At 57.2% G+C, this 57010-nt stretch carries 52 protein-coding genes, 1 other RNA gene and 1 riboswitch (1 of these 54 cut by a window edge); of the genes, 36 read left to right on the top strand and 17 right to left on the bottom strand.

The window, feature by feature from the left end:
* Together AC2FIZ_RS10865 and AC2FIZ_RS10860 are read right to left on the bottom strand one after the other, a co-directional pair.
* A protein-coding gene (locus AC2FIZ_RS10865) for a hypothetical protein (RefSeq protein ID WP_281973090.1) crosses the window boundary here: on the bottom strand, positions 1-293 show its 5' portion. Its footprint begins 97 nt before the window's first position; 293 of the gene's 390 nt are visible here — the first part of the coding sequence; it begins with the start codon at positions 291-293; the stop codon falls past the left edge of the window.
* Positions 294-344: 51 nt separating this feature from the next.
* Complete coding sequence (locus AC2FIZ_RS10860; protein WP_142636995.1) at positions 345-1103, bottom strand: DUF1013 domain-containing protein; 759 nt, start codon at positions 1101-1103, stop codon at positions 345-347.
* 130 nt (positions 1104-1233) lie between these two features.
* On the opposite strand from AC2FIZ_RS10860, the gene AC2FIZ_RS10855 reads away from it, so the two are divergent.
* Complete coding sequence (locus AC2FIZ_RS10855) at positions 1234-1863, top strand: ribonuclease T2 family protein (RefSeq protein WP_281973120.1); 630 nt, start codon at positions 1234-1236, stop codon at positions 1861-1863.
* A gap of 141 nt (positions 1864-2004) precedes the next feature.
* Here AC2FIZ_RS10855 and AC2FIZ_RS10850 read toward each other — a convergent pair whose 3' ends face one another.
* The 4 genes from AC2FIZ_RS10850 to AC2FIZ_RS10835 all read right to left on the bottom strand — a co-directional run bounded on the left by AC2FIZ_RS10850 (position 2005) and on the right by AC2FIZ_RS10835 (position 5575).
* Positions 2005-2502 carry a thermonuclease family protein gene (locus AC2FIZ_RS10850; protein WP_281973091.1) on the bottom strand — a complete coding sequence of 166 codons (498 nt, stop codon included), beginning with the start codon at positions 2500-2502 and terminating at the stop codon, positions 2005-2007.
* 163 nt (positions 2503-2665) lie between these two features.
* A complete protein-coding gene (gene recR / locus AC2FIZ_RS10845; RefSeq protein ID WP_142636989.1) occupies positions 2666-3259 on the bottom strand; it encodes a recombination mediator RecR in 594 nt (197 codons plus the stop codon).
* A 64-nt stretch (positions 3260-3323) separates the two neighbouring features.
* Positions 3324-3668: a YbaB/EbfC family nucleoid-associated protein gene (locus tag AC2FIZ_RS10840; RefSeq protein WP_142636987.1), complete on the bottom strand. Its 345-nt coding sequence runs from the start codon at positions 3666-3668 to the stop codon at positions 3324-3326.
* Between the two features lie 155 nt (positions 3669-3823).
* A complete protein-coding gene (locus AC2FIZ_RS10835; RefSeq protein ID WP_271949774.1) occupies positions 3824-5575 on the bottom strand; it encodes a DNA polymerase III subunit gamma/tau in 1752 nt (583 codons plus the stop codon).
* A gap of 156 nt (positions 5576-5731) precedes the next feature.
* Here AC2FIZ_RS10835 and AC2FIZ_RS10830 point away from each other — a divergent pair, with 156 nt between their 5' ends.
* Positions 5732-6232: a protein-tyrosine phosphatase family protein gene (locus AC2FIZ_RS10830; protein ID WP_425595928.1), complete on the top strand. Its 501-nt coding sequence runs from the start codon at positions 5732-5734 to the stop codon at positions 6230-6232.
* 1 nt (position 6233) lies between these two features.
* Here AC2FIZ_RS10830 and AC2FIZ_RS10825 read toward each other — a convergent pair whose 3' ends face one another.
* A complete protein-coding gene (locus AC2FIZ_RS10825; RefSeq protein ID WP_271949778.1) occupies positions 6234-6638 on the bottom strand; it encodes a hypothetical protein in 405 nt (134 codons plus the stop codon).
* 83 nt (positions 6639-6721) lie between these two features.
* A riboswitch (cobalamin riboswitch) is annotated at positions 6722-6941 on the bottom strand.
* Positions 6942-7080: 139 nt separating this feature from the next.
* On the opposite strand from AC2FIZ_RS10825, the gene AC2FIZ_RS10820 reads away from it, so the two are divergent.
* Positions 7081-7938, top strand: coding sequence for an alpha/beta hydrolase family protein (locus tag AC2FIZ_RS10820; RefSeq protein ID WP_496791013.1), 858 nt, complete (start codon positions 7081-7083; stop codon positions 7936-7938).
* 24 nt (positions 7939-7962) lie between these two features.
* Here AC2FIZ_RS10820 and rsgA read toward each other — a convergent pair whose 3' ends face one another.
* The 3 genes from rsgA to AC2FIZ_RS10805 form a co-directional block, all read right to left on the bottom strand.
* Positions 7963-8991 carry a ribosome small subunit-dependent GTPase A gene (gene rsgA / locus AC2FIZ_RS10815; protein ID WP_281995395.1) on the bottom strand — a complete coding sequence of 343 codons (1029 nt, stop codon included), beginning with the start codon at positions 8989-8991 and terminating at the stop codon, positions 7963-7965.
* Positions 8992-9149: 158 nt separating this feature from the next.
* Positions 9150-9248: signal recognition particle sRNA small type (ffs, locus tag AC2FIZ_RS10810), an RNA gene on the bottom strand.
* A gap of 39 nt (positions 9249-9287) precedes the next feature.
* Positions 9288-11129, bottom strand: a complete 1842-nt coding sequence (locus AC2FIZ_RS10805; protein WP_281995394.1) for a 5'-nucleotidase C-terminal domain-containing protein — start codon at positions 11127-11129, stop codon at positions 9288-9290.
* A gap of 195 nt (positions 11130-11324) precedes the next feature.
* On the opposite strand from AC2FIZ_RS10805, the gene nudC reads away from it, so the two are divergent.
* From nudC to AC2FIZ_RS10790, 3 genes are read left to right on the top strand one after another with little or no spacing between them, the layout of a single operon-like run.
* Positions 11325-12305, top strand: a complete 981-nt coding sequence (gene nudC / locus AC2FIZ_RS10800; RefSeq protein WP_496791012.1) for an NAD(+) diphosphatase — start codon at positions 11325-11327, stop codon at positions 12303-12305.
* Between the two features lie 40 nt (positions 12306-12345).
* Positions 12346-12813: an SRPBCC family protein gene (locus AC2FIZ_RS10795; protein WP_142636970.1), complete on the top strand. Its 468-nt coding sequence runs from the start codon at positions 12346-12348 to the stop codon at positions 12811-12813.
* 24 nt (positions 12814-12837) lie between these two features.
* Positions 12838-13305 (top strand): GNAT family N-acetyltransferase, encoded by a 468-nt coding sequence (locus AC2FIZ_RS10790; protein ID WP_281973098.1) that lies wholly within the window; start codon positions 12838-12840, stop codon positions 13303-13305.
* A 1-nt stretch (position 13306) separates the two neighbouring features.
* On the opposite strand, the gene AC2FIZ_RS10785 is transcribed toward AC2FIZ_RS10790, so the two are convergent.
* The gene (locus tag AC2FIZ_RS10785) at positions 13307-14140 is read right to left on the bottom strand and encodes a prephenate dehydratase (protein ID WP_142636966.1); all 834 of its coding nucleotides are present in this window, start codon (positions 14138-14140) and stop codon (positions 13307-13309) included.
* 119 nt (positions 14141-14259) lie between these two features.
* Between AC2FIZ_RS10785 and AC2FIZ_RS10780 the strand changes: the two genes are divergently transcribed.
* The 5 genes from AC2FIZ_RS10780 to AC2FIZ_RS10760 all read left to right on the top strand — a co-directional run bounded on the left by AC2FIZ_RS10780 (position 14260) and on the right by AC2FIZ_RS10760 (position 20624).
* Complete coding sequence (locus AC2FIZ_RS10780) at positions 14260-14769, top strand: c-type cytochrome (RefSeq protein WP_281973121.1); 510 nt, start codon at positions 14260-14262, stop codon at positions 14767-14769.
* A gap of 174 nt (positions 14770-14943) precedes the next feature.
* Entirely contained in the window at positions 14944-16848 is a 1905-nt protein-coding gene (locus AC2FIZ_RS10775; RefSeq protein ID WP_281973099.1) for an extracellular solute-binding protein, read from the top strand.
* 9 nt (positions 16849-16857) lie between these two features.
* On the top strand, positions 16858-17943 hold the full coding sequence (locus AC2FIZ_RS10770; RefSeq protein ID WP_142636962.1) for a microcin C ABC transporter permease YejB: 1086 nt from the start codon (positions 16858-16860) through the stop codon (positions 17941-17943).
* The gene (locus AC2FIZ_RS10765; RefSeq protein WP_142636960.1) at positions 17944-19050 is read left to right on the top strand and encodes an ABC transporter permease; all 1107 of its coding nucleotides are present in this window, start codon (positions 17944-17946) and stop codon (positions 19048-19050) included.
* Positions 19047-20624 (top strand): ABC transporter ATP-binding protein, encoded by a 1578-nt coding sequence (locus AC2FIZ_RS10760; protein ID WP_142636958.1) that lies wholly within the window; start codon positions 19047-19049, stop codon positions 20622-20624. The genes AC2FIZ_RS10765 and AC2FIZ_RS10760 overlap by 4 nt, the downstream gene beginning before the upstream one ends.
* A 19-nt stretch (positions 20625-20643) precedes the next feature.
* Here the strand turns inward: AC2FIZ_RS10760 and AC2FIZ_RS10755 are convergent, their stop codons facing one another.
* Together AC2FIZ_RS10755 and hemN are read right to left on the bottom strand one after the other, a co-directional pair.
* Entirely contained in the window at positions 20644-22572 is a 1929-nt protein-coding gene (locus AC2FIZ_RS10755) for an elongation factor G (RefSeq protein ID WP_271949797.1), read from the bottom strand.
* A gap of 207 nt (positions 22573-22779) precedes the next feature.
* A complete protein-coding gene (gene hemN / locus AC2FIZ_RS10750) occupies positions 22780-24135 on the bottom strand; it encodes an oxygen-independent coproporphyrinogen III oxidase (protein WP_281995392.1) in 1356 nt (451 codons plus the stop codon).
* A gap of 61 nt (positions 24136-24196) precedes the next feature.
* Here hemN and fnrL point away from each other — a divergent pair, with 61 nt between their 5' ends.
* Together fnrL and AC2FIZ_RS10740 are read left to right on the top strand one after the other, a co-directional pair.
* Positions 24197-24940, top strand: a complete 744-nt coding sequence (gene fnrL / locus AC2FIZ_RS10745; RefSeq protein ID WP_281973102.1) for a transcriptional regulator FnrL — start codon at positions 24197-24199, stop codon at positions 24938-24940.
* 72 nt (positions 24941-25012) lie between these two features.
* Positions 25013-25267, top strand: coding sequence for a GlsB/YeaQ/YmgE family stress response membrane protein (locus AC2FIZ_RS10740; RefSeq protein WP_142636950.1), 255 nt, complete (start codon positions 25013-25015; stop codon positions 25265-25267).
* 28 nt (positions 25268-25295) lie between these two features.
* Here the strand turns inward: AC2FIZ_RS10740 and AC2FIZ_RS10735 are convergent, their stop codons facing one another.
* A complete protein-coding gene (locus tag AC2FIZ_RS10735; protein WP_271949806.1) occupies positions 25296-26135 on the bottom strand; it encodes a universal stress protein in 840 nt (279 codons plus the stop codon).
* A 195-nt stretch (positions 26136-26330) separates the two neighbouring features.
* Here AC2FIZ_RS10735 and ccoN point away from each other — a divergent pair, with 195 nt between their 5' ends.
* The 4 genes from ccoN to ccoP are packed head-to-tail and all read left to right on the top strand — an operon-like array spanning position 26331 to position 29765.
* Positions 26331-27938 (top strand): cytochrome-c oxidase, cbb3-type subunit I, encoded by a 1608-nt coding sequence (ccoN, locus tag AC2FIZ_RS10730; protein WP_142636945.1) that lies wholly within the window; start codon positions 26331-26333, stop codon positions 27936-27938.
* A gap of 14 nt (positions 27939-27952) precedes the next feature.
* A complete protein-coding gene (gene ccoO / locus AC2FIZ_RS10725) occupies positions 27953-28681 on the top strand; it encodes a cytochrome-c oxidase, cbb3-type subunit II (protein WP_142636943.1) in 729 nt (242 codons plus the stop codon).
* Positions 28682-28692: 11 nt separating this feature from the next.
* Complete coding sequence (locus AC2FIZ_RS10720) at positions 28693-28905, top strand: cbb3-type cytochrome oxidase subunit 3 (protein ID WP_142636941.1); 213 nt, start codon at positions 28693-28695, stop codon at positions 28903-28905.
* A complete protein-coding gene (gene ccoP / locus AC2FIZ_RS10715) occupies positions 28902-29765 on the top strand; it encodes a cytochrome-c oxidase, cbb3-type subunit III (protein WP_142636939.1) in 864 nt (287 codons plus the stop codon). The genes AC2FIZ_RS10720 and ccoP overlap by 4 nt, the downstream gene beginning before the upstream one ends.
* Positions 29766-29868: 103 nt before the next feature.
* On the opposite strand, the gene AC2FIZ_RS10710 is transcribed toward ccoP, so the two are convergent.
* On the bottom strand, positions 29869-30051 hold the full coding sequence (locus AC2FIZ_RS10710; protein ID WP_142636937.1) for a hypothetical protein: 183 nt from the start codon (positions 30049-30051) through the stop codon (positions 29869-29871).
* A gap of 100 nt (positions 30052-30151) precedes the next feature.
* Here AC2FIZ_RS10710 and AC2FIZ_RS10705 point away from each other — a divergent pair, with 100 nt between their 5' ends.
* From AC2FIZ_RS10705 to rplA, 11 genes are all read left to right on the top strand, one after another.
* The gene (locus AC2FIZ_RS10705; RefSeq protein WP_271949812.1) at positions 30152-31027 is read left to right on the top strand and encodes a LysR family transcriptional regulator; all 876 of its coding nucleotides are present in this window, start codon (positions 30152-30154) and stop codon (positions 31025-31027) included.
* Positions 31028-31127: 100 nt separating this feature from the next.
* Positions 31128-32555: a cytochrome c oxidase accessory protein CcoG gene (gene ccoG, locus AC2FIZ_RS10700; RefSeq protein WP_496791009.1), complete on the top strand. Its 1428-nt coding sequence runs from the start codon at positions 31128-31130 to the stop codon at positions 32553-32555.
* A 2-nt stretch (positions 32556-32557) separates the two neighbouring features.
* The gene (locus AC2FIZ_RS10695; RefSeq protein WP_271949816.1) at positions 32558-33016 is read left to right on the top strand and encodes a FixH family protein; all 459 of its coding nucleotides are present in this window, start codon (positions 32558-32560) and stop codon (positions 33014-33016) included.
* A 3-nt stretch (positions 33017-33019) separates the two neighbouring features.
* Positions 33020-35197: a heavy metal translocating P-type ATPase gene (locus tag AC2FIZ_RS10690; protein WP_496689901.1), complete on the top strand. Its 2178-nt coding sequence runs from the start codon at positions 33020-33022 to the stop codon at positions 35195-35197.
* Between the two features lie 5 nt (positions 35198-35202).
* Complete coding sequence (gene ccoS, locus AC2FIZ_RS10685; protein WP_142636927.1) at positions 35203-35361, top strand: cbb3-type cytochrome oxidase assembly protein CcoS; 159 nt, start codon at positions 35203-35205, stop codon at positions 35359-35361.
* 70 nt (positions 35362-35431) lie between these two features.
* Positions 35432-35629, top strand: coding sequence for a preprotein translocase subunit SecE (gene secE / locus AC2FIZ_RS10680; protein ID WP_142636925.1), 198 nt, complete (start codon positions 35432-35434; stop codon positions 35627-35629).
* Positions 35630-35830: 201 nt separating this feature from the next.
* On the top strand, positions 35831-36364 hold the full coding sequence (nusG, locus tag AC2FIZ_RS10675; protein WP_142637254.1) for a transcription termination/antitermination protein NusG: 534 nt from the start codon (positions 35831-35833) through the stop codon (positions 36362-36364).
* A 207-nt stretch (positions 36365-36571) separates the two neighbouring features.
* Positions 36572-37357 carry a phosphodiesterase gene (locus AC2FIZ_RS10670; RefSeq protein ID WP_496689900.1) on the top strand — a complete coding sequence of 262 codons (786 nt, stop codon included), beginning with the start codon at positions 36572-36574 and terminating at the stop codon, positions 37355-37357.
* 3 nt (positions 37358-37360) lie between these two features.
* Complete coding sequence (locus tag AC2FIZ_RS10665) at positions 37361-38224, top strand: EamA family transporter (RefSeq protein WP_496694136.1); 864 nt, start codon at positions 37361-37363, stop codon at positions 38222-38224.
* Between the two features lie 1187 nt (positions 38225-39411).
* Positions 39412-39861: a 50S ribosomal protein L11 gene (gene rplK / locus AC2FIZ_RS10660; RefSeq protein ID WP_085823307.1), complete on the top strand. Its 450-nt coding sequence runs from the start codon at positions 39412-39414 to the stop codon at positions 39859-39861.
* A gap of 1 nt (position 39862) precedes the next feature.
* On the top strand, positions 39863-40561 hold the full coding sequence (gene rplA / locus AC2FIZ_RS10655) for a 50S ribosomal protein L1 (RefSeq protein ID WP_142636917.1): 699 nt from the start codon (positions 39863-39865) through the stop codon (positions 40559-40561).
* A gap of 70 nt (positions 40562-40631) precedes the next feature.
* Here rplA and AC2FIZ_RS10650 read toward each other — a convergent pair whose 3' ends face one another.
* Entirely contained in the window at positions 40632-41591 is a 960-nt protein-coding gene (locus AC2FIZ_RS10650) for a phosphotransferase (protein ID WP_281995388.1), read from the bottom strand.
* A gap of 401 nt (positions 41592-41992) precedes the next feature.
* On the opposite strand from AC2FIZ_RS10650, the gene rplJ reads away from it, so the two are divergent.
* The 5 genes from rplJ (at position 41993) to AC2FIZ_RS10625 (ending at position 52702) form a co-directional block, all read left to right on the top strand.
* The gene (gene rplJ, locus AC2FIZ_RS10645) at positions 41993-42511 is read left to right on the top strand and encodes a 50S ribosomal protein L10 (protein ID WP_142636913.1); all 519 of its coding nucleotides are present in this window, start codon (positions 41993-41995) and stop codon (positions 42509-42511) included.
* A 79-nt stretch (positions 42512-42590) separates the two neighbouring features.
* Positions 42591-42965 (top strand): 50S ribosomal protein L7/L12, encoded by a 375-nt coding sequence (gene rplL / locus AC2FIZ_RS10640; RefSeq protein ID WP_142636911.1) that lies wholly within the window; start codon positions 42591-42593, stop codon positions 42963-42965.
* 250 nt (positions 42966-43215) lie between these two features.
* Entirely contained in the window at positions 43216-47349 is a 4134-nt protein-coding gene (gene rpoB / locus AC2FIZ_RS10635; protein WP_142636910.1) for a DNA-directed RNA polymerase subunit beta, read from the top strand.
* Positions 47350-47398: 49 nt separating this feature from the next.
* The gene (rpoC, locus tag AC2FIZ_RS10630; protein ID WP_271949832.1) at positions 47399-51640 is read left to right on the top strand and encodes a DNA-directed RNA polymerase subunit beta'; all 4242 of its coding nucleotides are present in this window, start codon (positions 47399-47401) and stop codon (positions 51638-51640) included.
* A 174-nt stretch (positions 51641-51814) separates the two neighbouring features.
* Positions 51815-52702 (top strand): DMT family transporter, encoded by an 888-nt coding sequence (locus AC2FIZ_RS10625; RefSeq protein ID WP_281973111.1) that lies wholly within the window; start codon positions 51815-51817, stop codon positions 52700-52702.
* Here the strand turns inward: AC2FIZ_RS10625 and AC2FIZ_RS10620 are convergent.
* On the bottom strand, positions 52687-53493 hold the full coding sequence (locus tag AC2FIZ_RS10620) for a putative rhamnosyl transferase (RefSeq protein WP_496791007.1): 807 nt from the start codon (positions 53491-53493) through the stop codon (positions 52687-52689). The genes AC2FIZ_RS10625 and AC2FIZ_RS10620 overlap by 16 nt on opposite strands.
* A gap of 386 nt (positions 53494-53879) precedes the next feature.
* Here AC2FIZ_RS10620 and rpsL point away from each other — a divergent pair, with 386 nt between their 5' ends.
* From rpsL to fusA, 3 genes are read left to right on the top strand one after another with little or no spacing between them, the layout of a single operon-like run.
* On the top strand, positions 53880-54251 hold the full coding sequence (gene rpsL, locus AC2FIZ_RS10615) for a 30S ribosomal protein S12 (protein ID WP_005621086.1): 372 nt from the start codon (positions 53880-53882) through the stop codon (positions 54249-54251).
* Positions 54252-54266: 15 nt separating this feature from the next.
* Complete coding sequence (gene rpsG / locus AC2FIZ_RS10610; RefSeq protein WP_008756926.1) at positions 54267-54737, top strand: 30S ribosomal protein S7; 471 nt, start codon at positions 54267-54269, stop codon at positions 54735-54737.
* An 18-nt stretch (positions 54738-54755) separates the two neighbouring features.
* The gene (gene fusA, locus AC2FIZ_RS10605) at positions 54756-56873 is read left to right on the top strand and encodes an elongation factor G (protein WP_142636902.1); all 2118 of its coding nucleotides are present in this window, start codon (positions 54756-54758) and stop codon (positions 56871-56873) included.
* The last annotated feature ends 137 nt before the right edge of the window (positions 56874-57010 follow it).

Below are 57010 nucleotides of genomic sequence, written 5' to 3'. Positions count from 1 at the left end.
GTCTGGGAAATCGGGGCCTCGGTCGAAGTGATCGACGTCGCGGACCCGTCGGGCAAACGTACCGAGGCAATCACCCCGTTCTTGAGGTCGCCGTTGATAGCGGTGGCGGACAGAACCGGTACGGTCATGAAGGCTTCGTGTTCATGCGTGCCGTCGTCGTTCAGCAACAGCAGGGCTGCGGCAACCGCGATAACGCCTACGACACCGAACGCGAGCAGGCCCCAGGTTCTTAGGAAGGCATAGATTGTCACGGCGCGGTGTGGGCCAAAAATGGCAGACAGTATGTTCAGCATCAGAGTCTCGTCAAAAAAGCCCCGGCCAGTTTGACCGGGGCTGTCTGCGTATCAGAAACGCGGATCGCTTTCGTCTTCATCCTCGGCCTCGCCTTTGGGCAAGTTGAAGAAACTGTCGGCGTCGATGATCGGCTCTTCTTTCTCCTCGGGGGAGTCATCAGACAACGAGAAGGTCTCGAGACCCTCGATCGCCGTTGGAATTTTGGGCGCTGCGTCCATTTCCAGTGACTGCTCGGTCGAAACCAGCTTGCGGCGCTCATCATCGCTCATGACGCCACCTTCAGCGGCTTTCTTGGCGGCGGCTTTCTGCACGATTGCGTCCAGCTCGGACTGTTTACACAAGCCCAGAGCGACGGGGTCAATCGGTTGCATGTTCGAGATGTTCCAGTGCGTCCGCTCGCGGATCGACTGGATGGTCGGCTTGGTGGTGCCGACCAGCTTGGCAATCTGACCGTCGCTGAGTTCGGGGTGGAACTTGACCAGCCACAGGATCGAGTTCGGACGGTCCTGACGCTTGGACAGCGGGGTATAGCGCGGGCCACGACGTTTTTCCTCGCCACTAGCAGCGGGGTTGAACTTGAGCTTCAGCTTGTGCAGCGGGTTGCCCTGCGCCACATCAATCTCTTCCTGCGTAAGCTGGTTGTTGGCGATCGGGTCGAACCCTTTGACGCCAGCGGCCACGTCGCCATCGGCGATGCCCTGCACTTCCAACTCGTGCATTCCTACGAAATCCGCGATCTGCTTGAAGCTGATCGTTGTGTTGTCTACTAGCCATACGGCTGTTGCCTTGGCCATAAGCGGTTTTGCCATCAGCCCGTCTCCTATGCATACATCTTTCCCGTCGCCGGAATTCGGCGGCCCCGTGATCTTGGGGCAGGTTTCCGTTGTCGGGGAACTTGGGCTGTATATAGTCGCGGCAGGGCAAGAAGGGAAGAGGCGAATGCGCTGGCTGGTTCTATGGGTTTTCAGTGCAATGACGGCGCTTGCCGAGGGTGAAAAACCGGGCGCGTTCGACTACTATGTCCTGGCACTTAGCTGGTCGCCGAACTGGTGCGCGCGCGAAGGCGACGCGCGTGGGTCCGATCAATGCGATGTACGGCATGATCACGGCTGGATTCTACACGGGCTTTGGCCGCAATTCCATCAGGGCTGGCCATCTTATTGCCGCACGGCCGAGGCCCCGCCGACGCGGACCATGACCCGTGAAATGGAAGATATTCAGGGCAGTTCCGGTCTTGCCTGGCATCAGTGGAAGAAGCACGGCACCTGCTCGGGCCTAAGCGCTTCGGACTATTTCACCTTGTCGCGGCAGGCCTATGGGTCGGTCGAGCGCCCAAAGGTGTTCCGCCAGTTGGACGCATCTGTGAAACTGCCCGCATCTGTCGTGGAAGAGGCGTTTCTAATGGCCAATCCGGGGCTGGAGCGCGACATGATCACCGTCACCTGCAAACAGGGCTATATCGAAGAGGTGCGCCTGTGCCTGTCGCGCGATCTTGATCCGGTGCCGTGTGGCCGGGATGTGATCAAGGACTGCGCGGCCAAAGACGCGCTTTTTGATCCGATTCGTTAGGGTTTGCGGTAAAGGCGAGATGGTGGGTAATCGCAACTTCTACGTTGTTGCCACCGCATCCTGTTCAATAGCCAGATCGTGCCGAGGCTAAGGCCTACCTTGCTATTCCAAAGTCCTCAGGGCCACTGCGATACCATAAAGCTAGTCGGAATTGCGTTTCGGTTTTACTTCGGAATGGAACGCGCGCATGTTTCCCTTTTGGCGTGCGGCTGCCCGCCAGAGTTTCTTTCGCGCATCGCCCGGCTCTAAATGCGCGTATTCACCGCCGGAAAACTTGGGCCAGTCCAGAGCCAGTCCAAGTTTAACCAATTCTGCGGCGACATCAGTACCATCTGGAAGCGTGCACTTGGCGACGATCCGATCGTAGGAAACCTCTTCTTTGATTTCGGCTGTGATCACCATGCCTTTGCACATCTTAATCAGCGCAAACTTGGATTTCTTGCCCCAGGGATGCTCAAGCTCGGGCGCATCGATTCCGGCAACCCTGCTCTTGGTGCCGCTTATCACGATCGTGTCGCCGTCGATTACGTGGCACTTGCCTTTGAGAGTCCGTGTGGTTGGATAAGCCGAGGGCGGCTGCTTTGACGGAACCGGTCGTGCTCCGGTGATCGCAGGTCGTTTAGTTGGTTGGAAAGGCACCACCCTAGATCGTTTGCGCGATGATCCGAACAGGGCCTTCAATATATATCTCAACATATGAAAAACGCATTCTAAATCTGCTTAATCGATGCGTAGAATGTTAGGCTGGATACAGTATTTGTGTAAACTTGATATTTGAATTCGACCAAGTGTCGAAGCTCAACTACAACTCCTTCCGCGCCCTCAGCGCCGCCGTAATCGTCCCGTCATCCAGGTAGTCCAACTCGCCGCCAATCGGCACGCCCTGCGCCAGCGAGGTCAGGCGCACCTGCCCGTCCAGTTGATCGGCTATATAGTGCGCGGTGGTCTGGCCATCGACAGTGGCGTTCAGCGCCAGAATGACTTCGGTGATCCCCTCGGCTGTGACCCGATCCTTGAGGCGAGGAATGCGCAGCTCATCCGGGCCGACTCCATCTAATGCCGACAAGGTGCCGCCCAGCACGTGATAGCGGCCTTTGAAAACCGCTGCGCGTTCCATCGCCCAAAGGTCGGCGACGTCTTCGACGACGCACAGCTCTCCGGTCGCGCGGACTTCGCTATCGCAGATGTCGCAGATATCCGAAGTGCCTACATTGCCGCAATTCAGGCACTCACGGGCAGTGATGGCAACCTGTTGCATCGCGTCCGCAAGCGGTGTCAGCAGAAGGGCGCGTTTGCGGATCAAATGCAGCACTGCGCGACGGGCCGAACGTGGGCCGAGGCCTGGCAGTTTGGCCATCAGGTCGATCAGATTGTCGATATCGCTGTTCGAACTCACTGCGCTTGCTCCTGCATAAGGGCCGGGCAGTTGGGCCCGGCCGGTATTTCGTCAGGAGTGCCTATCAGAACGGCAGCTTGATGTCTGCGGGCAGGCCCATACCTTCGGTCAGCTTAGCCATCTCAGCCTGCGACCGTTCTGCGGCCTTGGCCTGAGCATCTTTGACGGCGGCCAGGATCAGATCTTCGACCACTTCTTTGTCGTCGCCGTTAAAGATTGACGGGTCGATATCGAGACCTTTCAGCTCTCCCTTGGCCGTGGCTGTTGCCTTGACCAGCCCTGCACCGGATTCGCCGACAACCATGATGGTATTCAGCTCTTCCTGCATATCCGTCATCTTGGTCTGTAGATCCTGCGCGGATTTCATCATCTTGGCCATGTCACCCAGGCCGCCGAGTCCTTTGAGCATCGGTATTCTCCTAATATTCGGTTTGACGCCTAAATACGGGCGCGGTCGGCGCGGCACAAGGGCCGAGCTGGCTCCCGCCCGTCGTCAAGGCCTTTGGCCAGACCTTTCCTCCCGTTGGGCCCGGGAGGTTTCCAGTTGGGTCAGATGGGACGGTTTCAGTCTTCCTCGAACGGGTCCCATTCGTCTTCGACCTCGGGCAGCGCCTCGGTTTCCACTTTGGCGGCACGTTCTTCCGGTGTTTCAATCCGCTTGATGCGTGCCTTCGGAAATTGCATGAGCACCGCCTGAACCAACGGGTGTTTCTCAGCCTCTGCTTTCAACGCCAGCTCGGCGGCGTCTCGAATCTCGGCGATGGTCGCAACCTCACCATCGGCCACAATCGACACAGCCCAGCGGTTGCCAGTCCATCGTTGCAGCGACGAACCCAGTCTCGCTGCCAGATCTGTGGGTGCGTTCTGTGTCGGGGTGAATTCGATCCGCCCCGGTTGGTAAGAAACCAGCCGCACCCCGTTTTCGACCTCGACCAGAAGTTTCACATCCCGATTGGTGCGGATCAATTCAACCACGTGGTCAAAACTCGGATACCGTGCCAGCGCCGATTGGATATCATGGGCCAGAGCCGCCGAAGGCGCGCCGGCGGGGCTGCTAGTTGCGGACACGTAAGAAGATGATGCCGCTGGTACCGGAGCCTGAGAGGGCACGGCCATACCACCGCCCGGACCACCATTCGGAGGCGGTGGCGGGTTGTCCTGCAGGCGCTTGATCAGCTCTTCGGGGCTGGGCAAGTCGGCAACATGGGTCAGGCGGATAACGGCCATTTCAGCAGCCATCATGGCATTTGGCGCGGCCGATACCTCTTCCAGCGCTTTCAGCAACATCTGCCACATCCGGGTCAAAACGCGCATTGGCAGGGCCTCGGCCATTTGCTGACCACGGGCACGTTCATCAGGGGAAACCGTCGGGTCCTCGGCTGCGTCTGGCGTGATCTTCACAACCGAAACCCAGTGCGTGATTTCGGCCAGGTCACGCAGCACGGATAGCGGATCGGCCCCTTCGGCATATTGCCCGCCCAATTCAGTCAGCGCGCTTGCTGCATCCCCTCGCAGGATCATTTCCATCAAGTCCAATACCCGGCCCCGGTCGGCCAGACCCAGCATCGCGCGCACCTGATCGGCGCTGGTTTCACCGGCCCCATGGCTGATTGCCTGATCCAGCAGCGAAGTTGCGTCGCGCGCCGACCCTTCGGCCGCGCGGGTGATCAGCGCCAGGGCATCCTCCGCGATCTGTGCCTTCTCAGCCGCTGCGATCTTATTGAGCAGGCCAATCATGTCCTCGGGTTCGATCCGGCGCAGGTCAAATCGTTGGCACCGCGACAGAACAGTCACCGGGACTTTGCGGATTTCGGTCGTGGCAAAGATGAACTTCACATGCGCAGGAGGTTCTTCCAACGTCTTGAGCAGCGCGTTGAACGCGCTGGTCGAAAGCATGTGAACTTCGTCGATGATGTAGATCTTATAGCGCGCACTGGCGGCACGATAGCGCACCGAGTCGATGATTTCGCGAATGTCATTTACGCCGGTGCGGCTGGCGGCGTCCATCTCCATCACATCGACATGGCGGCCTTCCATGATGGCGACGCAATGTTCGCACTGGCCGCAAGGTTCGGTCGTGGGCTTGCCTTGCCCATCAGGACCGATGCAGTTCATGCCCTTGGCGATGATCCGGGCCGTGGTCGTCTTACCGGTGCCGCGGATGCCAGTCATGATGAAGGCTTGCGCAATCCGGTCGGCCTCGAACGCGTTTTTCAGCGTGCGCACCATTGCGTTCTGACCGACGAGGTCAGCAAAAGTTTCCGGGCGGTATTTCCGCGCGAGAACCTGATAGGCGGGGCTGGGCGTGTCGGTCATGTCTGCTCTGTTGGATTCGTGTCAGGTTTGCAGCGTAGAGACCCCCGCCGTCCGCGTCCACCGCGCGCGAAAAGGAATTTCGTTTTGGCAAGTTGCATCAGAGCCGGTAAATCATGAGGGGCTTTAGCCCCATGTGGTGATGCAGGAAAAGGAGCTGTGTTGGAGAGTTTTGCAATTCACCCTCTTGGATTGGGCAAAGGGCAGATCGCTCTGTGCCCACTGCCGGGGGTCACGGGCGATTATGCTGGGGATTTCGCAGTAATCCGGGATTGGGCGCCGGACCTGGTCATCTCGATGACGACCTCGGATGAGTTCCAGCATTCCGGCGGGCTGTCATTCGAGGCGGACCTGCAGTGCGAACGGATTGCCTGGGTTCACCTTCCAATCCGCGATTTCGGCGTCCCCACGCCTGAGGTTGAGGCGCTTTGGCCGCAAGCCAGTGAGGCGGCCCAACATGTCCTTGCCAGCGGTGGCAAGGTGCTGGTGCATTGCCGCGGTGGGTGCGGTCGCTCGGGGATGGTTGTGATGCGGCTAATGGTGGAATGCGGCGAAGCGCCTGGCCAAGCGCTTCGGCGGTTGCGTGCGGTGCGGCCCTGCGCGGTGGAAACCGACGCGCAAAAGGACTGGGCCGGGTTGCCGGCCCGAACCCTTCCCTGATTCAGGCAGACACTTGATACGGAATACTGTCGCTGCGCGGCGGCAGGGTCGAAACGTCGAGCATCGCACAGGGTGGTTCTGACAGAAAACCAGCGGATTTCTGGATGAACTCCGGCCCGAACATCATGTCGCCATAGGCGTCCAGCATTTCTGTCGGCGTGTCCGTACTGGTGCCGCAATAGACCCTGATCTGTTCTGATTGGGCCCGAAAACGGGCCGTGCAGCCTTCGGTGCAATGGGTCAGATCGCTAGTGCCTTCGACCTCGAATGTTTTGGATGCTGCAGGCGTTGCCGTCGCCATCGCCTCGGCCATGGCGCGTGCCATTCGGGCCAGGGCGGGGCAGGGTTTCCCGGTCCTCTGACAGACGGTTGCGGTGAATTCATGTGTCTTTGTCTTCCAGATCATAATGCGCCCTCCGCGCGCAGGACGAAGGGTGAGGATCAGGTGTGACAGCGCGCTGACGACCTGCCCGGACACCCCGCCCGAGTTTCGGTTTCGATACGATGGCAGGTCTCCTGACTTGCGGGTCGTCGCTTTGCCGACCTTCCCAGCCCTGGGGCCAGTGGTATTTCGGCATTGCTCACCGCTTACAGTTGCGGGGGCAGTCGCGGAGTTGGCCCTTTCCGGCATCGCCGGGGCAGACCGCACCGTGTTCCCTTTTCATCCCGCCCCAATTCCGGGGCAAGAACCATCACCACATCGCTAGCGGCTATGCAGACCCCGAGTCAAGCCACCTGTTGGGGTTCAAACCGGACGTTTGGTCATCTTGATGAAATCTTGACTCTGGTGGCCGAAATCGGGCCGATTGTTGAGTGAACCGAGTAGTTCAGAATTTGTCGGAAGCGCCATGCTTGATACCACGCCCTGCGTCCAGACTAAGGACTTTGATTTTGCCTCAGGCTCTGCCAGCCTGTCGGCGCGGCTGTATCTGCCTGAAACCGAGCCGAAGGTCGCCGTGGTGATTCACAGCGCAACTGCAGTGCCGCGCGACTATTACCAGCATTTTGCCCGTTGGCTGGCCGCCGAACAGGGTATTGCCTGTTTGACCTATGACTACAGCGATTTCGGGCATTCGCTGCGCGACAAACTCAAAACCTCTGAGGTGACCATGGCGGATTGGGCCTTGGTCGACATGCCCGCCGCACGGGCTGAGATGCGCAGGCGGTTCCCGGACGCTTTGCAGTGGAGCATCGGTCATTCCCTTGGCGGCTTGCTGGGGCCGGTGCAGCCAGACATTGATCAGATCGACCGGATGATCTGTGTATGTTCGGGGCTGGTTACTCTGTCCGACCATCCCTGGCCCTATCGCGGGCTGGCGTGGATGTTCTGGCATGTGCATGGGCGTCTGGCAGTGAATGCGCTGGGCTATCTGCCGGGCAAAGCGGTGGGGATCGGTGCCGATTTGCCTGGTCCGGTCTATTGGCAATGGCGTAGCTGGTGCACGGCGCCGCAGAATTATGTGCCGCAGATCGGTGACGCTCTGCCCGAAGCGAGATGGGCGCAATCGAATACGCCGGTGGACCTGTTCACCTTCGAGGACGACCAGATGGTGCCGCCAGACGCTGTCTGGCGGCTTGCCGATCTGTATGGACCAAAGGCGCGGCGACATCTGTTGTCTCCGAATGAATTCGGAGCGCCTGAGATCGGTCATATTGGCGCTTTTGCCCGCAGAAACCGGGCGGTTTGGCCCCGGTTGATTGCCTGAAAACGAGGCGCCTTTCTGTCACGCTCAGTGTCTGCTGCGGGACTTTTTGTCATTCATGACGGATCGCACCATTTTGCCAAAGGCTTTGTCACGTGCCCGTGACTGCGCGAGGGTTTCGGAATTCCTCTGATCTTCGCGCCGAAGCTTGTGCCAGCGCGCCAGCCGGTCGGGCTCAATCACGCCATTGGCAATCGCCTCTTGTACAGCACAACCGGGTTCGGCCTGGTGCTGGCAATCTGAGAACCGGCACCTTGCAGCCAATTCTAGAAGGTCTGAGAAAACCTCATCCACGCCGTCTTGGGCATCCATCAAACGCAGGGCGCGCATTCCTGGCGTATCAATCAGCCACCCCCCGTTTCGCATCGGGTGAAGCGCACGATGTGTCGTGGTGTGGCGACCCCGTGCGTCATCCTCGCGGATCCCCGCCGTTGTCCCGGCCTGACCAGTCATGGCGTTCGCCAATGTGGTTTTGCCGACACCGGATGAGCCGACCAAAGCAGCAGTTTGCCCGGAAGGGCACCAGGACAGGATCGGATCAATCTCTGACGCCTCCAGCGCGTTGACGGTTAGAACGGTCAGAAACCGAGCCAGCGAACTGGCCTGACTGGCATAGCTCTCTGGGTCAGGGCAGCTGTCGGCCTTGGTCAGGACAACAACCGGATAGCACCCGGCCTGATGCGCCAGCGCCAGATAACGCTCAAGCCGTGCCAGATTGAAATCGGCATTGCAGGAACTGACGATATACAGCACGTCCACATTCGCCGCGATCAGTTGAACCTGCGCACCGGTGCCTGCGGCCCGGCGTTGCAAGAGGCTTTTGCGCTCCAAAAGATGCCGAATGCGGTTTTGATCATCCGCAAGGATCCAATCGCCAACCGCAAATTCGCCGGTTGATCGGTCAGGGGTCAGATCAGATGTGTCGCCCAGCGCATTCAGGCCGATCAGGCGATCACGATGGACGGCGTTGATGCGATGCGGTGTGCAGGTAGGGTTCACAGCATGTTGGGCTGCAAAATGAGAGGACCATCCCAGGTCCGAAAGTGTTTTGGACATTGTTCTGCCTGTGTTCAGATACAGGAAACCATCAGGGTGGCAGACGCGCACCCATCGGTAACGTGTTCAGGCAAGAGCGGGGGTTAGTCCCGGATACGCTCTGCCCGAAGGGTCATTGCTACAATCATAAAGTCCCTCCTGCGGCAGTCGTTGCGCGTAAGTGAGAGGTTGGACATCGACCCAAGCGGGGCTCGTTGTGGCTGCTTCCTTCCGGATCTGACCAGGTTGGCGAGGCGCTCGCCCGCGCCAACCTCTCGAGGGTGGATATAGGCAGTTGGCCGGAAAAACACAACCCGTCAGAAGGTCAGAAGAATCCGTAAAAAGCCATTTTCGTCGGTTCCAAGGACTTGTGGATCAAATTCCTGAATGTCCTGCAGATGTCGGTGGGCATTTGGACCGGTGCGTAAGATCGCCTGCGTACCAGTGTTACTGGTGATTCTGAAGGGTTTCTGGGCCTCTTCCAGCGGATCGCTGACCAAGGTGCCTGACAGATAATCCAGCAGGGCTTGCTGGACCGGCAGGATGGGCATGTCGATACGTTGCGCATTACCCGCAAATGGGAAATGCCCGCCCCCGCTGGCGCGATAATTGTTAAGCGCGACGGCAAATTGCTGATCCGGTGCAATGGGGGTGGCACCGACCAGAACCTCTGAAACGCGCCGGTATTCGGCGTTGATCAAGGTGCCCATATCGTCGAAACGCGGAGGTTGTGTCAGATCAATTCTGCAGGACAGCCCGTATAGCACATCAAAGTTGTGACCCACCCGATTTTCGCAAATAAGTTCGGATGCAGATCCGGTCGAAATCTGGTTGAAAACAGCTGCGGACATCTCAAGCCAGTCCACGATTTGATCACCGGATACAATGACACCCTGCAATTCGTTTGGAAAAACATGCAGGTCAACCACGTTACGCAGGAATATCTCGCCAGGCTTAACATCCGTATAGAATCGCGGCCCGGCCCGACCGCCGAATTTCGAAGGTGAAACCGCCGATAAAATCGGAATGTCTGCCAGGTCGGTTTCGGACATACACAGACGTAACGCGGCAGCCTGGGCGGCGGCGACCAGCCTCAGCCCACGGTCCACGGCGCAAAAGCTGAAATAGCTGTGCAGATGGTGCGGGGTGCGCCCGACCGGCTGGCCCGCTCGCCTGCGGGTTTCGGCATGACCAGAGGAAAACAGATGCAACAATTCTGGATCTTCAGGCGCCAGTGATACGATTTCGTCGGGACGCCCCGCAGATATCGGTCGCAGCGTCGCCCGGGCTTCGCCAGCGGTCCAGCCGCCGCGCTCTGCCGAGTGAAGTTTCAAGTCAATCACCCCCAGATGTGATCCGGCCGTTCCGGGTAGGACAACTGGTTTGCCATGCACCAGAGTGTTTTCAGAGCCGGCCTTGGCGGGATAGGTCAAATGGGAATGACCAGCAATTATTGCGTCGATACCTTCGATTTCGGCTAGCGGAATAATCGCGTTTTCCATATTCCGTTGTGACCTGTCCGGTCCGAAACCGGTATGGGCCAACGCGATGATCAGGTCGCAATTTTCGTTTTGGAGCTTTCTGACTTTGTTTGCCGCACAAGTCAGGATGTCCTGAGTGGTAAGGGTGTCGTGCAGCTTGTGTGCCTCCCATTGCGCTGTCTGAGGCGGGAGGACCGAAAAAACCCCAATTTTCAAAGCCATAGGTGTCGGCGAGCCAGGGATCTCTTTGTGCAAAATGACATGATCTTGCCAGATCTGAGGCCCATTCGTGCGCAAGGCATTGCTGCTGAGCACAGGGCAGGGGGCGTCAGAGATAACGTGCTGTAAGAATTGAAGCCCGAATCCGAAGTCGTGGTTTCCCAGGCCAATCGCGTCATATCCCAGGCTGCCGAAGGCCTGCATCAGGATGTGCGGCGCATTGGCGGGATCGGCAGCCCAATCCCCCAACGGTGTACCCTGCAGAGCGTCTCCGTTGTCGAAGAGCAAGACGATATCTCCGTCTGCCTCAGCCTCGTTCCGCGCCTGCCGGATCAGGCTGGCCGTTCGGGTCAATCCGATCGTAGGTTCGTCTTGATCCGCGTAATAATCAAAACTGCACAGGTTCATGTGCAGATCGGTGGTCGCCAAAATCCGGATACCTACAGACTGATCAGACAAATGCGAAATTGTTTTTAATACTCTACTTTTGGCAGTTTTATGAATAACAACTTCAACAAAAAGCATAGTAAGTGCAAATTTTTTTATGCACTTGCGGTAATTTGACGGGATCGCCTCGGTTTTCGGTCGTGGAATTGTCGTTGCAACACCGAAGCTGTCATGGCAGCCCTGTGCAGGCGAACCAGAGGAATTTAAATGAAGAACGCGGAACAGGTAACGTTTGGTGGATCAGGGCTGGATCGTGCCGCACATCTTCGCGGAGACGTCGACACGATGGCAGCAGCGCGAGCACATCCGAAAGCGAAATGCCTGTTGCTGTGGCGCGGAAAGCTGCTGGTTCAAGGAGAGGCCCTTGATCAACTCTGCTTGTTACCTGTCTTGCATGAGCTGATCGCAAATGGTCCCGGTGGGATCGTCCCAGCGCCAGTATTGCTTGGTCTCTCGGATGAAGTTCCGGTTTTTGCCTTTGATATATCCGATTGGATGCCCGAGGGCGTTGACATGTCCGAGCTTGGGGCATTCTTCGACCGATCAGAGCAACAGCACCCGGATTTGCCTGAAGGTCAGGTTTTTGTCGAATTGCGCCGCATCATGGCGCGCCTTTCCCCACGTGATGCCGAACTTTCGGCTTCCGCCAAGGCGGTCATCGCCTGGCATCAAACCCATAGGTTTTGCGCCCGTTGCGGCGCCGCCAGCGAGATGTCGCAAGCAGGATGGCAACGCAGTTGCCCGTCGTGTGGGGGGCAGCATTTCCCACGCACCGACCCGGTCGTCATCATGTTGATCACATATGGGAATTCGGTGCTGATGGGGCGATCCCCGGGATGGCCTGAAGGCATGTATTCGCTACTGGCCGGATTTGTCGAACCCGGAGAAACGCTGGAAGCGGCGGTGCGCAGAGAGGTGATGGAAGAGGCCGGTGTCCCCGTCGGGCAAGTAACCTATCTTTCCAGCCAGCCCTGGCCCTTTCCGGCGTCACTGATGTTTGGCTGTGCAGGCGAGGCATTGTCGCAAGAAATCACTATAGATCCGGTTGAAATCGAAGACGCGATATGGGTGGATAAGGCTGAAATGATGCAGGTCTTTGCTGGGGAACATCCCAGCCTTCTGCCAGCGCGCAAAGGCGCGATTGCGCATTTTCTGCTGCAAAACTGGCTTGCAGATACGCTCGACTGACAAAATACTGGGCGAATAGGCAAGAGAACGATAACCCACCATGCAATTCTCCGCACGTGAAGATATTCAGGCCCCTGTCAACGCAGTGTTCGAAATGTTTGCGGATTTCGAACGGTTCGAGCGGATGGCAATGCGCCGCGGGATCGAGGTCCGGCGTTTGTCAGGGCATATGGGCGTTGTGCCCGGTACATCCTGGGAGACCGAGTTCCGTATGCGCGGAAAGCCTCGGCGCGTGGAAATCAATATGGCCGAATGTGATCCACCGACCCATATGCGGTTCGAGGCGGCAAGCAAGGGAATGAATGGCTCAACCAGGGTCGAGTTTCTGGCCCTGTCGCAACGTAGAACCCGGCTGACCGTGGATATGTCGCTATCGGCCAAATCCCTGCCTGCACGGCTGTTGCTGCAATCGCTCAGATTGGGTCAGTCGCGGTTCCGGCGACAGTTTCAGGCCCGCCTCAGCGAATTCGCGCGGGAAATGGAAGAACGTCATCTGCACGGTTCATGAGAATTCCGAGACAAGAGGCCTTGAATGTCTGATGTGATATTGCGCAGCGCAGTTGTGGATGACGCCAAAGGTATTTCCGAGGTCCTGCAAGAGATCGTGACCGCCGGTAAGCGCACCAAACCCAGCGATGAGAGTTTTGCCAAAGAGCATTACATCAGCCACTGCGGCAGCATCCAATGCACCGTGGCGGTGCAGGGTTCACAGGTATTGGGCTTTCAGGCGCTGAAACTGTCCGTCGACGGAAACACTTATGGCGTAACAGCCGGTTGGGGCATCATCGGAACACATATACGCCCGTCAGCCGCGCGCATGGGGGTCGGGCGGGCCCTGTTTCAGAAAACGCTGCTGGCGGCCCGAGCCGCAGGTCTGCCTGCAATAGACGCGACCATTGGAGCGCAAAATGCCGAAGGCCTGGCCTATTACGCGGCCATGGGATTTGTCGGTTACCGGTCACATGAAGGTGCGGTGTGCAAGAAATACCAGTTAGCCTGAGCTAGCCGCGCGGCTGGACGGCTGGATACACGCCCAGAATCTCGACATTGGTGGTGAAATGTTCCAGCTCTTCCAAGGCCAGTTGTACATTGCGGTCATCCGGGTGCCCGACAATATCCGCATAGAACTGCGTGGCCGTGAACGACCCGTCGACCATATAGCTTTCCAGCTTGGTCATGTTGACACCATTGGTGGCGAAGCCGCCCATCGCCTTATACAGCGCGGCCGGGATGTTGCGGACCTGAAACACAAAACTGGTGATCATCCCATGCGCCCCGCGCCGCGACAGATCCGCGTCGCGTGACATGATCAAAAAGCGCGTGGTGTTGTCGTCGCTGTCCTCGATATGGCGGGCCAGGACGTTCAGGTTATAGATCTCTCCGGCCAACTCGCTGGCCAGCGCGGCAGAATGCAGTTCGGCGGCCTCGGAAACCTCGCGCGCGGCGCGGGCATTGTCCGGGCTGACGCGTCCCTGAATGCCGTGCTGCTTCAGGAACCCAGCGCATTGTGGCAGCAGCACCAGATGCGAATGCGCTTCGGTGATGTCGCTCAGCTTGGCACCGGGGACTGCCAACAAATTGATGTGTACGCGAACAAAAGCTTCGTCGATGATATGCAACCCGCTATGGGGCAGCAGGCGGTGAATATCGGCCACCCGCCCATAGGTCGTATTTTCGACCGGAAGCATCGCCAGGTCTGCTTTGCCGGACCGAACTGATTCGATAACATCCTCAAATGTGCGGCAGGGCAGGGCCTCCATATCGGGACGAGCGTTTCGGCATGCCTCGTGGCTATAGGCACCGGGTTCTCCCTGAAATGCGATACGTTTTGTCATTTGGTCGATTCCGTGCAACAAGTTCCAGAATTGGGCGTTTAGTCGCGGTGTCTATACCTTGCCTCTTGTAAGGGGAAGCCTTAGACACCCCGCAGACAGCTGAAATGGACTCGCGATCAATGTTCGACACGATGACAGTTACCAAGGCCGCAGCAGGCCTGTTTGGCACCTTCCTGGTGCTGCTTCTGGCCAAATGGGCCGCAGAAGAGCTTTACCACGCCGATGCCCATGGCGAGACGGCTTCGTACATCATCGAAACCGAAAGCGCAGGCGAAAGCGCCAACGGTGAAGAGGTAGTATTTGAAGAGCTGCTGGCCGCCGCCGACGTTGAAAAAGGCGCCAAAGTTTTCCGCAAGTGTACCGCGTGTCACAAGCTGGAAGACGGTGCAAACGGCACAGGCCCCTATCTGTATGGTGTCGTTGACCGCCCTGTCGCAACGGCCAGCGGTTTTACCGGCTATTCGCCACCGATGCAGGCCCATGGCGGCAACTGGACACCCGAAGCACTGGATGCCTTCCTGACCAAGCCAAGCAGCTATATCTCGGGCACATCCATGAGTTTTGCTGGCCTGAAAAAACCGCAGGACCGTGCCGATCTGATTGCCTATCTGCAGACAATCGGCAACTGATGCCACACCGGCACATCTGAAATTCAAAGCCGCTGCCCCGTGCAGCGGCTTTTTTTGTATGAAGAAACCTTCACAATGCGCTCACGCATTCTAAACTTGAATCAGTCAACGCTGGACCTTTAGCTTCGTTCAGGCGCAAGACTATAAGAAGTGACGCAACAGGGGATGAGCCAAATGGAATCCAACCGACAGATTGTTCAGGCACGTGCATTGGATTTCAGAGGTTGGTTGACCATACCGATTACCGGCTTTTTGCTGCTTGCGCTCATGACCTCTCAACTGTTTGCCGAAGAGACCATCATCAAAAGCCACGGATTCTCGGAATTTGGCGATTTGAAATACCCTGAAGGGTTTGCCCATTTCGATTATGTAAATCCTGATGCGCCGCGCGGCGGAGAGTTGTCTTATGCAGCGCAAGGGACATTTGACAGTTTCAACCCCTACACGCGGCAGGGCCGCGCGGGTGCGCGTTCTGCGGATCAGTATGAATCCCTGATGGTCGCGTCCTATGATGAAACGGCCACTTACTACGGTCTGCTGGCAGAAAGCCTTGAATACCCGGAAAGCCAGGATTGGGTCATCTTCAACATGCGACCTGAGGCGCGGTTTTCCGATGGAACCCCGGTGACTGCCGAAGATGTTGTGTTTTCGCATAATCTGCTGCTGGAACAGGGGTTAAAATCCTATGCCGACGCCGTCCGCGAGATGATTCCGCGTGCCGAAGCGCTGGATGATCATCGGGTTAAATTCTACTTCGCACCGGATATCCCGCGCCGTGGCCTAATAAGTCAGGTTGCCGGGACATCTGTGTTTTCCAAGGCCTGGTTTGAGGCAGACCCTGAAAACCGGCGGCTCGACAAATCCCGGCTTGAGCCCGGTATCGGATCCGGACCTTATGTTTTGGACAGCTATGACATCAACCGGCGCATCGTCTACAAGCGCAACCCGGACTATTGGGGCGACCACGTTAATGTGAATATTGGCCGCAACAACTATGACTCCATCCGGATCGAATATTTCGCGGACTCGATTGCTGCGATGGAGGGGTTCAAAGCGGGCACGTTCACACTGCGCCAGGAAAACAACTCGAAAAGCTGGGCAACGGCCTATGATTTTCCTGCCATAGCAAACGGAACAGTGGTTCGGGTAGAGCTGGAAGACGGGGATGTCCCCAACGCTTCGGGCTTTGTCATGAACCTGGACCGGCCGCAATTTCAGGATCCCAAGATGCGCGAAGCCGTCCAGTTAGGGTTCAACTTCGAATGGACGAATGAAAGCTTGCAATATGGCCTGTTTCAGCAGCGCGACTCATTCTGGCAGGGAACTCACCTAGAGGCGACGGGGCTGCCCGAGGGGCGTGAACTGGAGGTTCTGCAAAGCCTGGGCGATGCGCTGGACCCTGCGGTACTGACCGACCAACCGGTCGTTGCCCATGAATCCCGCGCCGAGCGTCAGAACGATCGTCGCAATCTGCGCGCCGCGATGAAGCTGCTGGATGAGGCCGGTTGGCAGGTGGGCGAAGACGGTATCCGCCGCAATCAAAACGGTGAAGTACTAGCCATAGAATTTCTGTCAGACCAGCCGACTCTTGATCGTATAATCCAGCCATTTGTCGCTAACCTGAGGACGATGGGTATCGATGCGACCTACAATCGTGTGGACAATGCGCAATTCACCCTGCGCCGCCGTGACCGGGATTTCGACATGATTTTCGGCGGGTACCCAAGTTCGCTGCAACCTTCGACGGGACTGTACCAGCAATTCGGAACCGAGGCGGCCTCGTATTCCGTATTCAACCCGTCCGGCGCGCACGGCCCGGATATTGAACCACTGATCGACAACATCGTGGCAGCGACCAACAGCGAAGAGTTGTTTGCCAATGTTCGCGCCCTGGACCGTGTTCTGCGGGCCAAGCGGATCATGGTGCCCACTTGGTATTTGGGCAAATACTGGGTTGCCTATTGGGACATGTATGAATACCCGGAAAACCTGCCGCCTTATTCATTGGGAGTCGAAGACCTGTGGTGGATCAACGCCGAGCAGGAAGCCCAGTTGAAATCCTCCGGCGCCTTGAGGTAATCCGCCCAAATGGGAGCATATATTCTAAGACGCCTGCTGCTGGTCATTCCCACACTGCTGGGAATCATGATCGTCAACTTCACCCTTGTGCAGTTTGTGCCAGGCGGCCCGATTGAACAGATCATCGCCCAGATGGAGGGTGGTGGAGATGTATTTGAAGGTATCGCTGGCGGTGGTGGCGATATTGAGCAGCAGACCGGCGGAACAAATGACCGCTATATCGGCGGGCGTGGCCTGCCGCCTGAATTCATCGAAGAACTGGAAAAAGAATTCGGGTTCGACAAACCGCCCTTGGAACGGTTTCTGAATATGATGGGTAATTACCTGACTCTGGATTTTGGCGAGAGCTATTTCCGGTCGATCAGTGTGACCGATCTGGTGCTGGAAAAGATGCCGGTGTCTATTTCGCTGGGGCTTTGGTCGACGCTGATTGCCTATCTGGTGTCGATCCCTCTGGGTATTCGCAAGGCGATCAGGGACGGATCAAGCTTTGACACCTGGACCAGTGGCGCCATCATCGTGGCCTATGCTATCCCGGGATTTCTGTTCGCCATTTTGCTGCTGGTGCTATTTGCCGGTGGGTCCTATTGGCAAATCTTTCCGCTGCGGGGGCTTACCTCGGACAACTGGGACAGCCTGAGTGTATTTGGCAAGATTGCCGATTACTTCTGGCATATCGCGTTGCCGATCCTGGCGCTGACCATATCGGCCTTCGCAACGCTCACCTTGCTGACCAAAAACTCGTTTCTGGACGAGATCAAAAAGCAATATGTCATGACCGCCCGCGCCAAGGGCCTGAGCGAAAGCCGGGTGCTGTATGGCCACGTATTCCGCAATGCGATGCTGATCGTAATTGCGGGTTTTCCGGCCGTCTTCATCGGTGTGTTTTTCGGAGGGTCAATCATCATCGAAACCATCTTTTCGCTGGATGGATTGGGTCGCCTTGGGTTCGAGGCGGCGGTCGCGCGCGACTACCCGGTTATCTTTGGAACGCTGTTCATCTTTGGCCTGATGGGGCTGGTGGTCGGCATCATCAGTGATCTGATGTATGTGCTGGTTGATCCGCGCATCGACTTTGAAAAGCGGGAGGGGTAAATGGCGCTTTCCCCCCTGAATCAGCGCCGGTGGCGCAACTTCCGTCGCAATGGCCGGGCGTTCTGGTCGCTGATCATCTTCTCGATCCTGTTCGGCCTGTCGCTATTTGCTGAATTTATCGCAAATGACAAACCGATCCTGGTGAAATACCGCGGTGAGCTTTATACGCCGATCTTCAATTTCTACCCAGAGACCGAGTTTGGCGGTGATTTCCAAACCGAAGCAATCTATCGCGACCCCGAAGTGCGTTGTCTGATAGACAGTGGCGGTTTGGATCAGTGCTTTGACGATCCTGACGGTATTATCGAACAGATCGAGGCCGGATCCTTTGCCGCCGACGGGTTCGAGCGCGGCTGGGCCATCTGGCCGCTGATCCCATACTCTTTCAAAACCAGCGTTGATCGGCCGGGCGCCGCCCCGCTGCCGCCCAATGGTCAGAACCTGTTGGGCACCGATGACACCAAGCGCGATGTGCTTGCACGGGTGATCTATGGGTTCCGTCTGTCCATTCTGTTCACGCTGATGGTCACAGGTGTCGCCAGCCTGATCGGTATCTTCGCAGGCGCAATTCAGGGCTTTTTCGGCGGCTGGCTGGATTTGATCTTTCAAAGGATCATCGAGATTTGGTCGGCCACCCCATCGCTTTATGTGATCATCATCATGTTCGCTATTCTAGGGCGCAGTTTCTGGTTGCTGGTGTTGCTTATGATCCTGTTCAGCTGGACCGGATTGGTTGGCGTTGTTCGAGCTGAGTTCCTGCGGGCGCGAAACCTTGAATATGTCCGGGCGGCGCGGGCGTTGGGCGTCAGCAACCGGACGATCATGTTCCGCCACATGCTGCCCAATGCAATGGTCGCCACGCTGACCTTCATGCCCTTCATCGTCACCGGAACGATTGGCGGGCTTGCCTCGCTGGATTTTCTGGGCTTCGGCCTGCCGTCCTCGGCCCCGTCGCTTGGCGAGCTGACCTTGCAGGCAAAACAGAACTTGCAGGCCCCTTGGCTGGCCTTTACCGCCTTTTTCACCTTTGCCATCATGCTGTCGCTTCTGGTCTTCATTTTCGAAGGCGTCCGCGATGCGTTTGATCCCAGAAAGACCTTCTCATGAGCCTGCTGGATGTAAACAACCTCAAGGTTTCGTTCCGGCAGGACGGGCAGGTCAGTGCGGCGGTCAAGGGCGTGTCCTTCACGGTGGATCGTGGGGAAACCGTGGCTTTGGTAGGGGAATCCGGGTCCGGAAAATCTGTGACCGCCTTGTCGACCGTCTCGCTGTTGGGAGACAGCGCGATTGTCGAAGGTTCGGTGAAATATGACGGGCAAGAGATGATCGGGACGTCCGAGCAACATCTGATGGATGTGCGCGGCAACGACATCAGCTTCATCTTTCAAGAACCGATGACATCGTTGAACCCGTTGCACACGATCCAGAAGCAGATGGCAGAATCGCTGGCGCTGCATCAGGGGGTGGTGGGCGACGCGGCCCGTGATCGGATTGTCGAGTTGCTGACGAAGGTTGGTATCCGGGACCCGAAGGATCGGTTGGACAGCTATCCGCACCAACTTTCGGGCGGACAGCGGCAGCGCGTCATGATCGCCATGGCGCTGGCCAATAAGCCGGACATTCTGATCGCAGATGAACCGACCACGGCGCTGGACGTGACCATTCAGGCACAGATACTCGAGTTGCTGGCAGACCTGCAGAAAGCCGAAAACATGGGAATGCTGTTCATCACCCATGACCTTGGCATCGTGCGCCGGATCGCCGACCGAGTTTGCGTCATGAAGGACGGAGAGATTGTCGAAGCCGGTGCAACCGCGGACATCTTCGAGAACCCTCAGCATCCCTATACCCGGAAATTGCTGGCGGCCGAACCGTCGGGCCAACCCGATCCGGTCGCCGCGGATGCAGAAGAGGTCGCCCGCACCGATCACCTGAAAGTCTGGTTCCCGATCCAGCGCGGCTTTCTCAAGCGAACTGTCGGCCATGTTAAGGCGGTGAATGACGCCAGCCTCAGCGTGCGCGCCGGCGAAACCGTGGGGATCGTGGGCGAAAGCGGGTCGGGCAAGACCACGTTGGCGCTGGCCATCATGCGGCTGATCGCGTCCGAGGGTGGTATCACCTTTCGCGACCAGGATGTGCGCCGTTGGTCCACACGCGAATTGCGCCGTTTGCGCAAGGATATGCAGATTGTGTTTCAGGACCCGTTTGGCAGCCTGAGCCCGCGCATGACCTGTATGCAAATCATCGCCGAGGGTCTGGCAATCCACAAGGTTGATCCACACCGCTCCCCGCGTGATCTGGTGGCGGATGTGATGACCGAAGTGGGGTTGGACCCGGCGTCGATGGACCGGTATCCGCACGAGTTCTCGGGCGGGCAGCGGCAGCGTATCGCCATCGCACGGGCGATGGTGCTCCGTCCCAAACTTCTGGTGCTGGATGAGCCGACAAGCGCGCTGGACATGACGGTTCAGGTGCAGATCGTAGACTTGCTGCGAGATCTGCAGCGGAAATACGGGTTGGCATATCTGTTCATCAGCCATGACCTAAAAGTGGTCCGGGCGATGTCACATAATGTCATCGTTATGCGGAACGGTGACGTGATTGAAATGGGCGCTGCCGAAGACCTGTTCGAAAACGCGCAGACAGATTACACCCGCGAATTGATTGCGGCAGCGGGCTGAAGCCCGCTCGCCGTGTTTTTCACGCGTTTGCGGTTTCCCGCGTTGCCGCTTTCGGTATCGGGCCGCGCAGTTCTTCATAGTGATCAAAGCTTAACTTTACCCAACCGGTGCCGCGCGTGGCGCTGGCCAGGGTGCGATGCAACTCATCCTCGGCCACGGCAGGAAGTTGGGCATTGAAAATCTCCCAGCCCGAAGCGTTGGGGTTGCCTTCGAATCCCAGCACTTGACCCTGTAAGGAACTGATCGTGGGGACAAGATCACCGACGAAATCGGATGGCAAGTGAATCTCTGCGTTCAGAATGGGTTGCAGGACCACCGGTTTGGCCTGAGGCAGCGCCTCGCGTACGGCGTTCTTGCCTGCGGTGCGGAAAGCATAATCGGAACTGTCCACATTGTGGTGTTTGCCGTCACTCAGCGTGATTTTGACATCAACAACAGGGAAGCCCTCAGGCCCCTGCTCCAGCGCGTCCTTGGCCCCGTGTTCAACTGAGGGAATATAGTTGCGCGGCACCGAACCGCCTTTCACGATCTCTTCGAACTGAAACCCTGATCCGCGCGGCATGGGCGTGACCGAGATCACGACATCTGCAAACTGACCCGCACCACCGGATTGCTTGCGGTGACGGTGGCGGTGTTCGATGGGCGCACGGATGGTTTCGCGATAGGCGGTCTCGATCGGGTCGGCCACGATTTCGATCCCGAAATCTTCGGCCAGTTTGGCGGTGATCCGGCGCATGTGCTGCGGGCCTTGAGAGCCCAGCACCGCATGGCCGCTCAGCTCATCCTGCTCCAGATGGAGACCGGGGTCGATCTCGACCAGACGGGTCAGAGCGTTCGACAGGCGCACGTCATCTCGCTCATGCGCGGGTGATACGATCTGACGTTGGGCGACTGGATGTGATGATGCCCATTCCGGCAACGGAGATTCGGATTTGCTGTCGTAAACATTGCCGGGGATCAGGTGATCGGATTTCACGGCCAGCCCGATCTGACCTGCCTCCAGCCCGGAAATCTGGGTCTTGGCGTCAAGTGTCGTCAGATTGCCGACTGTCTCACCTCCCAAAGCTTCATGCGCACGCACGCCATCTCCCAGGCCACGAAGGACGATGATCTTGCCGATATGTTTCTTCACGTCCGCGAATCCCGCAATGGCGCGGGCAGTCTCGGTGGCCTCATCGCGGTTGGCGGCAATGTTGAACTCAGGGGCTTCGTGCCGCAGGGCTTTCATCAGGCGGGTCAGGCCATTGCCATGGCTGGCCGCGCCCAGACAGGCGGGGATCAACTGGTGGTTCTGCAAAACCTGCGCGGCCAGATCGTAGATCTCGGCACTTGCGGGCTGTTTGTCTTCGATCAGCTGCTCCAACAGGTGATCGTCAAAATCCGACAGCGTCTCTAGCAGCTCGGTGCGGGCTTCTTGTTCGCGGTCCTCGACCGAGAGCGGCAGTTCGATCAGGGCCGAGGGCTGGCCTTCCTGATATTTCCAAGCCCGCTCCGAGATCAGATCGACCGCGCCGACTATTGTCTCGCCGTCGCGAATAGGGACCTGACGTAGGGCGATGTGGTGGGTGCAGTAGGTCTGTAGCGCGGCGATGATATCCCGGATACGGCCATTTGGGGCGTCCATCCGATTGATGAACAGGAAACAGGGAATGCCCGCCTCTTCAACCAGCCGCAGATAGGGCGCGCACAAGACAGCCGCGTCTGGGTCCGGCGGGACAACCACAACCGCCGCATCCGAAATCGCCATGGCTGGTCCGACATAACCCAGATTGTCGCTGCCCCCGTCCACGTCGATCGCGCACCAGGGCTCGTCCAAGTAAGAAAAACCGTGCAAGTGCACGGTTCCGGAGACATCGAATGTGGTGGGTCGGTTGTCGAGACGGCTTATGGCCTCGACCAGGGTTGTCTTGCCAGATTGGCTGGGGCCGAGGACGGTGAATACGCGCATGAGTGATGTCCCTCTTTTCAGGTTGCAGTAATACCTGCACGAAAAGGGCCGACCCACACGGCTGCGTGGGCGAGGACTGACTGCGAATTCACCTGCCTCAGGGTTCGGATCGTTCCGCCCAAGTGTGAAGACAACCAGAGGCTCGCGTCAAGCCCCTGTACTGGTATCTAAGCGGCGGGCCGCACAACCGGGCCCACCTGTAAGCGATCAGATCGCCGAGCTGTGGCCTGCCTTGCTCAGGTCATAGGCGTCAAAGCTGCGGGCAATCATTCGGGTCAGCGGCCGGGCCTCGGGTGGAATGAACAGGCCATCCTTGGTGACGTGTAGCAGATTGTTGAAGTCGGCATTGGCCTTCTGGAACATCTCGTTCAGCTCTTGGGCGGATATGTTGTGGTCACGCAGAATCTCAGCCGAATTGATCTGAAAATCACACATCAGCGCTTCGATCAGACGTGCGCGCAAAATGTCCTGCCCTTTGAACAAATGCCCGCGCGAGGTCGAAAAGCGCCCCTCGCGGATGGCTTTCGTATAGGCCGATGTTGCCGGTGCGTTCTGGGCGTAGCCCTGAGGAAACCGCGAGATCGAGCTTGCGCCCACACCGATCAGCACCTCGGCTTGATCATCCGTATAACCCTGAAAGTTCCGTTTCAGTCGCCCGGTCCTGAGCGCATGTGTCAGACCATCATCCTGCGTGGCAAAGTGGTCAATTCCGATCTCGGCGTAATCATCCCAGAGGAACAGTCGACGCGCCGTCTCGAACAGCTCCAGACGTTGCTCGGGCGTGGGCAATGCGTCCGAAGGAATCAACTGTTGCCGCTTGGCCATCCACGGCACGTGGGCGTATCCGTACAGCGCAACGCGGTCGGGGTTCAGTGACAGCAGTTTCTGTACGCTTTCAGTCATCCTTGATTTGGTCTGATGCGGCAGACCGTACAGGATATCTGCGTTCAGACTGGTAATGCCGCGGGCACGGATCATGTCCACAGCTGCGCGCGTGGTGTCATAGCTTTGGACGCGACCGATAGTTTTCTGAATCTCATCGTCGAAATCCTGCACGCCGATCGAGGCACGGTTCATGCCCGCTTCGGCCAGCGCGTCCAGTCGGGCTTGGTCAATCTCGTTCGGGTCGATTTCGACCGAGAATTCAGCACCCGGGCCCAGCGGGATAACATCCAGAATGCGTGTGGCCAGATCTCGCATCAGATCGGGATTCAACAGCGTTGGTGTGCCGCCGCCCCAGTGCAGACGCGAGAGGGTGACGCCTTGAGGCAGGCGCGCGGCCAGCAGATCAAGCTCGGCCTTGAGGACGTCGACATAGGCGATGACCGGGTTGTCAGTTTGCGTCCCCTGTGTTCGGCAGGCACAAAACCAACACAGCCTGCGGCAGAAGGGCACGTGTATGTACAACGAGACGGAGCTGCCGGGTTTAATGCCGGTAATCCAGTCTTCGTAAAGGTTTACCCCCACATCATTGTTGAAGTGAGGGGCTGTTGGATAGCTTGTGTAGCGCGGTACTTTCGCGTCAAATAGTCCAAGCTTTGCAAGTTGTGGTTTAACTATCATGGCGATACCGTTAGAGGACGGCACGCCTAGCAACCTTGATAGAGATCAAGTGGGAACGCGCATGACACAGATTTTCAAAATCGATCATACAAACTGTGAAGATTGTCCAATCCGCCACAGAGCAGTCTGTGCGCATTGCGATGTTCATGAGCTGGAGCTTCTTGAAGGTATTAAATATTATCGCAGCTTCGAGGCTGGGCAGACAATCATCTGGTCCGGTGATCAGATGAATTTCGTGGGCTCGGTCGTGTCGGGGATCGCTTCTTTGACTCAGACCATGGAAGATGGGCGCACGCAGATGGTTGGCCTTTTGCTGCCCAGCGATTTCGTCGGTCGTCCCGGTCGAGATTCAGCGCCTTACGACGTCGTGGCAACGACTGACATTGTCATGTGCTGTTTCCGTAAGAAGCCGTTCGAAGAACTGATGGGTGCGACTCCGCATATCGCGCATCGTTTGCTTCAGATGACATTGGATGAGCTGGACGCTGCCCGTGAATGGATGCTGGTGCTGGGGCGCAAGACTGCGCGCGAAAAAATCGCAAGCCTGTTGTCCATCATCGCGCGCCGGGATGCGTCGATTGGGCAGAACGGGAGTTCCAGCCCAATCGTTTTTGATCTTCCGCTGACGCGCGAGGCGATGGCAGACTACCTTGGCCTTACACTGGAAACTGTCAGCCGTCAGATATCCGCCTTGAAGAAAGACGAGATCATCTTGCTAGAAGGAAAGCGCCGTGTATCTGTTCCGGATATGGGCCGGTTGATGGAAGAGGCAGGCGACGATTCCGATGGCGGATATCTGGTGTGATTCACATACGGCGTGACCCGTTGTCTTAACCGTGGTTTAGTGGGACCAGTGAAACTGCGTCAGGAGTAAGTCATGGGATTCAGCAGCCTTTTGGCCATGCTGCTTATTGGTGCCATCGCGGGATGGTTGTCCGGAAAGATCATGGAAGGCCGGGGATTCGGCTTGATTGGTAACATCATCGTTGGCGTTGTCGGGGCATTTCTGGCCGGGCTGATTTTCCCAGCCCTTGGTTTTGCCGTCGGCGGCGGTCTGGTCTCGTCAATTATTTTCGCCACCATTGGGGCAATCATTCTGCTTTTCCTGATCGGCCTTGTGAAACGCGGATAAAAGCCGCCCGCTGGGCGGCTCTGCCGTTTCAATGTGCCATGAACACCGGAACAGTCGATTGTTCCAGCATATTACGTGTCGCGCCGCCCAGGATGGCTTCTCGGAATCGGGAGTGCCCATAGGCGCCCATGACGATCATATCTGTTTCGGTATCCGTCGCATGGCGGTTCAGGATGTCCGATACACGCGACATTGTTTTGCTGAGCACGTCGATTTCGCACTTAACTCCGTGGCGCGACAGCATCTGGGACAACAACCCACCGGGGTCCGAGCGATCCGGCCCATGCGTTGGTGGGTCGATCACCACGATCCGCACCTGATCGGCCTCGATCAGGAAGGGTAGGGCGCAGCGAATGGCGCGCATGGCCTCGACGCTTTCGTTCCAGCCGACCAAGACAGTACCGGGCTTGTCAAAAGGCGTCGTGTTTTCGGGAATGACCAGAACCGGAGCGTGACCTTCGAACATGGCTGCCTCGACGATAGGCTCTGCTTCGACGCTGCGGTCTTTTCCGTAAGGTTGCGGCAGAATAACAAGGTCCGAGAACCGCGCCCGATGGGCAACGTGGCGACCAATATCGGCAATCTGGGCCACGCCGCTTTCTGCAGACCAGCGTACGCCGGAACTGTTCAGATAGGTCTCTGCATAGTGCAGGGTGTCCTCGGCCTCTGCTTTGGCGCGGGACAGGGTCTCCTGCAGAATCAGCGCGTTGGCGCCAGCATAGTAATAACCGGTCTGACTGCGATCGACCCCCAGGCACAGGGCTTCGGCATGCGCATCCTGGGCTGTGGCCAGTGCTGCCATCTGTGCCAGCGCCGGGGCCGATTGTTCCGTTTCCGTTAGAACTGTGAGAAGGGACTTATACGCCATCTTGACCTCTTGCCTCCAGGGCCGTTCCGTCTGCGACATTCCGGCCAAATCATTTCTGTAGCCTTGTCACAATATTCGCTATTCTGTCTTGATACAGATCAAAGCAGTTTGGGCTGTCCTCGGACAAAACAACAACCAGTCAAATGGGTTCCGCGACAAAAAAGAATCGCGCGGAGCATGGCAAAGGGACGCAATATGTCAAATTACATCAAGCTGATCGTGCTTGGTCTGATCGTGCTGTTTGCAGCGATCGGGACCAATTATGCACGCGATTTGGCGTATCAGGTGCATGCAATTCTGGTGATGTTGATCGCCGCGGGATTGTTCATCTGGACGCTTAGAAACACGGATGAGCCAGATATCCTCATAGATCGTTCAGGCGAGTACATGGACGATGTGGTCCGTTACGGCGTAATCGCGACGGCCTTTTGGGGCGTGGTTGGTTTTCTTGCCGGGACATTCATCGCCTTTCAGCTGGCCTATCCGGTGCTGAACTTTGAATGGGCACAAGGATATCTGAATTTTGGCCGATTGCGTCCGCTACATACATCGGCGGTTATCTTTGCCTTTGGCGGCAACGCACTAATCGCAACGTCCTTCTACGTCGTCCAGCGGACCAGCGCCGCGCGCCTGTGGGGCGGCAATCTGGCATGGTTCGTTTTCTGGGGCTACCAGCTGTTCATTGTGCTGGCTGCGACCGGGTATGTGCTGGGTGGAACCCAGTCCAAGGAATACGCCGAGCCGGAGTGGTATGTCGATCTGTGGCTGACCATCGTCTGGGTGGCCTATCTGGCTGTGTTCCTTGGGACGATTGTCAGGCGGAAAGAGCCGCACATTTATGTGGCGAACTGGTTCTACCTGGCCTTTATTGTTACCGTCGCCATGCTGCATCTGGTCAACAACATGACTATCCCTGTCAGCATCTGGGGTTCGAAATCTGTCATCGTCTGGTCAGGCGTTCAGGACGCAATGATCCAGTGGTGGTACGGCCACAACGCTGTGGGCTTTTTCCTGACAGCCGGCTTTCTGGGTATGATGTACTACTTCATCCCGAAACAGGCCGAGCGACCGGTGTTCAGTTACAAGCTGTCGATCATCCACTTCTGGGCGCTGATCTTCCTGTATATCTGGGCTGGTCCGCACCATTTGCACTATACCGCGCTGCCTGACTGGGCCTCGACACTGGGCATGGTGTTCTCGATCGTGCTGTGGATGCCGTCCTGGGGTGGCATGATCAACGGCCTGATGACCCTATCGGGTGCGTGGGACAAGCTGCGTACGGACCCGGTGATCCGGATGATGGTGATCTCGGTCGGCTTCTATGGCATGTCCACTTTTGAGGGCCCGATGATGTCGATCCGAGCGGTTAACTCTTTGAGCCACTATACCGACTGGACCATTGGTCACGTGCATTCGGGTGCGCTGGGTTGGAACGGCATGATCACCTTTGGTGCGCTGTACTTCCTGGTGCCCGTCTTGTGGAAGCGTGAGCGTCTGTATTCGCTGCAGATGGTCAGCTGGCACTTCTGGCTCGCCACTATCGGCATCGTGCTCTACGCCGCGTCGATGTGGGTGACAGGTATCATGGAAGGCCTGATGTGGCGCGAAGTGGATGCCAACGGTTTCCTTGTGAACTCGTTCGCCGACACCGTGGCTGCCAAGTTCCCGATGTATGTGGTGCGAGCTCTGGGTGGGGTCATGTTCCTCGCTGGGGCGCTGATCATGTGCTACAACCTGTGGATGACTGTGCGGAAAGCGCCGGCCAAAGAGGCCAGCCTGACCGTCGCGGTCCCGGCTGAATAAGGAGGGCCGGAGCAATGGCAATTCTCGACAAACATAAGATCCTCGAGACCAACGCGACCCTCCTGCTGATCTTCAGCTTCCTGGTCGTGACCATCGGTGGCATCGTGCAGATCACCCCGCTGTTCTATCTTGAGAACACCATCGAAAAGGTGGAGGGCATGCGCCCTTACACCCCCTTGGAAATGGCGGGCCGTGACATCTATATCCGCGAAGGTTGCTATGTCTGCCACAGTCAGATGATCCGCCCGATGCGGGATGAGGTCGAGCGCTATGGCCACTACTCGCTGGCGGCTGAATCAATGTATGATCATCCGTTCCAGTGGGGGTCCAAACGCACCGGCCCTGATCTGGCCCGTGTCGGTGGTCGTTATTCTGACCAGTGGCATGTGGATCACCTGCGCAACCCGCAGTCGGTGGTGCCTGAATCTGTAATGCCGAAATACGGCTTCCTCGAGCATCGCAAGATTGACGGTAAGTATATCGGTGATGTCATGAAGGCGAATGCGCTGGTAGGCACGCCCTATACCGAAGAGATGCTGGAGAACGCCGTGGCGGATTTCCGGGCGCAGGCCGATCCCGACAGTGACTATGACGGCCTGCTGGAACGCTATGGTGACAAGGTCAGCGTGCGGAACTTCGATGGTCAGCCCGAGCTGACTGAAGCGGATGCGATGGTCGCTTATCTGCAGATGCTGGGAACGCTGGTCGATTTCTCGACCTTCACCCCAGACGCGAACCGGTAAAGGAGGGTGTGATGGAAGAATATACACTCTTACGGCAATTCGCGGATAGCTGGATGTTGCTGCTGCTCTTTGTTTTCTTTGTTGGGATCATAATCTGGGTTTTTCGCCCGGGTTCCAGCAAGGAATACAAGGACACCGCGAATATCCCGTTTCGGCATGATGATGCACCAGCGCCCCTGCGGGGCGACGACAATCCCGCCACATCCAAGGAGGCGCGGCAATGAGCAAGACACCTGAAAAACAGCCGGGTGATCCGAGTACAACTGGCCACAGCTGGGATGGTATCGAAGAATTCGAAAACCCGATGCCGCGCTGGTGGTTGTGGACATTCTACGCCACCATCTTCTGGGCGGTGATCTATACGATCATGTATCCCGCATGGCCCTTGGTTCAATCCGCCACTGCTGGCGTTTTGGGCTGGTCCTCTCGCGCTCTGGTACAAGAAGAGATGATTGCGTTTGAAGAGGCGAATGCCCCTTGGAACGCCAAGCTTGTGGAAACATCGCTTGAAGATATCTCGGCAGATCCCGAACTGCAGCAATACGCGGCGAATGCCGGGGGCGCGGTGTTCCGTACCTGGTGTGCGCAATGCCACGGCTCAGGCGCGCAGGGTGCACCAGGATTCCCGAACCTGCTGGATGACGCCTGGCTGTGGGGCGGTTCGCTTGAGGATATCGAGACCACAATCGCCTATGGCATTCGCAACGAGGAAAGCGACGATGCGCGCTATTCCGAAATGCCTGCATTTGGCGAAATCCTGGAACATGACGAGATCACCCAAGTGGTTCAATACGTGATGTCCCTGACCAATGCGCAGACTGATGACGTAGCTGCGCAGGCAGGCAAGGTCGTCTTCGAAGATAACTGTTCGTCCTGTCATGGCGAGGATGGCACTGGTGACGTCTTTCAGGGCGCACCCAACCTGACCGATGCGATCTGGCTCTATGGTGGCGACGCAGAGGCATTGACTGAGACCGTGACCAATAGCCGTTTCGGTGTAATGCCTGCTTGGGAAAACCGCCTTACCGACGCGCAGATCCGCGCTGTGACGGCCTATGTCCACCAGTTGGGTGGCGGTCAGTAAGGCCAAAAGAATACCTTCGGACGGTTCGCCGCCCGAAGGTTAAGGCACCGGCTGTTCTCTCTGTTCGCGCGTTTCCTGAACAGCCGGTGCTACTATTTTCAGACTACAGGCCCCCATTGGTGCAGTCCAGATGCGCCTTTTCGCGCGGGCCAGACTTTTCAATCCACCAGTGATGGTCCGGCAGCCAACTGCCGCGCGCAAGGTCACGGCTATCTGTGCCAGTGCCTTTGCCGTTAGCCTCTGTTTTGGTGGCTACCATGAAACTTCGTGCCAGTATCGCAAGCATCTGATCCCTCCTGGATTGTGTTGCCGCTGTTATCAGGATTGATCTTTAGCCTGATAAATGCGACTCAATTACCATTCCAATATGTAAGTAGGACTTACAGATGAACTGGATGGATATGCCGCCGCTTGCGGCTTTGCGCGCCTTTTCTGCCTTTGCTGAGACTGGAAATGTTGTTCAGGCAGGGGCGTCGCTGAATGTCAGTCACGCAGCGATCAGCCAACAACTGCGTGCGCTTGAAAAACACCTGGATCTGGCCCTTCTGGACCGATCCGGTAAATCCATGACCCTGACGGCCGAGGGCAAGGTTCTGGCGCGTGCCCTGCATTTGGGATTTGGGGCCATAGGTGCGGCGGTCACTGACCTGAAGCGTGCAACCGAGGATCGCCCGGTCCACGTATCGCTGACGGCCTCTTTCGCAGCTTCATGGCTTATGCCGCGCTTGCCCGCATTTCAGGCCGAGCATCCAGGCATTCACCTTGCGCTGGATCCCTCGCCCCGGTTGGTCGATCTGCGCCCGGGCGGCGTGGATCTGGCGATCAGATATGGGGCAGGGGACTGGCCCGATGTGACGGCCGAACTGCTGTTGCAAAGTCCGATCGTGATTGTCGCCGCGCCATCCCTGTTGACTGGGCGGGCACCTGTGACACCTAAAGCACTCAGCCGTCTGCCCTGGCTTGAGGAGTTCGGCACAACGGAGGCAACGCAATGGCTGGCCCGTCACGGCGTGGGCCATAGCCCCGGCGCTGGCCGCATCGCCTTGCCGGGAAACCTGCTGCTTGAGGGAGTGCGCGCCGGGCAGGGTGTGACGGCCACCGTGCGGCATTTTGTCGAAGCGGATATCATTGCGGGTCGATTGGTCGAACTGTTCCGCGAACCCGACGGGCGCGGATACCATATTGTCACCGGAAATATGCCGCTTCGTCCTGGGGTGAAGATATTTATCAGGTGGCTCAGGCGGCAAGCTGGTAAGATGTGACAAAAGGTGTCTTTACGATGCGCTTTTGACCCATGTCAAAGTGGCTGCCCGTATGATCTGGAAGAAGACGCCGTAGAACAGCTACATCTGGAGCCAGCCCGTGAGCGATTCCGACCCCGCCCCCAGCCTATACGCAGCGCGCGAACCGATCTTTCCCCGCCGCGTGTCCGGCCCGTTTCGCAACCTGAAATGGTTCATCATGGCGGTCACGCTGGGGATCTATTACGTCACACCCTGGATCAGATGGGATCGCGGTCCCAGCCTCCCGGACCAGGCGGTGCTGCTGGATCTGGCCAACCGGCGCTTTTACTTTTTCTGGATCGAGATATGGCCGCACGAGTTCTATTTCGTGGCCGGGTTGCTGATCATGGCCGGTCTGGGCCTGTTTCTGTTCACATCGGCGCTGGGGCGCGTGTGGTGCGGCTATGCCTGCCCGCAGACCGTCTGGACTGATTTGTATATCTTGGTCGAGCGCTGGATCGAAGGTGATCGAAACGCCCGTCTGCGCCTGCATCGTCAGAAAAAGGTGGATTTCCACAAAGCAAGGCTGCGTGTCACCAAATGGGTCGCTTGGCTGTTTATTGGTCTGGCAACGGGTGGTGCCTGGGTGTTCTATTTCGCGGATGCGCCAACGCTGGTCCGTGACCTAGTGACCGGAGATGCACATCCGGTCGCCTATACAACCATATTGATCCTGACGGGGACGACCTTTTTGTTTGGTGGGTTCGCACGCGAGCAGATCTGTATTTACGCCTGTCCCTGGCCGCGCATTCAGGCCGCGATGATGGACGAGGATACTCTGGTGGTTGGGTATCGCGAATGGCGCGGTGAACCGCGCGGCAAAGGCAAGCGGACCGCGGATTCCGATCTTGGGGACTGCATTGATTGCATGGCCTGTGTGAATGTCTGCCCTGTCGGTATCGACATCCGCGACGGTCAGCAGCTTGAATGTATCACCTGTGCGCTGTGCATCGACGCCTGCGATGCCATGATGGCCAAAATTGGCAAGCCGCGTGGCTTGATCGACTACATGGCGTTGAGCGACGAATCGAGTGAACGCGCCGGTCATCCGCCCAAGAATGTCTGGAAACACATCCTGCGGCCTCGGACCATCATGTATACGGGTATGTGGTCTGCGGTTGGCTTCGCGCTTTTGTTCGCCCTGTTCATCCGGTCTGACATTGATCTGACCGTAGCGCCGGTGCGAAACCCGACATTTGTAACCCTTTCTGACGGAACTATCCGTAACACTTATGATGTACGACTGCGGAACAAACATGGCGAGGACCGCCCATTCCAACTGACCCTGTCCGGTGATCCGGCCCTGAAGATACAGATCGAGGGGGTTGAAGGTGAGACTGTCAATGTGACGGCGGATACGGCACAGTTGACCCGTGTTTACATCGTCGCATCGGGCGACACCGGGCCAGCAACTTTGGATACGACGCCGGTCCGCATCTGGGTCGAAGACCTGCAGAGCGGTGAGCGCGCCTATAAGGACACCACGTTTAACGGACGAGGGAACTGAACATGGCTGAACGTAAATTCACCGGCAAACATGCGCTTGCTGTGTTCGTTGCATCCTTTGGCGTGATCATCACGGTGAACCTGGTTCTGGCCTATAGCGCGGTGAAGACCTTTCCGGGGCTCGAGGTCAAGAATTCCTATGTCGCCAGCCAGGAATTCAACGAACGCCTGAAGGAACATCAGGCGCTGGGCTGGTTTATCCGCGCCGAGATTTCGGGCGGATTGCTGATCCTGCATATAACCGATCAGACGGGCGCACCGGTCAAGGTGGCTGACCTGCAGGCCGTTGTGGGCCGCGCGACCCATGTCAAAGATGATTTTGCTCCTGATTTCATATTCGACGGGACTGCATATGCGACTCCGGCATCGCTGGGTCCGGGCAACTGGAACATTCGGCTGGTTGCCAAAGATCACAGCGGGGCCGAGTTTGCACAGCGCGTGCCGCTTTATGTGAAAGGCTAGGGGATGTCTGCGCAGATGTCCTCTGGCACCGCAGCTTGCCCCGGCTGTATCGCCGCCCCGGTAGAGCCCGCAAGGCCGATCCCGCAGGATGTGCAGATCGCGCTGTCATTGCCGGGAATTCACTGCTCGGCCTGTATTGCCACGGTCGAGCGTGAATTGAATGCCCAGCCCGGGGTCGAGGACGCGCGCGTGAACCTGACCTTGAAACGTGCGATGGTCAAAGCCGCGCCCGATCTGCGCGCCGCCGATCTGATCCCGGTGCTTGAACGCGTAGGCTTTGAGGCGCACGAGCTGGACCCTGGATCCCTGTCTGCCACGCAGTCCGACAAAGCTGGTCGCGACCTGTTGATGCGGTTGGCGGTGGCTGGTTTTGCCTCGATGAATGTAATGTTGCTGTCTGTCTCTGTCTGGTCAGGGGCAACCGATGCAACGCGCGACATGTTCCACTGGATTTCGGCAGCGATTGCTTTGCCTGCGATCGCGTTTTCGGCGCAGCCCTTCTTTGCCAATGCCTGGAGCGCCTTGCGCGTCGGTCGCCTGAATATGGATGTGCCGATCGTGTTGGCAATCCTGTTGGCATTGGCCACATCGCTGTGGGAAACCGCGCTGAGTGGTGAGCACGCCTATTTTGACGCCGCCCTGACCCTGACGTTCTTTCTGCTGGCCGGACGCTATCTGGACTACCGTACCCGCGCCGCCGCCCGATCCGCAGCCGAGGAGTTGACCGCGTTGGAAGTTCCGCGCGCGATCAGGCTGGCCGATGGTCAAGAAGTTGAGGTGCCCGTCGCAACGCTGAGCGTGGGTGATCTGATCCTGGTACGTCCCGGAGGCCGAATGCCGGTGGATGGCGAAATCGTTTCCGGGCAATCCGAGCTCGACCGATCGCTGCTGACGGGTGAAACCTTGCCGGTATTTGCGGAAACCGGTCTGACGGTCAGTGCTGGCGAGGTAAATCTAACGGGTCCATTGACCGTACGGGCGACAGCTGTGGGTGAGGATACATCGCTGCACCGCATGGCCGATCTTGTGGCCATCGCGGAATCTGGGCGGTCGCGTTATACTTCGCTGGCGGATAAGGCAGCCAAGCTTTATGCACCGGGCGTGCATATCCTGTCGGCGCTGAGCTTTCTGGGCTGGTATATCTATTCCGGCGATATCCGCACCGCGCTGAATATCGCAGCGGCGGTGCTGATCATCACCTGCCCCTGTGCGCTGGGTCTGGCCGTACCGGCGGTGACGACGGCGGCCTCGGGCCGGTTGTTCCGCAAAGGGATGCTGATCAAACACGCCACAGCGCTGGAACGCCTCGCCGAGGTGGATACGGTTGTGTTCGACAAGACGGGAACGCTGACCTCGGGAACGCCGGAGCTGACCAATCTTGCGGATCATGCGCCCGGCGATCTGGAAATCGCACTGGCACTGGCCGAGGCCTCGTCGCACCCGCTCTCTGTTGCGCTGGCGCAGGCTGCCCGTCAAGCGGGGGTCACGCCCGCAAATGTCGAGGGGATCTCTGAAGTTCCGGGGTACGGCACCGAAGGCATCTTTCAGGACCATCCCGTGCGTATGGGACGCGCCGAATGGACCGGTGGGCAAGAGGCTGAACAAACTGCGGCCTGGCTGTCGTTAGCAGGGCGGGCGCCTTCAGTGTTCTTGTTCTCGGACACATTGCGCGCCGGTGCGGCTGAGGCGGTTCAGGCGTTTCGCGATGAGGGGAAAAAGGTCATTTTGATCTCGGGCGATACGCAAGGCGCGGTTGAGACGCTGGCCGGTAAGCTGGGGATTGAGACATGGATTGCGCAGGCCCTGCCGCAGGACAAGGCAACCCATGTGCAAAGCCTGCGGGATCAAGGCTGCCACGTCCTGATGGTTGGTGACGGGCTGAACGACACGGCGGCGCTGGCCGCGGCGCATGTGTCGATTTCACCGGCCTCGGCGCTAGATGCTGCGCGCGTGGCATCCGATATCGTGCTGTTGGGTAACGACCTGTCGCCGATTGCGGGTGCCTGCGATACTGCGGTTAAGGCAACGAAACGGATTCGCGAGAACTTCCGTATTGCAACCATCTATAATATCATTGCAGTGCCACTGGCGGTTGCGGGCCTAGCCACGCCGCTGATCGCGGCATTGGCAATGTCGACCTCGTCCATTACCGTTTCTCTGAACGCGCTGCGGCTAAGGTGATCTGAATGGAAGTTCTGGCCTATCTCATACCGATTTCCCTGCTTTTGGGAGGGGTTGGCCTGTTTGCGTTCATCTATACCGTTCGGTCGAACCAGTATGACGACCCCGAAGGCGATGCGCGCCGCATTCTAAGCGACGAATGGGACGATAAGCCCAAGCCCTGACGGCCCCCTTGAAATTGCCTCAATGCCCGGTTATGTCCGGCCCATCCGCTAGCAGAGAGAACAAAGCCAAATGGCAACTATGAATCCGATCCAGTTTATTCAGCAGGTCCGTGCCGAGGTTTCAAAGGTCGTCTGGCCAACCCGCCGCGAGGTGTTGCTGACCACGGTCATGGTGTTCATCATGGCAGCACTGACGGCTGTGTTCTTTGCGCTGGTCGATCTTGGTATTCGTGGTGGCCTGCAGCTGATTCTGGGCATGTTCGGTTAAACCGGGCCGGGCAGGTCGGAAACGTCGCTGCCCCCTTGCACAGCTTGCGATGTCAGAGTAGGTGACGCGGTACTATTCGGAATGGGCGTGCGGCGATTCGGGCTGTGCGCCGCTTTTTATTCCGGGTGACGCGACAGATTTTCAATAACGGCTTTTCCGGTACATGGAATGCGGCCGAAGGCAAACAAGGACGACAGGTTCATGGCGAAACGGTGGTACTCGGTCAGCGTTCTTTCGAATTTCGAAAAGAAGATCGCAGAGCAGATCCGCACGTCGGTGGCCGAGCAGGGCCTTGAGGATGACATTGACGAAGTTCTGGTGCCCACCGAAGAGGTGATCGAAGTGCGCCGGGGCAAGAAAGTCACAACCGAACGTCGCTTTATGCCGGGTTACGTGCTGGTACATATGGAAATGTCGGATCAAGGGTATCACCTGGTCAACTCGATCAACCGGGTCACTGGTTTTCTGGGTCCGCAAGGCCGCCCGATGCCGATGCGCGATGCCGAGGTGAACCAGATCCTCAACCGTGTCCAGGAGGGCGAAGAAGCGCCCAAGCTGATGATCTCGTTCGAGATTGGCGAGAAGGTCAAGGTGAATGACGGTCCGTTCGAAGATTTCGACGGCATGGTCGAAGGTGTGGATGACGATAACCAGAAGCTGAAGGTCTCGGTCTCGATCTTTGGTCGGGAAACCCCGGTCGAGCTGGACTTCACTCAGGTCACCAAACAAAGCTAATTTCCAATTAGCGAAATTTGACAACGCCGCGTTGCCCTGGGCACTGCGGCGTTTCTTGTTTTGGAGCCTTCAGCCCGTTATCAGACCTGGGCAAATCAGGGCGGAACTGATCTGTCGAAATCTGGATAATCTTTGTCGTATCCAATCGGGATGGAACCCGGCCGCCTGGCATATTTGGACAACCATGCAAGGCAAGTGGGCAGGTAGATGAAATTCATACATATCACAGATATCCACCTTGTTGACCAAGACGGGCACCTGAATGGCGGCGTTCCTTCGACCCAATTTGCCCGTTGCCTTGAGGATATCGCCAAATGGCATTCGGATGCAGCGTTTTGCGTGATATCCGGCGACCTGGCCGAGTTTGGAAGGGCTGAAGCCTATCAGGTGCTCAAGTCACATCTGGACGGTTTCCAGCTTCCTTGTCACCTGATGATCGGCAACCATGATGATCGTAAGGTTTTCAGAACGGTCTTTACGGATGACCCTGTGGATTCAAATGGCTTTGTTCAGCACAGCATCGAGATCGACGCGGGAAAGTTTATCTTTCTGGATACGACAAAAGACGGTGCGGATATGCATGAAGGCCAGCTGTGCACCTTGCGCTTGAATTGGCTGAAAGAACAGCTGATCTCGGCGGGGGATAAGCCCTGCTATTTGTTCATGCACCACCCGCCTTTTGACATCGGCATTCCCTATGTGGACGACATCCGCCTGGTCGAAGCCGAAGTGTTTTTTGAAACACTCGGTCACGGGCGTAACATTCGCCACGTCTTCTATGGGCATGTCCATCGCATGACCTATGTGAACTGGCGTGGCATCCCGTTCACCAGCCTGCCCAGCCTCAATCACCAAATCCCTCTGACTGCCGACAGTGTTGACGGGGAATTCTGTGATGAACCGCCAGCCTATGGTGTTGTGCAGATCGCGGACGACCAGATGACTGTGCACTATAACACCTTTCTGCAGCGCAATCCGCTTCATCAGACCTGAGATATGGAACTTGGCCTGATTGTTCTGGTTCTGATTTCGGCGGCGACACATCCGCTGCGGGATCTGTTGTTGAAAGACACGGCGCATCCGGTGTCCTGTTATGTTGGTGTAGCGCTGACCTGGGTCATTCTTGCGGCACTTCACGCCCGACTGGTTGGCCAGCCCCTGACCCTCAGCCGCGAGGTCTGGCCTCTGGTGCTGGTTTCTTCCCTGGGGTTGAGCTTTTATTACTATGGCACGCTTTCAGCCCTGCGCCGGGGCAACCTTTCGGTGTATTATCCGGTCATCCGGTCCTCGCCGATTGCCATCGTTGCCTTTAGCTGGCTTGCGCTGGATCAACAGTATTCGTGGCTCATCCTTGTGGGGATTTCGCTGGTCCTGATGGGCAGCCTGATGATCCAGAAATCTCCGGGCGGATTGCTGCATGATCACAAGGCTTTTGCGCTGGCTGTCATGGCGATGCTTGGCTCGGCCGCCTATTCGCTGAGCGATGCAGGCGCTATGCAAAAAACAACCCCCGCGCCTTTCCTGTTCTACTGTTATATCCTGGTGACATTGACCCTTGCCGGCATCCGGGCCTGGGAAGATCGCCATATGTCGACCCCATTTCTAGGCGTGGTACGAGGCTGGACACTCGCCCCGTGGCGGATCGTATTAGCAGGGATTGCGTCCTATCTATCCTATCTTTTTATCCTGAAAGCTTTCCAGTTAGGCGCCGAGGCCGCACCTGTCAGCGCGGTCCGGCAGGCCTCGATTCCGGTATCCGTAGTCCTTGCCGCGCTCGTCCTGAAAGAGCCGCGCTTTCTTCACCGCATCGGCTGGGCCTGCCTGATCGCGCTCGGGATATTGGCAATCACACAGTCCTGATTAGCCTTTGCGCGACAACTGGCAAGCAAGGCAGAGGTGCACCAGGTTTTCTACATCACTCGGCGAGGTGGCGAAGCGCCCAAGCTGATGATCTCGTTTGAAATCGGCGAGTAGATCACGGCCTACTCTGGTCCATTCGTGGATTTCGACGGGATGGTCGAGGGCGTGGATGACCAGAGGCAGGAGGCAAAATTTATTCGGTGGATTTTGAGGCGTCGCATTGCCCTAGCCAGTGCAGCATCTTGGCTGGCTGAACGTTTACATTGATGATCTGGCTTGGTACAAAACTGCCCTATTGATTTGACCGAATGTTTTTTTCGAAAAGTGACCACAAGGCGTTTTTCATGCGTGCGTTCATCTATTTTGTTTTCTTGATTTTGGCTGCGTGTACCGCTGATGTTTTGTCACCCGAAGTGTTGTCCTCGAAAGTAGCGCGCGCATCGTCCGCAGAGCTGTGTTCCGCATATCGGCTCCCAAGTACGACATTGCGGGGGAAACTGATGATCGAAGCAGAGTTGGCTGCTCGAAAAGTAAACCAATGTGGTTATAGCAATTATGGTCAGTACAGCCTGTCTACAGCTGGGACCAAATCCTACGAGCGACCGTTTTCATCCGAGGCAGCAGGGGGTGACTATGATTGTGATGACTTTCCGAATGGCGCAGCAGCGCAAAGGTTCTTCTTAGCCTCTGGTGGACCTGTATCTGATCCACATAATATGGATCTTGATGGCGATGGTCTCGCGTGTGAGTGGGGTGCTCAGATCAGGAGAGTATCTTCGTACCGCCGACCGGTTGCCAGCGTTAGGCGCGTGACCTCACGATGCTACACGGGTCCAAGAGGCGGAACCTACACAATCACGGCGAGTGGAAACAAGAATTATGGCGGCTGCTAAGTTGCTCTGATAGCCCGCAAGGTTGTGCATGTAGCGGGTGCAATCTCATTGGGCGATGACAGATGCTGGTTTGCTGTTGCTTAGCTTTTGTGCGAGGGTCGGTTTGGGTTCGATGTGGCTGCTTCAGGCCGTGATTCAAACCCTTGCCAACACTTCCGTTCCCCTGTAAATGCCGCCTCTATCGTCTTTGGGCGAGATTCTCTCGTGGGAGATTACCGGGATCGCGATCCCGGATCGGACCACGCAACATAATCTGGGTGAAACGCGTTTCACTTTAGTTGAAAGGAAAACCAAATGGCCAAGAAGCTTGCTGGTACAATGAAACTGCAGGTTCCTGCAGGTCAGGCGAACCCGTCGCCGCCAGTTGGTCCGGCGCTGGGTCAGCGCGGCATCAACATCATGGAATTCTGCAAGGCGTTCAACGCCAAGACCGCAGACATGGAGCAAGGCGCGCCTTGCCCGACCGTGATCACCTATTATCAGGACAAGTCCTTCACCATGGACATCAAGACGCCACCAGCGTCTTATTACCTGAAGAAAGCAGCTGGCCTGAAGCCGGTTGGCAAGCGTAATCGCCCCCGTGGTGCGGAAAACCCAGGTCGTGAGACCGTGGCATCCGTGACCTCGAAGCAGGTTCGCGAAATCGCCGAAGCCAAAATGAAAGATCTGAACGCCAACGACGTCGAAGGCGCAATGCAGATCATCCTGGGCTCGGCCCGCTCTATGGGCATCGAGGTGAAGTAAGATGGCAAAACTCGGTAAACGTACCCGCGCTGCGCGCGAAGCTGTCGCTGGCAAGGAAAACCTGTCGGTCGAAGAAGCAGTTGCCCTGGTCAAAGCCAACGCAACTTCGAAATTCGATGAGACCATCGAAATCGCTCTGAACCTGGGCGTTGACACCCGTCACGCGGACCAGATGGTTCGTGGCGTTGTTGGCCTGCCGAATGGCACCGGTAAAACAATGCGCGTTGCTGTATTCGCTCGTGGCCCCAAGGCTGACGAAGCGAAAGAAGCAGGCGCGGACATCATCGGCGCAGAAGACCTGATGGAAACCATTCAGGGCGGCACCATTGAATTCGATCGTTGCATAGCAACCCCGGACATGATGCCCATCGTTGGTCGTCTTGGTAAAGTTCTGGGCCCCCGCAACCTGATGCCGAACCCCAAGGTTGGCACTGTGACCATGGACGTGAAAGCGGCCGTAGAAGCAGCTAAAGGCGGCGAAGTTCAGTTCAAAGCTGAAAAAGGCGGCGTTGTGCACGCTGGCGTTGGCAAAGCGTCCTTCGACGAAGCCAAGCTGGCAGAAAACGTTCGTGCATTTGTGACCGCTGTTGCCAAAGCCAAGCCAACAGGCGCCAAAGGCACTTACATGAAGAAAATCGCGCTGAGCTCGACCATGGGCCCAGGCGTGACTCTGGATGTGGCTGCTGCTGCGGGCGAATAAGCCCCTAGCCTATAGCTAAAATGACTAGACCCGAACGGTAAAGGCTGTTCGGGTCTTTCTTTTTCAGCCCTCACTCATACACGGCTTGCAGGCGCAGGTTCAGGCGGTCTCTGCGAAAGCTCTCGTATTCGCTGCAGGATCTGTCCAATCGCCATAAGTCCAGCCAATCCATCACCAGACGTGCGCGCATGCACATATCCAGAACGTCCATCTGAATTGGATGGCGATATTTGCGAAAGAACATGTCTTTGTTCGTTTTCAGGATGCCGCTTTGATCAACCTGATCATCAGTGCCATCGCGAAAGATATCGGACTTTAGAAAGTCGACAATATCATATACAGCCAGCTTTTCCCGCGTTTCGGTAAAATCCAGGCCGATCATTTCGCCTTGCCCGACGATCAGATTTTGACTGTGACAATCTCCGTGTGCAAGGACCAGCAGTTCAGGGGTGCCTTTTAGCTGTAATGCCTCGTCAGTCAGATGCTGGACCATATTCCGCCCCCAGGGCTGTGCTATGTCCGGGGCAAGACGTAGCAAAGCCTGAAGCCTGTCGATCATCCAGCTAGGGCGGAAATCATAGGTCTTGATGGGTTGAAAGCTGTGCAGCTCGTTCAGCCACGATCCGGCGCGGCGATAGATGCGGCCGATCTGGTCGTCATCCAGGCTGTTATGGATAAGATCCGCAGCGGTGGGGCGGTCAATAAACTGCGTCACAAAAAACGCCTCACCCGGTGACATATAGACCGGATCGACAACCCCCGCGGTTTCGTACTGCGCAAAGTGGTCGGTCAGCTTTCTGAGCATATCAAACTCATCGCGCAAACGTCCCGTCCCGGGCGATTCCGTATCGACCTTTAGGGCATAGTCCTGGCGCGCACCTCGGACCCTGAGCACTATACGCGAGCCCGCAAAATCATGAGAACGATAGACGCACTCGAAACCCGCCGGTCCATCCTCTGGCGTTTGATCCAGGAACTCCTGAACAAAGCCGCGCGCGCGTTCGTATTCGTCTGTGGTGAGGGTCAGCATTCAGGGATGGATACCTAAGAAGAAAGGGGCTTAGCCAGACTGGACCTCAGCGTATGGAACATGTCAATCTAGGACACTGTTCCGATGCCGGCTGCGCTGCTCGATCATTTCCGGTTTCGGCCCAATTTACCCCTTGGAAACCCGGCGTAACTGCCATAAAGAGAGCTGCGAAGTAAAGCGTGCGATTCGTCGTGCGCTTTATTTTGTTTCGTCCAAGACGGTGGGTGGTGTCATCTGACCCCTTAATTACCTGCCTGAGACGGGTAAGACCAAAGAATTCTGAGGGCTTCGATCCTCGGGCGAATTTTGGCTGATCCCGTAACAACGGACCTGAACGCCGGAGCGTAAGCTGCGGCAAATATGAGCCGGGGTGAGATATCACCCCTAACTTGGAGAAAACTGTGGATAGAGCCCAGAAAGAGAAAGTGGTCGACGAGCTCGGCCAAATCTTCGAAAGCTCTGGCGTCGTAGTGGTTGCACACTACGCCGGTCTGACAGTTGCCGAGATGCAGGACCTTCGCGCACGTGCTCGTGACGCGGGTGGTGCCGTGCGTGTTGCCAAGAACAGGCTCGCCAAAATCGCCCTCGACGGAAAGCCATGTGAAAGCATTGCCGACCTGCTGACGGGGATGACCGTTCTGACCTATTCTGAGGACCCTGTGGCAGCAGCCAAAGTGGCCCAGGACTACGCCAAAGAGAACCAAAAGTTCGAAATTCTTGGCGGTGCAATGGGTGAGAACGCTCTGGATCGTGCCGGCGTTGAAGCCGTGTCCAAAATGCCTTCGCGCGAGGAGCTTATTGCTACTATCGCGGGCATGCTGGGCGCACCTGCTTCGAACATCGCTGGCGCAATTGGCGCACCTGCAAGCAACATCGCAAGCATCCTTTCCACCATCGAAGAGAAGGCGGAAGCTGCGTAAGCGGTTGGCACTGAATGATCTGCGTAGGGTAGTCACCCTGACGTTGGAACACACACTGTAAACGGAAAGAGCTGATAAAATGGCTGATCTGAAAGCACTCGCAGAAAGCATCGTGGGTCTGACCCTGCTGGAAGCACAAGAACTGAAAACCATCCTCAAAGACGAATATGGCATCGAGCCCGCAGCAGGCGGCGCAGTTGTCATGGCAGCCGGTGGCGACGCCGGTGGCGCAGCTGAGGAAGAAAAAACCGAATTCGACGTCGTTCTGAAGAACGCCGGCGCTTCGAAAATCAACGTGATCAAAGAAGTTCGCGGCATCACCGGTCTGGGCCTGAAAGAAGCCAAAGAGCTGGTCGAAGCTGGCGGCAAGATCAAAGAAGCTGTGTCGAAAGACGAAGCCGAAGACATCAAAGGCAAGCTGGAAGCAGCTGGCGCCGAGGTCGAACTGGCCTAAGTCAGTCTTTTGGTGCATCGCAGATGCACCGGAAATTTGGCTGGTCCCGGAGAAATCCGGGTCCAGCCGAACCTGTCTTAGAAAGGACCTCATGGATTGGGGTGTTTTCTAAGACGCGGTTCATGGATCGGGAGGCCGCCATTCGGGACGGTGGCCACGAATTGATCCGGACGTGTTGTCTCTAATGTGCAAGGCACCGGGGCCCGACGGTGTCTTTGTCCGCTGAGAACATCGAAAGGTGACATCTGACATGGCTCAATCGTTCCTTGGCCAGAAACGTCTTCGGAAATATTACGGCAAAATCCGCGAAGTGCTGGAGATGCCGAACCTCATTGAGGTACAAAAATCTTCATATGATCTATTCCTGCGCTCCGGCGATGCAGATGTGCCGACAGACGGCGAAGGCATCAAAGGCGTGTTCCAGTCGGTTTTCCCGATCAAGGATTTCAACGAAACCTCCGTTCTGGAGTTCGTGAAATACGATTTGGAAAAACCCAAATACGACGTCGAAGAGTGCATGCAGCGCGACATGACCTACAGCGCGCCGCTGAAAGTCACTCTGCGTCTGATCGTGTTTGATGTCGACGAGGACACTGGCGCCAAGTCGGTCAAAGACATCAAGGAACAGGACGTGTTCATGGGGGATATGCCCCTGATGACACCAAACGGGACGTTCATTGTGAACGGTACCGAGCGTGTGATCGTGTCCCAAATGCACCGTTCGCCCGGTGTGTTCTTTGACCACGACAAGGGCAAGACCCATTCCTCGGGCAAGCTGTTGTTTGCCTGCCGCATCATCCCGTATCGCGGCAGCTGGCTGGACTTTGAGTTCGACGCCAAGGACATCGTGTTCGCCCGTATCGACCGTCGCCGCAAACTGCCTGTGACAACGCTGCTGTATGCGCTGGGTCTGGATCAAGAAGCGATCATGGACGCCTATTACAACACGGTGTCGTACAAGCTGGACAAGAAGAAGGGCTGGATAGCACCGTTCTTCCCCGAGCGTGCACGCGGTACGCGTCCGACCTATGACCTGATCGACGCCAAATCCGGTGAAGTGATTGCCGAAGCGGGCAAGAAAGTTACCCCGCGCGCGGTCAAGAAGCTGATCGATGAAGGCAACGTCACCGAGCTGTTGGTTCCGTTCGATCACATCGTCGGGAAGTTTGTCGCCAAGGACATCATCAACGAAGAAACCGGCGCGATCTATGTCGAAGCTGGTGATGAGCTGACGCTGGAATACGACAAAGACGGCGAGCTGATCGGAGGCACCGCGAAAGAGCTGATCGACGCGGGCGTCACTGATATTCCGGTTCTGGATATCGACAACATCAATGTCGGCCCCTACATGCGCAACACCATGGCGGCAGACAAGAACATGGGCCGCGACACAGCGCTGATGGATATCTATCGCGTCATGCGCCCGGGTGAGCCGCCCACCGTCGAAGCGGCCTCGGCGCTGTTCGAAACGCTGTTCTTTGACAGCGAGCGCTATGACCTGTCCGCCGTTGGCCGTGTAAAGATGAACATGCGTCTGGCTCTGGATGCGCCCGATACGCTGCGCACCCTGCGCCGCGAAGACATCGTGGCCTGCATCAAGGCTCTGGTTGAACTGCGTGACGGCAAAGGGGACATCGACGATATCGACCACCTCGGCAACCGTCGTGTGCGTTCGGTCGGCGAACTGATGGAAAACCAGTACCGCGTTGGCCTGCTGCGCATGGAGCGCGCGATCAAAGAGCGTATGTCGTCGGTCGAGATCGACACCGTCATGCCTCAGGACCTGATCAATGCGAAACCGGCTGCTGCTGCTGTCCGCGAATTCTTCGGCTCGTCGCAGCTGTCGCAGTTCATGGACCAGACCAACCCGCTGTCGGAAGTTACCCACAAACGCCGCCTTTCGGCGCTTGGCCCCGGTGGCCTGACACGCGAGCGTGCGGGCTTTGAGGTGCGCGACGTTCATCCGACACACTATGGCCGGATGTGCCCGATTGAAACGCCGGAAGGCCCGAACATCGGTCTGATCAACTCGCTGGCGACCTTTGCCCGTGTGAACAAGTATGGCTTCATCGAAACACCGTACCGTGTCGTCAAAGACGCCGAGGTGACCGATGAGGTTCACTACATGTCCGCGACCGAGGAAATGCGTCACACGGTGGCACAGGCGAACGCGACACTGGATTCGGATGGCAAGTTCATCAACGATCTGGTTTCGACCCGTCAGTCAGGTGACTACACTCTGGCCCCGCGCGAGAATGTGGACCTGATCGACGTCAGCCCAAAACAGCTGGTATCGGTTGCTGCATCGCTGATCCCGTTCCTTGAAAATGACGATGCTAACCGCGCTCTGATGGGCTCGAACATGCAACGTCAGGCGGTTCCGCTGCTGCGGGCCGAGGCACCGCTGATTGGTACCGGAATCGAGGAAAAGGTTGCGATTGACTCAGGTGCTGCGATTCAGGCGAAACGCGCCGGTATCATCGATCAGGTCGATGCCCAGCGTATCGTTATCCGCGCGACTGAGGATCTGGAACTGGGCGACGCTGGCGTTGACATCTATCGTCTGCGCAAATTCCAGCGGTCGAACCAGAACACCTGCATCAACCAGCGTCCGCTGATCAAAGTGGGTGACACCGTCCAGAAGGGCGAAGTCATTGCTGATGGTCCGTCGACCGATATGGGTGAACTGGCCCTGGGTAAGAACGTGGTCGTCGCGTTCATGCCGTGGAACGGTTACAACTACGAAGACTCGATCCTGATCTCGGAACGTATTGCGCGTGACGACGTCTTTACCTCGGTCCATATCGAGGAATTTGAAGTCGCCGCCCGTGACACCAAGCTGGGTCCGGAAGAGATCACCCGCGATATTCCGAATGTCGGTGAAGAAGCGCTGCGTAACCTCGACGAGGCGGGCATCGTTTACATCGGCGCGGATGTTGAACCGGGCGATATCCTGGTCGGCAAGATCACTCCGAAGGGCGAAAGCCCGATGACCCCGGAAGAAAAGCTGCTGCGCGCTATCTTTGGCGAAAAAGCATCTGACGTGCGCGACACTTCGCTGCGCGTGAAGCCGGGCGATTACGGTACGGTCGTTGAGGTCCGCGTCTTCAACCGTCACGGCGTCGAGAAAGACGAGCGTGCGCTGCAGATCGAGCGGGAAGAAGTCGAACGTCTGGCCCGTGACCGGGACGACGAGTTGGCGATCCTGGACCGCAACATCTATGCGCGTCTGCAAGGCCTGATCATGGGTAAAACCGCGGTCAAAGGCCCGAAAGGCGTCAAGCCAGGGTCGGTGATCACCGAGGACCTGTTGGAAACCCTGACCCGTGGTCAGTGGTGGCAGCTGGCGCTGGAAGATGAGCAGGACGCACAGATCGTTGAGGCTCTGAACGAGCAGTACGAAGTGCAAAAGCGTGCTCTGGACGCCCGTTTCGAAGACAAGGTCGAGAAGGTTCGTCGCGGCGACGACCTGCCGCCGGGTGTGATGAAGATGGTCAAAGTCTTCATCGCCGTGAAGCGCAAGCTGCAGCCGGGCGATAAGATGGCCGGTCGTCACGGGAACAAAGGTGTAATTTCCAAGGTTGTTCCGATGGAAGACATGCCGTTCCTGGCCGATGGTACGCCGGTTGACTTCTGTCTGAACCCGCTGGGTGTTCCTTCGCGTATGAACGTTGGTCAGATCCTTGAAACCCACATGGGTTGGGCCGCGCGCGGTCTGGGTCTGAACATCGACGACGCGCTGGGTGAATATCGCCGCTCTGGCGACCTGACCCCGGTTCGCGAAGCAATGAAGCTGGCCTATGGCGACGATGTCTATGAAGAAGGCATCACTGGCATGGACGAGGGTCACCTGATCGAGGCTGCGGGCAACGTGACCCGTGGTGTTCCGATCGCGACTCCGGTCTTTGATGGCGCCAAAGAGGCAGACGTCAATGACGCTCTGGTGCGCGCGGGCTTCTCGCAAAGCGGTCAGTCGGTTCTGTTCGACGGTCGTACGGGTGAGCAGTTTGCACGTCCGGTGACCGTGGGCATCAAGTACCTGCTGAAACTGCACCACCTTGTGGATGACAAAATCCACGCGCGTTCAACCGGGCCTTACAGCCTGGTTACCCAGCAGCCGCTGGGTGGTAAGGCGCAGTTTGGTGGTCAGCGCTTTGGTGAGATGGAAGTCTGGGCTCTGGAAGCTTACGGCGCCGCCTACACCCTGCAGGAAATGCTCACCGTGAAATCGGATGACGTCGCCGGCCGGACCAAAGTGTACGAGTCGATCGTCAAGGGCGAGGATAACTTTGAAGCGGGCGTACCGGAATCGTTTAACGTTCTGGTGAAAGAAGTCCGTGGCCTCGGCCTGAATATGGAACTCCTGGATGCGGAGGAAGAGTAGGGGCGGCAACGCCCCAAACTCATCCCATCCCAATTTGTAAGGACGCAAAATGAACCAGGAAATTACCAATAACCCGTTCAACCCGCTGACGCCGCCTAAGGTCTTTGACGAGATCAAGGTCTCATTGGCCAGCCCGGAACGGATCCTCTCTTGGTCTTATGGCGAGATCAAGAAACCCGAAACCATCAACTACCGGACGTTCAAACCCGAACGTGACGGTCTGTTCTGCGCGCGTATCTTTGGCCCGATCAAAGATTACGAATGTCTGTGCGGTAAATATAAGCGGATGAAATATCGCGGCGTTGTCTGCGAGAAATGCGGTGTGGAAGTCACCCTGCAGAAAGTCCGCCGCGAGCGTATGGGTCATATCGAGCTGGCCGCGCCCGTCGCACACATTTGGTTCCTGAAATCGCTGCCGTCCCGCATCGGTCTCATGCTGGACATGACGCTGCGCGATCTGGAACGCGTTCTGTACTTTGAAAACTATGTCGTCATCGAGCCCGGTCTGACCGACCTCTCCTATGGTCAGATGCTGACCGAAGAAGAGTTCATGGACGCGCAGGATGCCTATGGCATGGACGCGTTCACCGCGAACATCGGTGCCGAAGCTATCCGTGAGATGCTGGCCCAGATCGATCTGGAAGCCGAAGCCGAACAGCTGCGTGCTGATCTGGCCGAAGCAACCGGTGAACTGAAGCCCAAGAAGATCATCAAGCGTCTGAAGGTTGTTGAATCCTTCCTCGAGTCGGGCAACCGGCCTGAGTGGATGGTGATGACCGTAATCCCGGTGATTCCGCCGGAACTGCGTCCGCTGGTTCCACTGGATGGTGGTCGTTTTGCGACTTCGGATCTGAACGATCTGTATCGCCGCGTCATCAACCGGAACAACCGTCTGAAGCGTCTGATCGAACTGCGCGCACCTGACATCATCGTCCGCAACGAAAAGCGGATGCTGCAGGAATCCGTCGATGCTCTGTTCGACAATGGCCGTCGTGGCCGCGTGATCACCGGCGCCAATAAGCGTCCGCTGAAATCGCTTTCGGACATGCTGAAGGGTAAGCAGGGTCGCTTCCGTCAAAACCTTCTGGGTAAGCGCGTCGACTTCTCGGGCCGTTCGGTCATCGTGACCGGTCCGGAACTCAAGCTGCACCAGTGTGGTCTGCCCAAAAAGATGGCGCTGGAACTGTTCAAGCCGTTCATCTACTCGCGCCTTGAAGCCAAGGGTCTGTCTTCGACCGTGAAACAGGCGAAGAAACTGGTCGAGAAAGAGCGTCCCGAAGTGTGGGATATCCTCGACGAGGTGATCCGCGAACACCCTGTCATGCTGAACCGTGCGCCAACACTGCACCGTCTTGGCATTCAGGCGTTTGAACCGGTTCTGATCGAAGGTAAAGCCATCCAGCTGCACCCGTTGGTCTGTTCGGCCTTTAACGCCGACTTCGACGGTGACCAGATGGCCGTTCACGTCCCGCTGAGCCTTGAGGCCCAGCTGGAAGCACGCGTGCTGATGATGTCGACAAACAACGTTCTGTCGCCAGCAAACGGCGCGCCGATCATCGTTCCTTCGCAGGATATGATTCTGGGTCTGTACTATGTGACCCTGGAACGCGAAGGCATGCCTGGTGAAGGCAAGGTCTTTGGCTCGATCGACGAAGTTCAGCACGCGCTGGACGCCGGTGAAGTGCATCTGCACACCAAGATCACTGCGCGGATTACTCAGATCGACAGCGAAGGCAATGAAGTTCAACAGCGGTTTGAAACCACTCCCGGCCGTGTGCGCCTGGGGGCTCTGCTGCCGATGAACAACAAGGCCCCGTTCGAACTGGTCAACCGTTTGCTGCGGAAGAAAGAAGTGCAGCAGGTGATCGACACCGTCTACCGTTACTGCGGTCAGAAAGAGTCGGTCATCTTCTGTGACCAGATCATGTCGATGGGCTTTAAGGAAGCGTTCCGCGCCGGTATCTCGTTCGGTAAGGACGACATGGTGATCCCTGATGACAAATGGGGCATCGTCGATGAAACCCGTAGTCAGGTGAAGGATTTTGAACAGCAGTACATGGACGGCCTGATCACTCAGGGTGAAAAGTACAACAAAGTTGTTGATGCCTGGTCGAAGTGTAACGATCGTGTAACCGAAGCGATGATGAGCACGATCTCATCTTCGGATCGGGCAGAGGACGGGTCTGAAAAGGAACCGAACTCGGTCTACATGATGGCCCACTCGGGCGCGCGTGGCTCGGTCACTCAGATGAAACAGCTGGGCGGTATGCGCGGCCTGATGGCCAAACCAAACGGTGACATCATCGAGACGCCGATCATCTCGAACTTCAAGGAAGGTCTGACCGTTCTTGAATACTTCAACTCGACCCACGGCGCCCGTAAGGGTCTGTCGGATACTGCTCTGAAAACGGCGAACTCGGGTTACCTGACCCGTCGTCTGGTGGACGTGGCACAGGACTGCATCGTGCGTGAGCTCGATTGTGGAACCGAGCGTGCGATCACTGCGGAAGCCGCGGTAAACGACGGTGAAGTTGTTGCTTCGCTAGCCGAACGTGTGCTGGGCCGTGTCTCTGCCGATGACGTTCTGCGTCCCGGTACCGATGAGGTTCTGGTCGCTGCGGGTCAGCTGATTGACGAACGTATGGCTGATATCATTGATGAGGCCGCTGTTGCGTCGATGCGCATCCGTTCGCCTCTGACCTGTGAGTCCGAGGAAGGCGTCTGTGCAACCTGCTACGGTCGTGACCTTGCACGCGGAACTATGGTCAACACGGGTGAGGCTGTCGGCATCATCGCCGCCCAGTCCATCGGTGAACCCGGTACACAGTTGACAATGCGGACCTTCCACATCGGTGGTGTTGCGCAAGGTGGTCAGCAGTCGTTCCAGGAAGCCAGCCACGACGGTGTCGTTTCGTTCGAGAACCCGCAGATCCTGGTCAATTCCGCGGGCGAAAGCCTGGTCATGGGCCGGAACATGAAGATGGTGATCAAAGACGAACATGGCGAAGAGCGTGCCAACCACAAGTTGGGTTATGGCTCGAAGCTGTTCGTCAAGGATGGCACCAAGGTGAACCGTGGCGACAAGCTGTTCGAATGGGATCCTTACACCCTGCCGATCATCGCCGAAAAGTCCGGTACCGCGAAATATGTTGATCTGGTTTCGGGCATTGCTGTCCGCGACGTGACCGACGATGCAACCGGTATGACCCAGAAGATCGTGATCGACTGGCGCGCGGCCCCCAAAGGCAGCGACCTCAAGCCTGAGATCATTCTGGTTGGCGAAGATGGCGAACCGGTCCGTAACGATGCGGGCAACCCGGTTCACTATCCGATGTCGGTGGATGCGATCCTGTCGATCGAAGACGGTCAGCAGATCGAAGCTGGTGAAGTTGTCGCGCGTATCCCGCGTGAAGGTGCCAAGACCAAGGACATCACCGGTGGTCTGCCGCGCGTTGCCGAACTGTTCGAAGCCCGTCGCCCCAAGGATCATGCGATCATCGCAGAAGCTGATGGTTACGTGCGCTTTGGCCGCGACTACAAGAACAAGCGTCGCATCAGCATTGAGCCGGCTGACGAGTCCATGGAGACCATCGAGTATATGGTGCCCAAGGGTAAGCACATCCCGGTTGCAGAAGGTGACTTCATCCAGAAGGGTGAATACCTGATGGACGGTAACCCGGCCCCGCATGACATCCTGTCCATCATGGGTGTCGAGGCGCTGGCGGATTACATGATCGACGAAGTGCAGGATGTTTATCGTCTGCAGGGCGTGAAGATCAACGACAAGCACATCGAAGTGATCGTGCGCCAGATGCTGCAGAAGTGGGAGATCCTGGATTCAGGTGACACCACCCTGCTGAAAGGCGAACATGTCGACAAGCAGGAGTTCGACGCGGCCAACGAGAAGACCCTCGCCCGCGGTGGACGTCCGGCTCAGGGCGAGCCGATCCTCTTGGGGATCACCAAAGCCTCGCTGCAGACGCGTTCGTTCATCTCGGCGGCGTCGTTCCAGGAAACCACACGGGTTCTGACCGAGGCTTCGGTTCAGGGCAAGAAAGACAAGCTGGTTGGCCTGAAAGAGAACGTGATCGTCGGTCGTCTAATCCCTGCCGGTACCGGTGGCGCAACGCAAAGCGTACAGCGCGTCGCGCAGTCGCGTGACAACGTTGTCATCGAAGCCCGCCGGGAAGAGGCCGAAGCCGCCGCTGCTCTGGCTGCGCCGATGATGGATGACGATATGGTCGGGGATGAGCTGGATGTTCTGGTGGAAACACCGGAAAGTCGCGAATAAGCGATCCTAAATTCCAAAGATCAGGCCCCGCGATTTCGCGGGGCCTTTTCATTTCAGGCTCGGGTGTGGCTCTGCATGAAGCGCCATTGGAAATGTCATGCTAGCAGAGCATTGGCGGGCGGAGCCATATTGACATCTCTTTCTTGAACGCCGCCAAATGCACTTCGTGGCCAAATGCGGAGTTCAAAAAGAGTGACGCCGAATTTCAGGGGTGCTTTGCTGATGATGGGCAGCATGGCTGCCTTCACCATCAATGACACTTTGATCAAGGCCGCCGGAGCCCAGTTACCGCTGTTTCAGATGGTTGCCATCCGCGGGGTTTTGGCGACCATTCTGGTGTATCTTCTGGCACGGTACTATGGGGCGTTGCATCTGAACTTTCCGCGTCATGACAAGTGGTTGGTCGCGGCACGTTGTCTCGCCGAATTGTTGGCGACAATTTTCTTTTTGGTCGCGCTGCTTCATATGCCGTTGGCAAACGTGACTGCCATTCTGCTGGCCTTGCCATTAACCGTAACACTTGGAGCCGCGTTGTTTTTTCAAGAGCATATCGGTTGGCGTCGGATTCTTGCCATCGTTTTCGGGTTCGCCGGTATGTTGCTGATCGTTCGCCCGGGCACGGACGGTTTCAGCATCTACGCGATATATGCTTTGATCGCAGTTGCTTCGGTAACTGCCCGGGATTTGATTACGCGACGCATGTCGGTGCATGTGCCATCACTTGCAGTAACGCTGGCAACAACCGCGACGATTACATTGACGGCGGTTCTTGTCACCTCTGTCTCGGGCTGGGTTCCGGTTCCGGCAGCCGCCGGTTCGATGGTAGCGTGTGCTGCGGTCTTTGTTCTGACGGGATATTTGTTCAGCGTCATTGTCATGCGCGCTGGTGAGATCGGCTTTATCGCGCCGTTTCGTTATTCCAGTCTGATCTGGGCGTTGGGTTTGGGCTGGGCCGTATTTGGGGACTGGCCCGACAGGATTACGATGGCGGGGGCGGCCTTAGTGGTTGGGGCAGGAATGTTCATGCTGTTCCGTGAAAGGACTCGTCAATCTGCCGAATGAATGCGGCGAACGGCGTCCTGGTCGATGGCGAACCGTGCGATGAATTCGCCTTCCTGCTCAGAGGTTAGGGGGGACAGCTCGGTCCTACTGTTTCGCGCATGCGGAGAATCGTTGAACTGGTTAAGCGTGCGGACCCACATAGGTGCATCCGGATAGCTGATAACGGGCATGAAATTTCCGATCCGGTGATGTGCGAAATTCATGATCGTCAAGTCACTCCCCCCGGCGGAGTACATTGCAAAGCCCACCCCCAGCAAAGGTTGATACACCTGTGCGGCCCGAATACCGCCCGCATCGAAACGGGCCAGGAACCCCTGATTGTAGTCAATCGCAACGGTTCTGTGGTTCCGCATTAAGCCCTGACCCTCATCTGCGGCGATGCGCAAGCGCTCAACGAAATCGACCGAAACCGCATCGTCATCATCGTGGCGGAACTGGATGCAGGGGGCGTCCGGTTTGGTGCGTGCTGAATTCAGGATCTCTTTCATGACCCTGCGATGACGCTTTGGTTCGCGCGCGATGATCTGTACTTGAGGCATGCCCGCTGTTAAGTCGTAAAGACGTTCGCGTGCCGTGTTTGGCAGGCATGCACCGATCACGATGAAAAACTGAAAATCCTCGTCGGTTTGCTCTTTTATGCAGGGCAGGCTAGTAGTTTCAAACAGGCGAAACCGCTCTTCCAGCCGGTCAGGTTGATACAGATAGGAGCGCCGGTCCTCGATCGTTTCGTGTTCGATCTGAAAGCCGCCGTGGGCGGGATAGGAAAAACGACACAGGCCAAGTATTTGCATGATTCATCCGTGGTCCAGACCAATGGGCTGACTATGCCTGCACGGACCTGTTCCTGCAACGGGCGGTAAGACTGGATGAGCTTTGGTTCCAGCGCGAAACGGCCTGATGTGGAACGGATCAGCTGCACTGTTGACACTGGGTCCGACTCCCCCTATTACGCGCCACATCTCGGTACCGGGGGCCGCCCCAAAACCGATTTCAGTAATGAACTGGTCAAGGCCCGAACTCTTTTATCGTTCGCGCCCTCTGATAACAAACCGCGACGTTCACCTCGGAATGGGAACGCTCGCGGGTTTTGCGCTTGTGGACGCACGAGTGCAGCGAATTTAACCGCACGCATCACGCGTGCATGTCATGTGTGTTGCAAAACGGGGATATAACCGGAATGCCAACGATCCAACAGCTGATCCGCAAGCCGCGGCAGCCGAAAGTAAAACGCTCGAAGTCCATGCACCTGGAGCAGTGCCCGCAGAAACGCGGCGTCTGCACACGTGTTTACACAACCACACCGAAAAAGCCGAACTCGGCGATGCGTAAGGTTGCCAAAGTGCGCCTGACAAACGGGTTCGAGGTCATCTCGTACATCCCCGGTGAAAGCCACAACCTGCAGGAACACTCGGTTGTTCTGATCCGTGGCGGCCGTGTAAAAGACCTTCCCGGTGTCCGTTACCACATTCTGCGTGGTGTTTTGGATACCCAAGGCGTCAAAGACCGTAAGCAACGTCGTTCGAAATACGGCGCGAAGCGTCCCAAATAAGAAGGAGAGGCTGATATGTCACGTCGTCACGCCGCCGAAAAACGCGAAGTCCTGCCTGACGCCAAATTTGGCGACAAGGTACTGACTAAATTCATGAACAACCTGATGATCGACGGTAAAAAGTCGGTTGCAGAGCGCATCGTCTACAACGCCTTTGACCGCGTTGAAGGCAAGATCAAGCGCGCCCCTGTCGAAGTGTTCCACGAAGCACTCGACAACATCAAGCCGTCGGTCGAGGTTCGCTCGCGCCGGGTTGGTGGTGCAACTTATCAGGTTCCGGTCGAAGTGCGCCCCGAGCGCCGCGAAGCACTGGCCATCCGTTGGCTGATCACTGCTGCGCGTGGCCGCAACGAAAACACCATGGAAGAACGCCTCGCCGGTGAGCTGCTGGACGCTGTACAGTCCCGCGGTACCGCTGTGAAGAAGCGTGAAGACACCCACAAGATGGCCGAGGCGAACAAAGCCTTCAGCCACTACCGTTGGTAATTCCAGAGGCTTATTGAAATGGCACGCGAATATACACTCAACCATTACCGTAACTTCGGTATCATGGCGCATATTGATGCGGGTAAAACGACCTGCTCGGAACGCATCCTGTACTACACCGGCAAATCCCACAACATCGGTGAGGTGCACGACGGTGCAGCCACCATGGACTGGATGGAGCAGGAGCAGGAACGCGGGATCACCATCACCTCGGCTGCGACGACCACTTTCTGGGAACGCACCGAAGACGGTGTAACTGCTGACTCGCCCAAGCACCGCCTGAACATCATCGACACCCCCGGCCACGTTGACTTCACCATCGAAGTTGAACGCTCGCTGGCGGTTCTCGACGGTGCCGTCTGCGTTCTGGACGCAAACGCCGGTGTTGAACCTCAGACCGAAACCGTGTGGCGTCAGGCTGACCGCTATAAGGTTCCACGGATGGTGTTCGTCAACAAGATGGACAAGATCGGCGCGGACTTCTTCAACTGCGTTGCAATGATCGAAGACCGTACCGGCGCACGCGCTGTTCCGGTTGGTATTCCGATCGGCGCAGAGACCGAGTTGGAAGGCCTGATCGACCTGGTCACCATGGAAGAATGGCTGTGGCAGGGCGAAGACCTGGGCGCAAGCTGGGTCAAAGCACCGATCCGCGACAGCCTGAAGGACATGGCTGACGAATGGCGCGGTAAAATGGTCGAAGCGGCCGTCGAAATGGACGACGACGCGATGATGGAATACCTGGAAGGCAATGAGCCCGACGTTCCAACCCTGCGCGCCCTGCTGCGCAAAGGTACTCTGGAAATCGCGTTTGTTCCGGTTCTGGGTGGTTCGGCGTTCAAAAACAAAGGTGTTCAGCCGCTGCTGAACGCTGTGATCGATTATCTGCCCAGCCCGCTGGACGTTGTTGATTACATGGGCTTCAAACCCGGTGACGAAGAAGAAACCCGTAACATCGCCCGCCGTGCGGATGATGACATGGCGTTCTCGGGCCTGGCGTTCAAAATCATGAACGACCCCTTTGTTGGCTCGCTGACCTTTACCCGCATCTACTCGGGCACTCTGTCCAAGGGCGACACGCTTCTGAACTCGACCAAGGGTAAGAAAGAGCGTATCGGCCGGATGATGATGATGCACTCGAACGAACGTGAGGAAATCACCGAAGCGTTCGCGGGCGACATTATTGCGCTGGCAGGTCTGAAAGACACCACCACGGGCGACACTCTGTGTTCGACCGGCGATCCGGTGGTTCTGGAAACCATGACCTTCCCCGATCCGGTGATCGAGATCGCGGTTGAGCCGAAAACCAAGGCTGACCAGGAAAAAATGAGCCAGGGTCTGGGCCGTTTGGCCGCCGAAGACCCGTCCTTCCGTGTGGAAACTGATCTGGAATCGGGTCAGACCATCATGAAGGGCATGGGCGAACTTCACCTGGACATCCTGATTGACCGTCTCAAGCGTGAATTCAAGGTTGAAGCGAATATTGGTGCGCCGCAGGTGGCCTATCGCGAAACCATCGGTCACGAAGCCGAGATCGTTTACACCCACAAGAAACAGTCGGGTGGTTCGGGTCAGTTCGCCGAGGTGAAGATGATCATCACCCCAACAGAGCCGGGCGAAGGTTATTCGTTCGAATCTCGTGTTGTTGGTGGTTCGGTGCCCAAGGAATACATCCCGGGCGTTGAAAAAGGCATCAGATCCGTCATGGATAGCGGCCCGCTGGCTGGCTTCCCTGTGATCGACTTCAAGGTTGCCCTGATCGAAGGTAAATTCCACGATGTGGACTCTTCGGTTCTGGCCTTTGAAATCGCCGCTCGTATGGGTATGCGCGAAGGCATGCGCAAAGCGGGTGCGAAACTGCTTGAACCGATCATGAAGGTCGAAGTGATCACACCGGAAGAATATACCGGTGGCATCATCGGTGACCTGACATCGCGTCGGGGACAGGTTTCCGGGCAGGAAAACCGTGGCAACGCCATCGCGATTGACGCGTTTGTGCCGCTGGCCAACATGTTCGGCTACATCAACACCTTGCGTTCGATGTCGTCTGGCCGTGCCCAGTTCACCATGCAGTTCGACCACTACGATCCGGTTCCGCAGAACATCTCGGACGAGATCCAGGCGAAATACGCATAAGCGAAAATTTGAGGGAGCTCGATTAGCGGGCTCCCTTCATTACCGATAAAGGAGGCCATCATGGCAAAGGAAAAGTTTGAGCGTAATAAGCCGCACGTCAACATCGGCACGATTGGCCACGTTGACCACGGCAAGAC

It is taken from the genome of Ruegeria sp. CDSB022 (genome assembly GCF_059611145.1).
The sequence above is the reverse complement of the archived record's forward strand: the minus strand, read 5'-3'. Positions and strand labels throughout refer to the sequence as shown.

What these genes read in the sequence shown, in the direction of transcription:
- AC2FIZ_RS10795 (WP_142636970.1), top strand. Translation starts at nt 12,346, where the DNA reads ATGCAATTCTCCGCACGTGAAGATATTCAGGCCCCTGTCAACGCAGTG.
- rpoC (WP_271949832.1), top strand. Translation starts at nt 47,399, where the DNA reads ATGAACCAGGAAATTACCAATAACCCGTTCAACCCGCTGACGCCGCCT.
- AC2FIZ_RS10720 (WP_142636941.1), top strand. Translation starts at nt 28,693, where the DNA reads ATGGAAGAATATACACTCTTACGGCAATTCGCGGATAGCTGGATGTTG.
- AC2FIZ_RS10765 (WP_142636960.1), top strand. Translation starts at nt 17,944, where the DNA reads ATGGCGCTTTCCCCCCTGAATCAGCGCCGGTGGCGCAACTTCCGTCGC.
- ccoN (WP_142636945.1), top strand. Translation starts at nt 26,331, where the DNA reads ATGTCAAATTACATCAAGCTGATCGTGCTTGGTCTGATCGTGCTGTTT.
- AC2FIZ_RS10760 (WP_142636958.1), top strand. Translation starts at nt 19,047, where the DNA reads ATGAGCCTGCTGGATGTAAACAACCTCAAGGTTTCGTTCCGGCAGGAC.
- AC2FIZ_RS10755 (WP_271949797.1), bottom strand. Translation starts at nt 22,572, where the DNA reads ATGCGCGTATTCACCGTCCTCGGCCCCAGCCAATCTGGCAAGACAACC.
- AC2FIZ_RS10650 (WP_281995388.1), bottom strand. Translation starts at nt 41,591, where the DNA reads ATGCTGACCCTCACCACAGACGAATACGAACGCGCGCGCGGCTTTGTT.
- AC2FIZ_RS10695 (WP_271949816.1), top strand. Translation starts at nt 32,558, where the DNA reads ATGGCTGAACGTAAATTCACCGGCAAACATGCGCTTGCTGTGTTCGTT.
- AC2FIZ_RS10710 (WP_142636937.1), bottom strand. Translation starts at nt 30,051, where the DNA reads ATGCTTGCGATACTGGCACGAAGTTTCATGGTAGCCACCAAAACAGAG.
- ccoO (WP_142636943.1), top strand. Translation starts at nt 27,953, where the DNA reads ATGGCAATTCTCGACAAACATAAGATCCTCGAGACCAACGCGACCCTC.
- rpoB (WP_142636910.1), top strand. Translation starts at nt 43,216, where the DNA reads ATGGCTCAATCGTTCCTTGGCCAGAAACGTCTTCGGAAATATTACGGC.
- AC2FIZ_RS10825 (WP_271949778.1), bottom strand. Translation starts at nt 6,638, where the DNA reads ATGATCTGGAAGACAAAGACACATGAATTCACCGCAACCGTCTGTCAG.
- rplL (WP_142636911.1), top strand. Translation starts at nt 42,591, where the DNA reads ATGGCTGATCTGAAAGCACTCGCAGAAAGCATCGTGGGTCTGACCCTG.
- fnrL (WP_281973102.1), top strand. Translation starts at nt 24,197, where the DNA reads ATGACACAGATTTTCAAAATCGATCATACAAACTGTGAAGATTGTCCA.
- AC2FIZ_RS10790 (WP_281973098.1), top strand. Translation starts at nt 12,838, where the DNA reads ATGTCTGATGTGATATTGCGCAGCGCAGTTGTGGATGACGCCAAAGGT.
- rpsL (WP_005621086.1), top strand. Translation starts at nt 53,880, where the DNA reads ATGCCAACGATCCAACAGCTGATCCGCAAGCCGCGGCAGCCGAAAGTA.
- AC2FIZ_RS10780 (WP_281973121.1), top strand. Translation starts at nt 14,260, where the DNA reads ATGTTCGACACGATGACAGTTACCAAGGCCGCAGCAGGCCTGTTTGGC.
- rsgA (WP_281995395.1), bottom strand. Translation starts at nt 8,991, where the DNA reads ATGTCCAAAACACTTTCGGACCTGGGATGGTCCTCTCATTTTGCAGCC.
- AC2FIZ_RS10670 (WP_496689900.1), top strand. Translation starts at nt 36,572, where the DNA reads ATGAAATTCATACATATCACAGATATCCACCTTGTTGACCAAGACGGG.
- AC2FIZ_RS10775 (WP_281973099.1), top strand. Translation starts at nt 14,944, where the DNA reads ATGGAATCCAACCGACAGATTGTTCAGGCACGTGCATTGGATTTCAGA.
- nusG (WP_142637254.1), top strand. Translation starts at nt 35,831, where the DNA reads ATGGCGAAACGGTGGTACTCGGTCAGCGTTCTTTCGAATTTCGAAAAG.
- AC2FIZ_RS10835 (WP_271949774.1), bottom strand. Translation starts at nt 5,575, where the DNA reads ATGACCGACACGCCCAGCCCCGCCTATCAGGTTCTCGCGCGGAAATAC.
- ccoP (WP_142636939.1), top strand. Translation starts at nt 28,902, where the DNA reads ATGAGCAAGACACCTGAAAAACAGCCGGGTGATCCGAGTACAACTGGC.
- nudC (WP_496791012.1), top strand. Translation starts at nt 11,325, where the DNA reads ATGAAGAACGCGGAACAGGTAACGTTTGGTGGATCAGGGCTGGATCGT.
- AC2FIZ_RS10665 (WP_496694136.1), top strand. Translation starts at nt 37,361, where the DNA reads ATGGAACTTGGCCTGATTGTTCTGGTTCTGATTTCGGCGGCGACACAT.
- AC2FIZ_RS10690 (WP_496689901.1), top strand. Translation starts at nt 33,020, where the DNA reads ATGTCTGCGCAGATGTCCTCTGGCACCGCAGCTTGCCCCGGCTGTATC.
- AC2FIZ_RS10860 (WP_142636995.1), bottom strand. Translation starts at nt 1,103, where the DNA reads ATGGCAAAACCGCTTATGGCCAAGGCAACAGCCGTATGGCTAGTAGAC.
- AC2FIZ_RS10820 (WP_496791013.1), top strand. Translation starts at nt 7,081, where the DNA reads ATGCTTGATACCACGCCCTGCGTCCAGACTAAGGACTTTGATTTTGCC.
- rplA (WP_142636917.1), top strand. Translation starts at nt 39,863, where the DNA reads ATGGCAAAACTCGGTAAACGTACCCGCGCTGCGCGCGAAGCTGTCGCT.
- rplK (WP_085823307.1), top strand. Translation starts at nt 39,412, where the DNA reads ATGGCCAAGAAGCTTGCTGGTACAATGAAACTGCAGGTTCCTGCAGGT.
- AC2FIZ_RS10855 (WP_281973120.1), top strand. Translation starts at nt 1,234, where the DNA reads ATGCGCTGGCTGGTTCTATGGGTTTTCAGTGCAATGACGGCGCTTGCC.
- AC2FIZ_RS10840 (WP_142636987.1), bottom strand. Translation starts at nt 3,668, where the DNA reads ATGCTCAAAGGACTCGGCGGCCTGGGTGACATGGCCAAGATGATGAAA.
- secE (WP_142636925.1), top strand. Translation starts at nt 35,432, where the DNA reads ATGGCAACTATGAATCCGATCCAGTTTATTCAGCAGGTCCGTGCCGAG.
- AC2FIZ_RS10740 (WP_142636950.1), top strand. Translation starts at nt 25,013, where the DNA reads ATGGGATTCAGCAGCCTTTTGGCCATGCTGCTTATTGGTGCCATCGCG.
- AC2FIZ_RS10770 (WP_142636962.1), top strand. Translation starts at nt 16,858, where the DNA reads ATGGGAGCATATATTCTAAGACGCCTGCTGCTGGTCATTCCCACACTG.
- AC2FIZ_RS10620 (WP_496791007.1), bottom strand. Translation starts at nt 53,493, where the DNA reads ATGCAAATACTTGGCCTGTGTCGTTTTTCCTATCCCGCCCACGGCGGC.
- fusA (WP_142636902.1), top strand. Translation starts at nt 54,756, where the DNA reads ATGGCACGCGAATATACACTCAACCATTACCGTAACTTCGGTATCATG.
- rpsG (WP_008756926.1), top strand. Translation starts at nt 54,267, where the DNA reads ATGTCACGTCGTCACGCCGCCGAAAAACGCGAAGTCCTGCCTGACGCC.
- AC2FIZ_RS10785 (WP_142636966.1), bottom strand. Translation starts at nt 14,140, where the DNA reads ATGACAAAACGTATCGCATTTCAGGGAGAACCCGGTGCCTATAGCCAC.
- AC2FIZ_RS10625 (WP_281973111.1), top strand. Translation starts at nt 51,815, where the DNA reads ATGCGGAGTTCAAAAAGAGTGACGCCGAATTTCAGGGGTGCTTTGCTG.
- hemN (WP_281995392.1), bottom strand. Translation starts at nt 24,135, where the DNA reads ATGATAGTTAAACCACAACTTGCAAAGCTTGGACTATTTGACGCGAAA.
- ccoS (WP_142636927.1), top strand. Translation starts at nt 35,203, where the DNA reads ATGGAAGTTCTGGCCTATCTCATACCGATTTCCCTGCTTTTGGGAGGG.
- AC2FIZ_RS10735 (WP_271949806.1), bottom strand. Translation starts at nt 26,135, where the DNA reads ATGGCGTATAAGTCCCTTCTCACAGTTCTAACGGAAACGGAACAATCG.
- AC2FIZ_RS10705 (WP_271949812.1), top strand. Translation starts at nt 30,152, where the DNA reads ATGAACTGGATGGATATGCCGCCGCTTGCGGCTTTGCGCGCCTTTTCT.